Raw genomic sequence first — 56,123 nt, 5'->3', positions numbered from 1 at the left:
GGGACTGGTTCGTCCGGCGCTTCGGCCACAGGGGGCGGGTCGCGCTGATGCAGCTCTACCTGGTCGCCGTGGCCGGGATGTCCGTGGTGGCGCTGCAGATCGACTGGGGCAAGGGCATCGTCGCCTACGTCGTGATGTTCCTCTTCGGCCTGATCATGCTGATCGGCTTCTCCGCCTGCGTGCTGCCGATGGTCTCCGCGGTCGCCCCCAAGCAGCTGTCCGCGACGGCCTTCGCCGTGCTGTTCTCGCTGATCCAGGGCGGACTTTCGGCGCTGCTGACGCTGGCCATGGGATTCCTCGGCGAAACGCTGGGCCTGACCCAGGTCATGCTCTACCTCGTGACCGTTCCGTACCTGCTCAACGCGGTGTACTGGTTCGCCTTCTACAAGACCTACCCGAAGGACGTCGCCAGGCAGGACGAGCGCACGGCCGCCGTCGAAGCAGGGACCTTCTGATCCGACCTCGCAAGCCCCGACAACGATGGGAGAACGCATGGCAGTCCTCGGCGTTCAGATGATGATGGTCAAGCAGCAGGTCGCGGAGCAGGGCATGTTCCCGGTCCTGCGGCAGCTGCGCGACCTCGGCTACGACGCGGTCGAGGTCTCGCAGATCCCGATGGACGAGGCCAACACCGCCGACCTCGAAAAGGGCGTCACCGAACTGGGGCTCGACGTCGGAGCGCTGTCCGTCGCGCTCAAGCGCAACGCGTTCGCCACCGGCGACAGCCTCGAGACCGACTTCGACAAGATCGTCGCCGACTGCGCGCGCCTGAACACCCGCTACGTGCGGATCGGGATGATGCCCTACGAGGCGATGGCGTCCAAGGACGCCTGCGAGGCGTGGGCGGCCGAGTGCGAGGAGCAGGCTCGGCGACTGGCCGGCGAGGGCATCACGCTGCTCTACCACAACCACCACGTCGACCTCGCCCAGTTCGACGGTGAGCGGATCTTCGACCTCGTCCGCAGGGTGGCGGCGACGGTCGCCTTCGAAGTCGACCTGTTCTGGGTGCAGCGCGGCGGCATGGCCCCTCGGGACATGCTCCGGCAGTACTCCGGCGTGTGCAAGACGATTCACGTCAAGGACTTCCGGGTGCTGCCGCTGCCGCCGGAGGCGGTGGACCTCATCGCCTCGGGAGATCCCGAGGACCGCGCGAAGTTCATGACCCTGTTCAACACCAACGTGCAGTTCGCGGAGGTCGGCACGGGCAACATGAACTGGCCGGACCTGCTGCCCGCGGCCGAGCTGGCGGGGGCGGAGTACTTCTTCGTCGAGCAGGACGACCAGTACGGCCGCGACCCGATGGACTGCCTGCGCGACTCCCGCGAGTACCTCCGCAGCATCGGCTACTGACAGCTCCCGACCGTCTCCCCGCGTGAGGGCTCGTGTGTCGCCTCACGCGGGGACTTGACACGCTTCCAGCGGTCTGGCTAACGTTCCGGCCCGACGGGCAGCCCCGTCGCACAACAGAACATTCGCTCGCGGCTCGCCGCGAGTGGTTGCTAGAGACGCAGAGAACAGTAACCCGTGCACGCACCGGGGGACTGTTCTCTTTTTTCATGCCCGGAAAACGGCTCTCCCGCCGATTTCGAGCACCAGCACTCACCACGACGAGGTGGCCACGATGAGAACTGCCCGGGACTGGGCGAGCTACCTGATCCTGTCGATGACGGCGGGGATCATCTTCCAGGTCGCCTACATCCGGTTCGTGTTCCTCGAACCGACCTACACCGCGCTCGGGCTCACCGGCCAGGAGTACGGCACCGTGATGGCCGTCTTCGGCGCCGTCGCGGCGGTGATGTACTTCTTCGGCGGCTGGTTCGCCGACCGCTTCTCACCCCGCTCGCTGATCGTGGCCGCGCTCGCCGGAACAGGTGCCGCCGACCTCTACCTCACGACCACCCCGGGCTTCACCGGTGTGCTCGTGGCGCACGTGGTGATGGCGGTGACCGGCATGGCGCTGTACTGGTCGGCGCTGGTCAAAGCCATCGGCATGCTCGGCGACGCCTCGCAGCAGGGCAGGCTGTTCGGTTTCCTGGAGGCGGTCCGCGGCGTGACCTCGACGCTGATCGGCGGCGTGGGGGCGGTGCTCGTCGCCCGGGCGGTCGTGCCCTCGGACGGGGTGCTGGCGCTGATCCGGATCTACGGCGTGCTGGCCTTCGTCTTCGCCGGGCTGGTCTGGTGGGTCGTGCGGGTCGACCGCGAACGGCTCGCCGCGCTCGGGAGCAGCGCGCTCACCCTGCGGCAGCTGCTGGACGCGGCGCGCAACCGCTACACGTGGCTGCTCGGCGGTTCGATCATGCTGATGTACTGCTTCTACACCACGCCCGGCTACTTCTCGCCGCTGCTGGAGAACGAGTTCGGCATGGCCGCCGGGCTCATCGGCGCCATCGGCGTGGCCCGCACCTACGTGTTCCAGTTCATCGGAGGTCCGCTCGGCGGGGTCTGCGTGGACAAGATCACCCGGTCCACGGCGGGGTTCCTGCGCTGGATGTTCGTGGGCGCGGCGGTCATCTCGGCGGCGTTCCTGCTGCTGCCCAGGCAATCCGGGCTGAAGTGGGTGGCGCTGGTGCTGATGTTCGCGCTGTGCCTGATGGTCTTCTGCAGCCGCGGCGTCTACTGGGCCGGCGTGGCCGAGGTCGGCATCCCCGAGCGGCAGCGCGGCGGGGTCATCGGCCTGGCCTCCGGGCTGGCCTACCTCCCGGATGCGTTCCTGCCGCCGTTGGCCGCGTGGTGGACCGGAGACCCGGCCGCCGGTGTGCCCCAGCGCGGTGGCGGGTACGACTCGATGTTCCTGTTCCTGGTGGCCGCCGGCGTGCTCGGCGCGGTGCTCACCACGATCATCCTGCGGTCGCGACGGGCGCGCGAGGCCACCGGCCCCGAACTCGCACCGGCCGCGTGACCACTCCTGACGCTCGAGAAAGGCGATCCATGGACATCCGCGACTTCTCGCTCGACGCGTTCTCCCTCGCGGGCAAGAACGCCGTGATCACGGGCGGCAACACCGGTCTGGGGCAGGCGTTCACGCTGGCCCTGGCCAAGGCGGGCGCCGACGTGTTCGTCCCCAGCGTGCTCGACGACGACGGCACCACCCGCGAGCTCGTCGAGGCCGAGGGCCGGCGGATGGAGTTCCTCGACGTCGACATCACCGAGGACGGGGCGCCTCGCCGGGTGATCGAGGACTGCGCCTCCCGGCTCGGCTCGGTGGACGTGCTGGTCAACTCCGCCGGGATCTGCCGGATGGCGTCGGTGGAGGACTTCGGCCGCGAGCAGTGGGACCCGATGCTCGACGTCAACCTCACCGCGCCCTTCGAGCTGGGCCGCGAGGCGGCCCGGTTCATGACCGAGCAGCGCTCCGGCAAGATCATCAACATCGCGTCGCTGTTCTCCTTCCTCGGCGGCCAGTGGTCCCCGGCCTACGCCGCGACCAAGCACGGCATCGTCGGGTTCACCAAGGCCTACTGCGACGAGCTCGCCCAGCACGGCATCCAGGTCAACGCCATCGCCCCCGGCTACTTCGCCACCGCGATCACCGAGCGCACCCGGGCCGACGCCCAGGCCAACCAGCGGGTCCTGGACCACATCCCGGCCGGGCGCTGGGGCGAGGCCGCGGACTTGATGGGCGCCACCGTCTTCCTGGCATCCCGCGCTTCCGACTACGTCAACGGGCACGTGCTCACCGTCGACGGCGGCTACCTCACCCGCTGACCCATCCGGCAACCCACACGGAGGAAACCTTGACCGCAACACCGGCATTCGAGAAGGGCGAGATCGTCGCGCGGCTGCGCGAGATCGTGGGGGAGGAACGGGTGGTGATCGACGAGCAGGTGCTGCGCGAGGCGAGCGTGGACCGGTTCAAGAAGTACACCGCGGTCCACGGCATCTTCGACGGCCCGCTGCCCTGCGCGGTCGTGCGCGCCGCCGACACCCGGCAGGTCGCCGAGGTGCTGGCCTTCGCCGACGAGCACCGGATCAACGTGGTGCCGCGCACCGGACGCACCGGCACCGAGGGCGGGCTGGAGACCAGCGTCGAGGGCACCATCGTGCTCGACGGCTCCGAGATGGCCTCCATCGTGCGCATCGACGAGGAGAACATGCAGGCCACCGCCCAGTGCGGGGTCCCGCTGCAGGTGCTGGAGGACGCGCTCCGCGAGCAGGGCCTGACGACCGGGCACTCACCGCAGTCCAAGCCGCTGGCGCAGATGGGCGGACTCGTGGCGACGCGCTCGATCGGCCAGTTCTCGACCCTCTACGGCGGCATCGAGGACATGGTGGTCGGTCTGGAGGCGGTGTTCCCGGACGGCACCGCCAGCCGGATCAAGAACGTCCCGCGCCGCGCGGCCGGACCAGACATCCGGCACGTCGTGATCGGCAACGAGGGCGCGCTGTGCTTCGTCACCGAGGTCACCGTCAAGGTGTTCAAGCACCAGCCGGAGAACAACCGCTTCCACGGCTACCTGATCGACGACGTGCACACCGGTGTGTCGATCCTGCGCGAGGTGATCACCGAGGGCTTCCGGCCGTCCGTGGCGCGGGTGTACTCCGAAGAGGACGCCGCGCAGCACTTCTCGCACTTCGCCGACGGCAAGTGCGTGCTGGTGTTCGTCTCCGAGGGGCCGAAGGGGATCGTGGAGGCCACCAGCGCGGAGATCGAGCGCGTCGTCTCCCAGCACCCGCACACCGCCGTCGACCCGGCGCTCGTCCAGGCCTGGTTCGACAACCTCAACTGGGGACCCGACAAGATCAAGGCCGAGCAGGACGCCATGCTCGCCGAGCAGCGCTTGGGCTACACCACCGAGGTCTCGGCCGACTGGTCCAGCGTCGGCGCGATCTACGACGCGGTGATGCACCGCATCCGCACCGAGTACCCGCACGCCGCGGACCTGACGATGCTGGGCGGGCACTCCTCGCACAGCTACCAGACCGGCACGAACATGTACTTCGTCTACGACTACAAGATCAACTGCGAACCCCGCGAGGAGATCGAGAAGTACCACAAGCCGCTCAACGCCATCATCGTCGAGGAGGCCCTGCGGCACGGCGGTTCGATGGTGCACCACCACGGCATCGGCAAGTACCGCGCGCAGTGGACGGAGCAGGAGCACGGCAGCGCCTACCAGATGCTGGTCCGGCTCAAGGAAGCCTTCGATCCCCACGGGATCATGAACCGCGGGACGATCTTCCCCGCGGACTGAGCGGGCAGGGCGGCCGCAACGGCGCGGCCGGCCCTCGCTCTGGGAGAACAGATCTTGCTTGGAGAGGCGATGACGGCTTACCTGATCGGCATCGACAACGGGTCGCAGAGCACGAAGGTGACGATCTTCGACGAGCGCGGCAACCCCGTCAGCCGGGGGCGGCAGGCCTTGCGCCCCAACCACACCCCGAGTCCTGGGGTCGTGGAGCACCCCGACGACGACCTGTGGTCCTCGGTGGGTGCCGCGTGCCGCGAGGCGATGGCCGGTTTCCCGGGCGATCCGGCCGAGATCGCGGGTGTCGGGCTGTGCACCATCCGCTTCTGCCGCGCGCTGCTGCGCGCCGACGGAACCCTCGCGCAGCCGGTGCTGAGCTGGATGGACGAGCGGGTCTCCCGGCCCTACGTCCACACCGACGAGCCGGTCGCCCGCGTCACGACCTCCTCGGGCTACATCACCCACCGCCTGACCGGCGAGTTCCGGGACACCGCGGCGAACTACCAGGGCATGTGGCCGATCGACACCGACACCTGGCAGTGGTCGAAGGACCCGGAGGTGCGGGAGTTGGTGGGCATCCCGCCGGAGATGCTCTTCGAACTGGCCATGCCGGGCGAAACCCTGGGCGGGGTCACCGCTGCGGCCGCCGAGCACACCGGGCTTCCCGTCGGGCTACCGGTCGTGGCCACCGCCAACGACAAGGCCGTCGAGGCGCTGGGGTGCGGGCTGCGCGGATCCGGTGACCTGCTGATCTCGCTGGGCACCTACATCGCGAGCATGACCGTCGGTGAGCGGAATATCCACGGTGCCAAGGGGTTCTGGACCAACTTCGGCAGCGTCGCGCACGAGTACCTCTACGAGAGCGACGGCATCCGGCGCGGCATGTGGACCGTGAGCTGGCTGCGGGACCTGCTCGGCGAAGAAGTCGTGAGGGGCGCGCAGCGAGCCGGGTTGAGCCCCGAGGAGTACCTCAACGCGGGTGCCGCGCAGGTGGCCGCGGGCTGCGACGGCCTCATGACGGTGCTGGACTGGCTGGCACCGACCGACGCGCCGCACCGCAAGGGCGCGTTCCTCGGGTTCGACGGTCGGCAGGGGAGGTTCCACCTCTACCGCTCGGTGCTGGAGGCGATCGCGCTGACGATGTACGACCGGGCGGGCGCGATGGCCGACGAGCTGGGCACCGGTTTCGAGCGGGTGATCGTCTCCGGTGGTGGAGCGGGTGCCGACGTGATGATGGGCATCATCGCCGACGTCTTCGGCGTTCCCGCGGTCCGCACGGCGGTCAACGACGGAGCCGGGCTGGGCGCCGCGATGTGCGCGGGGGTTGGTCTCGGGCGGTTCTCCGGCGTGGACGAGGCGGTGGCGGCGATGGTCTCGTTCGGCGAGGAGTTCCGGCCCGACCAGGCCAACCACGAGCTCTACGCGCGACAGCACGAGGTCTACCGGGACATCACCCGGCACACCGACGAGGTGTTCCGCCGGTCCGCCCGGATCTTCGGCTGACTCACATCGCCCAGACGTCGGTGTTCGAGGAGGCGATGGCCGCCGCTCCCGCTCCGAGGGCGGCGACCACGTCGTCCTTGTCGCACACCAGGCCGCCGGCGATGATCGGCACGTCGATGTCCGCGCGCAGCCAGGTGATCACCCGAGGCACGCAGCCGGGCAGGATCTCGACGTAGTCGGGCTTGGAGATCGCGATCTGCCTGCCGAGGTTGTGGTAGGAGAACGAGTCGACCAGGAAGAGCCGGTGCACGCCCAGAAGCCCGTGCGCGCGAGCGGCTTTGACCAGCGCGGCCTTGGAGCTGAGGATGCCGTCGGCGCCGGTCTTCTCCCGCACGAACTGGACGACGATCTCCTTGGCGACGAATCCCTCGACGAGATCGACGTTGACCAGGACCGTCTTTCCCGCGTCCTTGAGCCGTTCCACCAGCGACGACACGGTGAGCACCGAGCCGTAGAGCAGGAACACGACCGGGCACTCCGAGCGGAGCGCGGCATCCAGCCCGGCATCGTCCTTGACGCTGGCGATGACCGGGTTGTCGAGCAGCAGATCCTCCATGATGACGCCATGCTCTCACATGACGCACCGCGCATGACCTGCGGCGTTGCGGAGTGCCGGGGTGCGAGCCCGCGTCAGGCCTCGAGCTGTTTCCGGGCGCCTTCGAAGAGGGTGGAGCAGGTCTCGACGAGGTCGTTCGGCTGTTCCTGCTGCCCCCGGTGGAGCCAGTCGACGAGCAGGTGGTTGACCGCGCCGACGAGGCCGACGGCGGCCAGGCGCTGCCGATCGGTCGGGGCGGACTGGTCGTCGAAGCGCAGCCACACGGCGGTGGTGATCTCGGCGAAGTCCCGCAGGACCGCGTGCCTGCGGTCCTCCAGCTCGGCGGAGATCCCCACGACCTCCAGCAGGATCACGCGGGCGCGGCGCGTGTCGGCGGTCAGGTGCTCCACGAACGCCGAGAGGCCGCGCCAGGTCACCGCGTCGGCTTCGAGCTCGTCGTCGAGCGCGGCGACGGTGGCGGCGCGGAGCCGGTCGATCAGCTCGTCGTAGAGCGTCACCAGGCAGGCTTGCCGGTCGCGGAAGGACTCGTAGAAGTAGCGCTCGGTCAACCCGGCCTGCCGGCAGAGCTGCTTGACCGAGGTCGCCGGGTAGCCCTGGGAGGCGAACAGCTCCAGCGCGGCCTCCAGCAGCGCCTCGCGGCGTTGCCGGGTCCGCTCGGAGGCGTCGAGCCCGGAGTAGCGGCGCCCCGGTCGCTGCTGGGGCGCGGCGTTCTGCGTCATCGCTCTTTCCTCAGGTCGGCTTCTGTGGCATCCTACCCATCGCATTTCTGACACACATACATGTCAGATCGGGGAACGGAGAACGAGGATGGCGCACTCACTGCAGGGCCGGGTCGTCGCGGTGACCGGAGGGGCGCGGGGGATCGGGCGCGCGATCGCCGAACGGCTCGCCGCGGGCGGAGCGCACGTGGCCATCGGCGATCGCGACCTCGACGCCGCGCACGCCACCGCGCGGGAAATTCCGGGCACGGTCGAGGCTTTCGGCTGCGACGTGACCGATTCGTCCTCGTTCGGCGGGTTCCTGGGCGCTGTCGAGGACCGGTGGGGTCCGATCGACGTGCTGGTCAACAACGCCGGCGTGCTGTGGGTCGGCCGCTTCGACGAGGAACCGGAGGCGGCCACCGAGCGGCAGCTCGCGGTCAACCTCCACGGGGTGATCCGGGGCGTGAAGCTGGCCGCGCCGGCGATGCGCGCCCGCGGGCGCGGCCACATCGTCACGGTCGCCTCGGCGGCGGCCAAGCTGTCCCCGGCTGGGGAGTCGACGTACGCGGCCACCAAGCACGGCGTGTTCGGCTACCTGGCGGGCGTGCGCGCCGAGCTGCGCGGCAGCGGTGTCGAGCTGTCGGTGGTCATGCCGGCCGTGGTCGACACCGAGCTCGCCGCGGGCACCGCCGCCGGGGCGGCGCGGCTGCTCAACCCTGGCGAGGTCGGCGACGCCGTCGTGGCGGTCGTCCGCCGTCCGCGCTTCGAGGTCACCGTGCCCGGCTACGTGGGTCCGCTGACGCGGTGGGTCAACCTCCTGCCCCAGCGCGCTCGCGACCTCGTGCTCCGGCGCCTGGTGCCCGACCAGGTCGCCGCCGTGCCGAACAAGGCGATCCGCGCCCGCTACGAAGCCCAGCACGTGACCGACACCGGCAGCGAGGGGACGGCGTGACGACCTCACCACAGGCCCAGATCACCCGCCCGATTCCCGAGTTCGAGGGCGTTCACGACATCTGGCCGCGCGGCGAGCGGCTGCGGGCGGTGCGCGCCGCCGCGGAGAGCTACCGGGAGCGCTTCCTCACCCAGGGACACGTCTCCGCGATCAAGAGCATCGACATCGCAGCGGCGCCCTACCCGACGCGGTTCGCCTTCCAGGGCTACTCGGTGCACGTCAACCCCATGATCTCCATCATCAACCGGATGTTCGTCATCCAGTTCGAGGGGTTCGACGGCAGGCTCAAGACCCTGGTGTGGGAGCCGACCGTGGCCGCCGGCTCCGCCGAGGCGCCGTTCTACGACAAGCTCCAGGCGCTGAGCCGGAAGCTGGGAGCCGAGAAGCTCTTCGTCAAGTACTTCAACGACCCCGACGCGGTGCTGCCGGGTCTGGGGCTGAGCAACACCGACGTCGACTACCTCAGCTTCGACCACCTGCACGTGCAGGACGTGCGCATGATCCTCGGCAGCAGCACGCCGATCCCCGGCGAGCCGGCACCGCGCGAGCCCCTGTTCCCGCACGCGAAGCTGCTGGTGCACCGCGAGGAGCTGGGCACCTTCGAGTCGATGCACCCCATGCAGTGGGCCTGGTACGTCGAGCGCGGCATGGAAGGCGTCTCGACCGAGCAGCTCGAGATCATCGACGGCGACGTGGAACTCGGTGTCGGCGTCAGTCTGCTGTGGACGCCCGGGCACACCGACGGCAACCACTCGCTCGTGGTCAACACCCCCGACGGGGTCTGGGTCTCCTCGGAGAACGGCATGGCCGCCGACAGCTGGCAGCCCGAGCTGTCCAAGATCCCCGGCGTGAAGCAGCAGGCGCGCTTCTGCGGCCGCGAGGTGGTGCTCAACGCCAACACGCTCGAAGACTCCCTGGACCAGTACGACTCCATGGTCAAGGAGAAGACGCTGGCGTCCTGCTCGCCGAAGTCGCCGCGGTGGCTGCAGATCATCCCGTCGTCGGAATGCGCCCCGTGGAAGCGGCAGTGGCCAGTCGTCCCCACGCACAGCCACGGCGGGCTCGACTACGGCACCATCACCAAGCCCGGCCGGGCCGGCGCCTGAGCCGGACGGTGGCGTTGCCGGTGTTCAGGGGAGGTGTGCTGGGTAGTCCTCGCGCATGGAGCGGAGACGTGAGCGGCGCGACTACGAGCGGGGACTGCCCGGCTACCACGATCCCGGGGTGCGCTACCTGGGAGCGCCCGCCGCGCGGAGCGCCTTGACGCTGCGGCTGTGGCTGGCCGGGTTCGGCCTCGTCTTCTGCACCGCGGCGGCGGTCGGGCTCTTCGTGCTCGTTCCGCCGCTGGGGTGGTTCGCCTGGGTCCTGGTCGTGCTCGCGGTGGCCGCGCTGGCCGACTTCATCTGGGTGCTGCACCGGAAGCGTCGCGGCGAACCCGGCTAGCAGCTGTTGAGGAATGGCGTTGCTGGTGGTGCCGGCGGCGGAACCTGAGCGGCTTCGCGGATTCCGTGCGCCGCTACCTCCTCAGGAGCGGGAGGAGTCCAGCTGGTGGTCGCCGGTGTCGGCGAACTCCCACCACGCGAGCGGGAGCCAGTCGCCGCTCACGAAGGCGTCGACGGCGGATCCTCGGCCGTGGGTGACCACCGTGGTGCCCACGGGGTATGTGACGCCGGACATGCCGGTGACGGGAACGAGCAGCTTTCCAACGCGCCTTGCCACGTCTCCTCCGGGTATTTCGGGGTGAGCTGAATCGCAACGCCCTGATCAGGGCAAAGCGTTCTCATTGATTGCGAAATTCTAGCCACCGTGTCAAGCGCCCCGAATTCATCTGAGACGACCGACTCAATTTCGGCCGGTCGTTGATGTGCGCTGCGGGGCGGTCTTCTCCTCTGATCATTAAGGCCCGCCCGGTTCAGGTGCCGAGCGTTTCCAGGAATTGAATTCGGACGGCCTCGCCGGGTGCGCCGAGCGCGTCCGGGCAGTGAAGTCGCGCGGCCGCGGAATCGGGACCGGGTGAGCGGGTGACCACGAGTTCGGCGGCGCGTCCGGAGACCGCTCCCGCGTAGCGCCCCGAGCGCGGGAGCGCGGTGCCCTCCGAGAGGGCCACTTCGTGGCCGTTGGTGAGCACGCCCGCCACCTCGTGCGGACGGCCGAGCGCGCGGGTGGCCGCGAGGACGTCGCCGCGCTGCAGGCAGCCGCGGACGTGGGTCGACGAGCAATCCGCCCCGTCGGCGGGCATCAGGTCCACGCCGCGGGTGGTGAAGCCGTGCCGGGCCCCGAGGCGCCGCAGGGTGTCGACGTCGCCGGCACCGCGATGCCCGAAGGTGAAGTTGGCCCCGACAACCACGCTGGCGGCGCGCAGCGCGTTCACCAGCACGTTCTCCACGAACTCCGCGGGGCTCATCCGGGCCAGTTCGAGGGTGAACGGCAGGACGCACACGCGGTCGACGCCGAGTTCGCGGGCGATCCCGGCTCTGCGTTCGACGCTGCTCAGCGCCGAGGTGTCGCGCGGCAGCCCGAGCACGCGAGCCGGATGCGGGTCGAAGGTGACCAGCACCGTGGGCAGACCGGTCTCGGCCGCGGCGCGCAGGGTGTTCTCGATCAGCCAGGCGTGCCCGCGGTGCACTCCGTCGAACACGCCGATGGTGACCGCGCAGGACGGCCAGTCGGCGGGAACGTCGCTGAGCCCGCGCCACACGGTGCGCTGCCGGAGAGTGTCGCCGACCACGGCTGCCCCCAACGGATTTCGGGATGTGCGCTGGTGGAACCGCAGTCGACGCGGACAGCACCGGACCTGCGCCGGCTGCGGTTCTTCCGAACACGCTAGGAAGCCGCCGAACGCACCGCGATCCGCGAGACGCACCCGTTGTCCGGAAACCGCAACCGCCGTCGATTCCGTCAGCCCGGTGTCGTCGCGGGGAAGTGCTGGATGAGCTCGCGGGTGTGGATGCGGACGCCGTTGCGCGGGCGTCCGCCGGCCATCTTGGCGACCTGGAGGCAGAAGCGCACCCACATGTTCAGCTGGATCTCCTTGGCCAGCCGCAGGCGGGTGTAGAGCAGGTGGACGAGCGGGCTGCCGGGCCGCGCCCACGTCTCGATCTCGAAGACGATCGCGCCTCCCTCCGGCGCGGCGCTGAATTCGATCTGGCCCGCTTCGAGGTGCCCGCGCAGGGTGGCGAAGCGGAACGAGGTGTCCTCCCGGCCGATGACGCGCACCGGGCCGTTCCACGGCCCGGGCATGCGCACGACGCAGTCCTCGCCGAGCTGCAGCGGACTCCGCTGGGTCTGCTGGCGGTCGAACGTCGCGACTTCGTTGGGGAGGGCGCGGTTGAAGTCGGCCATCACCATCTCCATCAGCTCCGGCGCACCGACGTCGGGCTCGTCGATGACGACGCTGAAGTGCCGGTGGAACAGCGGACCCGCGCCGTCGCAGAGCTGTTGGCAGCGCTCGTCGAGGTGATCCCGGGGCAGGTCGGCGGGCAGGTCCGACTCATCGCCGGGTTCCTCGCGCCGGTGCAGGGGAGTGGTCAGCCAGAGGTAGCGCCAGGAGACCAGCGCCATCCCGAGCGCCGAGCGGACGGTGATCGGCACGATGCGCGTGGGCGAGAGGTCGGCGGTCACCTCGTTCCTTTCGCGTGGACGCTCTCAGACGGGCATGGTGAAGGTGTGCCCCTCCGGGCGGCAGGCGAAACCCAGGCTTTCGGGAGGACCGATGTTCGTGCTGTTGCTACACCGGATCGGACTGCGCAGCGCGCAGCTGCACCTGGCGTCGATGGCAGGGGTCGCGTTGTGCCTCGGCCTGTGGGTCCGCGCCAAGACCGTTGATCAGCAGGAGCGCGGCAACGCCGAACGCCGCGCTCTGTTCACCGGGTTGTGGCCCCCGACGTTGTGGCTGATCGGTGACTCGTTGCGCGAGTTCGAGTGACGGTGCGCATCCCCCGTCCCACGAGCGTCGCGCATCGCGCTCGCGCGCTGGTGGGGTTGCGGAGCAGGAGCGTGAACTTCACCGAGGACGAGCCGCATTCGCCCGGAGGCGAGTGGAACTTCGACACACACCGGCACTTCCTCGCCCGCGAAGCACCGGGTCCTCCGGAACCCGGTGGTGCGTGGGACATCGCTCGCGCCCTGGTGCGCGACTACGAGTTCTCCGATCCCGACCGCGTCCGCGCCGTCTACGACGGCCGCGACGAGCTGCTGGGCCGGAACATGCTGCTGGAGGGGCGTTTCTACGGCTTGCGCTTCGACATGGGCGTGCGCGTCACCGTGGTGATCGACGAGACGCGCGAGGGCGACCGCAGGGTGTGGGGCTGGGGCTACGAGACGCTCGAAGGCCACCTCGAACGCGGTCGGATGCTCTACGAGGTCGTCAAGGACATGAGCTCGGGGACGGTCGAGTTCGTGATCACCGGGTTCTCCCAGAGCGCCCCCACGCTCGATCCGGTGCTCCGGCTGGGCTGGCGGTTGTTCGGCCGACCCACCCAGCTGGCGTTCTACCGCCGGTGCGGGACGCGGATGTACGAGCTCGTCCAGGCCCGCCTCGCCGACGGGCGCGGCGCCGCCGCAGAACGGCGTCTCGACGGACTGCTGCTCGCGCCCTCGGACGCGCGGCCGGGGCCGTTCGGACGCATCGCGCTGCGCATCGACCACCCCAGCTCCGGGCGGTGGCGATGACACGAGGCGGCGATGTTCACCTCGTGGTGGCGCCGCCCGGTTGACCGCGAGGCCGAGCGGGTATTCGGGGCACGCAGTCCCGCTGCGGTTCGATCGGAGGAGATTCGCATGGCCGAGGAAGCCCGCTCAGCGGTGCTCGCCGGGTTCGACGGCACGGAAGCGTCTCGCGAAGCGGTCCGCTGGGCCGCGCAGGAGGCCTCCAGCAGGCGTTCGCCGCTGCTGCTGGTGCACGTCATGGCGCGTCCCTTCCAGCACTCCATCCCGATGCGCATCCCCGACGAGGAGGAGGTCATGGGGAAGCTGGGGGACGCGGTTCGCCGGGAGCTGGACTCCCTGGAGGACTCGTGCAGGGCGATCGACCCCGGAATCGAGGTGCGCAAGAGCATCCCGATCGGTGATGCGGCGGAGATCCTGATCGAACTCGCCGGTGAAGCGGAGCTGGTCGTGCTGGGCGGGCCGCTGGTCGGTGCCCGCACGGATCGCCTGGGGGTGACCGCGGCGGAGGTCATCGCCCGCCGCGCCGCGGCGCCGATCGTCGTGGTGCGCGGTGAGATCAACTCGGCGGCGGAGGCTCCGGTGGTCGTCGGGGTCGACGGTTCCGCTGTGAGCACCCGGGCGATCGGCTTCGCCTACGAGTCCGCTGCCCGGCGCAACCGCCCGCTGGTGGCCGTGCACTCGTGGGGCGAATCGGCCTTCAACCCGTTCGACATCGTCGACGAGTGGGACACCGACCGGAGCGAGTTCCGGGACAGGGCCAACGAGGTGCTCGCCGAGTCGACGGCCGGGTGGGGGGAGCAGTACCCCGACGTGCGGGTCCGCCACGTGGTCGGCGCGGACCAGCCCGCGCACCTCCTCCTCGGCGAGGCCGACGGAGCGAACCTGCTGGTCGTCGGGAGCCACGGGCGGGGGCCGGTGCGCCGGGCCTTCCTCGGTTCGGTCAGTCACGCGGTGCTCAACCAGGCGAACTGCCCGGTGGCGGTGCTCCCCGCGGAGTGACAGACCGGTTTTCCCGCCTCGCCGACCGGGTAGGGCTTGCCTACCCGGTCGGCGAGGCGGGAAGGAGTGGGCACCGTGCAGCGAGGCTCGGACAAGCACGGACCGATGAAGGACGACGAGCTGGAGAAGGAGATGGAGGGGCACCTCCGCAGCGGCGGCAGCCAGCGAGCCGACGGGGCCCTGGAGGCGGAACCGCCGGCGGACGACGACCCGAACACCGACGTCCGCCCCGATCCTTCCGCCGGGAGCTGAGCCCGATCAGCGCTCGCGGTCGGCGGTGGCTGATCCCGCGCGGCGCGTGCGGGCGATCTTCCACAGCACCACGGCGAGAGCCGCCAGCGTGAGCGCCAGGAGCACGGCGGAGTTCGAGACACCTGCGATGGTCTGCTGGAGCCACGCCTGCACCGCGAACTGGGTGTCCACATCGGTCAGACCGCCGAGGTTCGCGGCGCCCTCGGTGAGGACGAACATCAGGCCGAGGGCCACGAACACGAGCCCGGAGACGATGTTGTTGGTGTGCAGGCGAAGTGGTCCGATCGCGACTTCGCGGCCGCGCAACCAGGCCCGCTGCCCGAGCTGGAACCGCTCCCAGAGCAGTGCGAGCAGGAACAGCGGGAAAGCCATGCCGAGGGCGAACACGGCGAGCAGGACCGCACCGTAGAGCGGCTCGCCGCCGGCTGCGGAGACGGTGAGCACGCTGCCGAGCAGCGGTCCCGCGCAGAACCCGGCCAGCCCGTAGACGGCGCCCAGGGCGTACACCGACAGCCCGGAGGAGATGTGGATGCGGCCGGTCAGCTGCTGCGCCGCGGTGAAGCCGAAGCCCTTGCCGGAGATCTGCAGCAAGCCCAGGCCGATCAGCACCACCCCGCTGAGCAGGGTCAGCGTCGTGCGGTGCTGGGTCAGCAGCGCACCGAAGAACCCGGCGGCGGCCCCGAGCGGGACCAGCGTGGTAGCCAGGCCGAGGTAGAAGACGCCGGACCTGGCGACCAGCTTGCCGAACCCGTCGAAGGCGTAGGCGAAGAAGGACGGGAGCAGCATCGCCGAGCACGGGCTGATCAGGGTGAGCAGCCCGCCGAGGAACGCGCCGAGCAGTCCGATCTCGCTCATCGCGCGGCCGCTTCCGCCCGCTCGATGGTCTGCACGAACTGGTCGAGCGGTTGAGCGCCGAGGATCGGCTCGCCGTTGACCAGGAACGTCGGCGTGCTCGACACGCCGATCTGCGATCCCTCCATCGCGTCGGCCCGGATGGCCTCCAGCGTGGCCGGGGCGTTCATGTCGGCCTCGAACTTCGCGATGTCGGTGATCCCGACCTGCTTGGCGTAATCGACGAGCTTGTCGCGCGGCAGCGACGGGTGGCCCTTCTCGGGCGCGTCCTGGTGGATCGTGCCCACGTACTCCCAGAACTTGCCCTGCGCCGCCGCCGCGCGGCCGGCCCGGGACGCTCCGAGCGACTCCTCGCCGAAGATGGGGAAGTCGCGCCACTCGATCCGCAGGACGCCGGCGTCGACGTAGCGCTTGATCAGCTCGGGCTCGATGTCCCGGGTGAACTTGGCGCAGAACGGGCAGCGGAAGTCGGAGTAGTTGAGCATGACGACCGGAGCGTCGTGCCTGCCGAGGGCCAGCGGGTCGTCAGGAGCGCGGCGCGCCAGCCTCGCCAACGGGCTCTCCTGCTGCTTCTCGGCCTGCTGCGGCGCGGCCTGGTCCGAACCGCCCTGGGAGGTCAGCATGCTCCCCAGCAGGAACGCGGCCACGACGGCGAGCACCACCGCGGTCACGTTCAGCCACTTCTTCTTGCCTGCGCCGCTCATCGGTCACCACTTTCGTTCAGCTCGGGCAGCCGCGAGCCTACCTACGACGAGCTGTAGTAGTTGAGCCGGGACGGGCTCCGGAAGGTGATGTCGGCCATGCCGGGCCTGGTGGAACCGCTTCGGGCAGCCGCGTCTCAGCGCGGGACCTGCGAGCTCGGCGGTCGGAGAACGTCGTCAGAGGACCGAGACGCCGAAGCAGTACAGCAGGACCAGGCAGGCCACGACGCCCACCGCGACGACGGCCGGGGACGCGGAGACGACCGCGGTGGCCACGTAGCTCGTCCGGTGCAGGTTCCCGGGAGCCGAGTTGTTCAGCCAGTGCAGCCGCAGCTGCAGGGATTCCCGCGACATCGCCAGCGAGGTCGCGGGCACCGCGTCGCCGGTCACCGCCCGCAGCGCGGCGCGCACCGAACCGGCGCCGCAGTGACGAGCGGCGGCGGCATCGGCGGCGAGCTCCACCAGCACGCGCACCGTCGACGGCGCGGTCCGGAACAGCGGCACGAGCGGAAGCGCCTTGGCGAGCGCCGTCATGAGCAGCACCAGGGCGTGGTGCCGCCCGGACAGGTGCGCGCGCTCGTGCGCCAGGACGGCCTCCCGGGTCTCGGCGTCGAGACGCCGCACCCCGGTGGTCGCCACGATCGCGCCGCGCCGGCCGCCGATGCTGTAGGCCACGGGCATGGCCTGGTCCAGCCACAGCACGCGGGATTCCGGGTCCTCGCAGCAGAGCAGCCGCACGGCCGTCATGTGTCGGTGCCGCTGGGCGGCTTCCTTGCGGACGAGTCCGGTGGCCACGACCAGCACGTGCACCACCGCGCCGGTCACCAGCGCCGCGCCGCCGAGCCGGAACAGGTGCTCCCAGGCCCCGGCGTGCCCGTGCACGACGTTGACGCAGCTCTGCGCCATGCCGATGACGCCGTCGACGTTCCCGTTGTTCGGCACCAGCAGCAGCGCCGCGCCGGTGATGGCGGCGCCGATCGCCGCCAGCGGGGAGGCGACCCACCCGGCGAGCGCGACGCCGGGACGAACCCGGGGGTGCAGCAGCGGCCGCAGGTACAGCGGTCCGAAGACCGCGATCACGACTGCGCCCGCGAGCAGCCCGATGGCGATCGTCATGCCCGTCCGCGCCCCTTCTCCAGGGCTCGACGCAGCAGCTCGGATTCGCGCTCGGAGACCGAGGCGGCGAAGTGCAGCAGCACCGACTCGGAGTCGCCGGAGGAGTCGAGCACCTCGCGCAGCACGTGCGCACCGGCCTCTTCCCGCGAGCGCGCGGGCCAGTAGCCGTAGGCGCGGCCGGTGCGGGCGCGACCCACCCAGCCCTTGTCGTGCAGGCGGTCGAGGACCGTCATGATCGTGGTGTAGGCGAACTCGCGCTCAGCGGGGAGCTGATCGAGCACGTCACGCACGCGAAGCTGCTCGTCGGCCGCCCACAGGACGTCCATGACCTTCAGCTCCAACTCACCAAGCCCGAGCATCGCACCTCCAACGCCCGCCAGTTTAGGTGACGGCCGAGGCCCTCTCGTGGAACCGGATCCCGGCCACCCCACGTCACCGGCGGGCGTGTGATGTCGTCGACGCCTCGCCCCCGTGGTCCGTTCGGCCTGTTCTGCTGACGGGCAGGCACCGGCGCCGGACGAGAGGGAGGGAACCCGTGCTCACGCCGACCGAAGTCGATCAGCAGGCTCCCGCGGTTCGGGCTGGTCGAGGGTGAGCGCGCTCCTGCTCGGGGCGGTCGCGATCGGGATCGCGGCGGTCGTCGGCGGGATGTCCGGATTCGCGGCATCGCTGATGGCCACGCCCGCGCTCCTGCTGATCGGCTACGACGTGCCCACGGTCGTCGTGGTCAACCTGACCGTGACGATCGTGACCCGCCTCCTCGTCGCGATCCGGCGGCGCGGGGAGATCCGCGGCAGGCAGGTCTGGCTGCTGATGTGCGGCAGCGCGCCCGGGGCGGTGCTGGGGGCGCTCACCGTCGGGCTCCTGCCGCCCCAGGTCTTGCGGGTCACGGCGGGTGTCGTCGTCGTCCTGCTCGGGATCCAGCTGCTGCTGCCCGTGCGCGGAGTGCGGCCGATCGGCCGGGCCGAACACGTCGCCACCGGTGCTCTGAGCGGCTACCTGTCCACGACGACCTCGCTCAACGGCGCGCCGGTCGCGGCGCTGCTGGGCCGGTGCCGGTTGCCGGTCTCGGCCTTCCTCGCCACGCTCGCCTGCTACTTCGTGATCACCAACCTGCTCTCGCTGGGGATCTTGGCGCTCATCCGGTTCCCGGACCTGCCGCACCTGTGGCCGACCCTGCCGGTCTTGCTGCTGGCCGGGCTCGTGGGCAACGCGCTGGGCATGAGGATCTCGACCAAGCTCTCCGCCCACGCGTTCGCGCGGATCGTCGCGGCGCTGGTGATCGCCTCGGGGCTGGCCACGGTGTTCACCTGATCCGCCGGGTCAGTCCTTCCGCTGCGTGCGGTCGCGGAGGCGGTCGAGGAGGCCGTCCAGCGTGGTCAGGTCCTCGTCGCTGAAGTCGGCGAAGAGCTCCCGCAGGCTGCGCGCGTGCCCGACCGCCGCGCGGTCGAGGATCTCCCGGCCGCGGTCGGTGATGGCGGCGAAGGAGATGCGCCGGTCGGTGGGGCAGGGGCGGCGCTCGACGTAGCCGGCCTTGTGCATCCGGTCGATCAGACGCGTGACGCCGCCGGTGGTGAGCGCGATCTCGTCGGCCAGCGCTCCCATGGTCAGCTGTCCGCTCTCCGAGCGGGCCAGGCGGATGAGGACCTCGAACCACGCGTGAGGCAGGCCGACTTCGGCCTCCATGGCGGGGCCGAGGCGCTGTTCGAGCCGGCTGTAGGACTCCACCAGGCGCCCGAACGTGGTGATGAGGCGGTCGTCGATCGGCGAGGGCACGGGCCGAGCGTACCGCGCCGATAGCTGACTCGTCAGAGGTTGACGCAGTGAACTATTGATGATTACCGTGGCAACATCTGACTAGTCAGGGAAATGGAGGTGGGGACATGATCGGCTTCCCGGATCCGGTGGTGCTGGAACGCGGAGACGGTGCCGGCCCGCTCGTCGTGCTGCTGCACGGGCGCGGTTCGCGCGAGAGCGAGATCATCGAGCTCGCCGACTCGCTGCCCCCCGGCCTGTCGTACGCGGCGGTGCGCGCGCCGATCGCCGAGGGCGACGGTTTCGCCTGGTTCGCCAACCGCGGCATCGGTCGGCCGATCGCGGAATCCCTGCGTTCCACCGTGGACTGGTTCCGCGCGTGGCTCGACGACGTCGCGCCCGAGCGGCCGGTGCTGCTGGCCGGGTTCAGCGGCGGGGCCGCGTTCGCCGGTGGTCTCCTGCTCGACGACCCGCACCGCTTCGCGGGCGCGGCGATCCTCTGCGGCACGCTGCCCTTCGACGCCGGGGTGCCGACGACTCCGGCGAGGCTGGCAGGGGTTCCGGTGTTCCTCGCCCACGGCGAGCAGGACCGGGTGATCCCGCGCGAACTGCTCGACCGCACGTGGGACTACCTGACCGGTGCGTCCGGTGCGCCGACCTTCGCCGTGCGCTCGCCCGGCGGGCACGGCGTGACGCCCGAGGTTCTGGCGAATCTGGGGGCCTGGCTGGAGGAACGCGCCGGGTTCCTGCAGCGGTGCGGCTCCGGCCCTCGAGTTCCCGAGCGGTGGGCGGAGTTCCCCGACGGCCTGCCCGAACGGCGCGGACCACGTCCCGAGGTCAGCGACAGCATCCCGCAGCAGCAGCTGTCCGACAACGCGCCGCCGGAGCTGCAGGAGGAGCTGTTCCGCCGCATCGCCGCGCTGCCCGGGGTCACCAGCTCGCAGTCGGCCATCTCCGTCCCGGGTGCCCGCGGGTTCAGGCTGACGCCGCCGCACGCGGGCCCACCCGAGGCGTTCCTGGTTCCGCAGGCAGGCGAGTTCGCCCACCTGCACCCCGGATTCGACGGCTCGCTGCACGTCGCGCTGCCGGTCGGGTTGGCGGCCGACGCGATCGCGCGCGGCTGGGCCGTCGCCCACCCGCTGGCCGGGGTTCGGCTGACCCCCGGAATGGTGCTGGTCCACGGCCCGCGCGACGAGTCCGAACTCGACGTCGTCGCGGCCGTCGTCGCGACCGCCCGCGGGTGGGCGGCCGGTGAGGCGTCGAACCCCGCACAGGCGTCCCGGACTTCTCCGGGCAAGCGAGAACTCGCACCAGTAGAAGGAGAAATCAAGTGAACAAGCCCTCGACCGCCGGTGACCTGCTGCTGCTCGTCGGCCGCGTGGTCATCGGAGCCGTGTTCATCGCCCACGGTCTGCAGAAGTTCCTCGAGTGGGGCATCGCAGGGACCGCCCAGTCGTTCGGCCAGATGGGGATTCCGGTGCCCGGCGTCTCCGCGTGGGTCGCGGCCCTGGTGGAGACCGTCGGCGGCGCGGCCTTGGTGCTGGGCGCCGGACTGCCGGTGGCCGGCGTGCTGCTGGCGCTGAACATGCTGGGCGCGCTGGTGTTCTACCACCTGCCGACCGGGTTCTTCGTCTCCGACGCCGACGGTGGCATCGAGTACGTGCTGGTGCTCGCGGCGGCCTCCCTGGTGCTGGCCTTCCGCGGCGGCGCCTACACGCTGGACAACGCCCTCACCCGCAACAAGGACGCAGCGGCGGCCTGACCTCTCCCCGTCTCGGTCGAGGGCGCCCGCCCTCGACCGAGACGGCCGGGTCCGAGGAGAACGCCCCGGAGCCGGAGCGCTCTTCGGCTACCAGCGCCGATGCACTTCTTCGGCCCAACCGAAGTGGTCCTCGACCTGGTAGGTGCGCCCGGACCGCGAGGTGACGGTGCCGGAGAACCGGCCGAACACCTGGTCCTCCCTGCTGAGGACGATCTTCTTGTCGAACTTCGAGGCGCGGTGGAACACGGGGTGGAACTCCACCTCCACGCCGCTGCCGCGGATCTGCCACGGCGCCATCCAGTCGTCCGGGTCGTAGACCCAGTCGAGCTCGTCGCTGATCTTCTCGATGCGCCCGTCGATGCGCAGCGAGTTCTCCGTGGACGGGGTGCCGTCCGTCCACTTCGCACCGAACTGGAGGCCGATCTCGTGGCCGTCGGTGACCCCGCTCGCCGACGCCCAGTTCCACACGATCGAATACGGCCAGCGTCCCCGGCCGTGGTCCATCGTCGCGTAGGAGCCGGTACCGCCCACGACGCGCTCGCGGCCGTCGAACGAGATCTTGCCGGTGACGGGCAGGCAGTTGTCCTTCCGCGTGTACTGGAAGACCCGGTCGCTCCACGGGACCAGGACGCCCATCGACTCGTGGTCCTCGCCGATCTCCACGAACAGCTCCGCCGTCACGCGCGCGGAGTTCGCCGACAACCGGACCCCGCCGTCGCACGGGTGGATCCCGACGTCGAGGCGCTTCCCGCTGCCCACGATCGGCCGGGTTCCCCACGGCGCGGACATGGCGTGGTTGCGCTGCAACCACTTGACCTCGGCGTCGGCCGCCGAGGTCAGGGTCGCCAGATCCAGGCAGAACAGGGAGAACCCCGACTTGTAGTCGGTGTCGGAGATCGAGAACGCCAGCACCACGTCGGGGGTGACGACGCACCAGTAGTCGAATCGCTTGTTGCGGCCCCACCCCGTGAGGTTGTCGCGGTGCCGCGGGAATCTGCTCCAGCCGACCGCTCGGGGGTTCAGCCTGCCGCTGGGCAGGCACAGGTCGACGGTCTGATCGATTTCTCGTTCCACTTCGCGAACTCCAGACGAAACGGGGGGCGCTGTCTCGGCGGGCTCCCGCGCGGCAGCGCGGTTGACCGGATCACGCAGGGCTCTTGCCCAGTTCCTCGAGGATCTTCGGGTACTCCGCGTCGAGCTTGTAGAAGAGCAGCAGCACGATCATGAGCAGGCTGACGATCACGGGAACCCAGATGAACAGGGCGGAGATCATCGAGATCGCCTCGGGAGACTGGGACGCCTGGGCGCCGACGTAGCCGCTGAGCGCGAGGCTCCAGCCGATCAGCGCGCTGCCGAGTCCGGTTCCGATCTTGATCCCCATGCTGGCGCCGCTGTAGATCAGGCCTTCGATCCGCGTTCCGGTTCGCCACTCGCCGTACTCCATCGTGTCGGCCAGCATCGCGAAGATGATCCCCATGACGGCGGCCTTGCCGAACCCGCGCACCACCTGTCCGACGGTGGCCAGCGCGACGTTGTCCGGGTCGATGAGGATGATCAGCGATCCGATGACCGCGACGGCGCAACCGGCGATCGCGGTGTTGCGCTTGCCGAAGCGCTTCGCGGCCGGGACCACGAACAGGATCCCGATCAGCGTCGCGAGGGTCAGCGCGGTCGCCAGCGCACCGACCATCGCCGGGTCGCCGACGACGTACTTCGCGAAGTACACGGCCATGCCCGCGGTGATGCCGTTGAACACGTACATCAGCATCAGCACGGCGGTGATGATCGCCCAGTACTTGTTGCGCAGCAGGGAGGTGAGCCCGTCCTTGACCGAGGGACGGGCGTCGTCGGCCTGCTCGCGCGACGTCGGGTCGGTTCGTTCCACAGTGGACCGGAAAGTGACGAAGTAGATCGCGGCGGCGGCGATTCCGTACACCACGAACACCGAGACCCAGCCCGACTGGCCGCCACCGAGCGCCTCGACGAACGGGATGGTGATGTTGCTGATCGCGATGATCGCCACGTAGGCGCCGATCATCTTCGCCACGTTCAGGATCGAGCGCTGGTGCTGGTCGTAGGTCATCAGGGCGCCGAGAGTCCCGTGCGGGATCTCCACCGCCGTGTAGATCAGCAGGGCGACGTTGTAGGTGACGACGACGTAGATGATCGTCGTGACGTCGCCGCTGCCGCCGGGGATGGTGAACAGCAGGACCGCGGCGATGGCGAAGGGGACCGCCAGCCACAACAACCACGGTCGCGCCTTGCCGTGCTTGGAGCGGGTCTTGTCGAGGGCGACGCCCATCACCACGTCGCTGACACCGTCGAGGATCCGCGAGAAGAACATGACGGTGCCGATGACCCCGGCGGCGATCCCGGCGACGTCGGTGTAGAAGAAGACCAGGAACGTCGATATGCCGGTCCAGATGACGTTGTTGGCGGCACCGCCCATCCCGTAGCCGATCTTCTCCCAGCGGCCGGGCTGCGCGGAGACCGCGCTCCTGGATGCGTCAAGACTTCCTGAATGCGTCGACATCGGCGTCCTTGCCTCAGATCTTCAGTTCGAGGTGCGGTGGGGCCTGCGCGGTGCGGGGTCGGCCGATCTGAATGGTCGGAAACCCCCGCCACGCTGATGAGCCGGCAGGCCAGGGCGCGGGTGCGCACGGCGTGACCTCTTCGGGTCCCGCGCTCGCGGTACGCGAAAGATCCTCACTTATGGATCGAGGTGTGGTCCAATACCGAATCAGTCCTTCAGTGATACTCCACGCAGAACAAACGAGGTCGGGGCGGGATGTGGCCGTCAGCGCGCCGATTTCCGGTTGGTTGCGACGGCCTGTGGTTCACGACGGGGGCCACATCGGACTGTGCGGCGGACGCCGGGGCACGCCGTGCGTCACCCGCGCGTGGGTGTGTCGTGGGACGCTTACGGTAGGCGCGTGGAACGTCGTCAGCTGGAGTACTTCCTCGCCGTGGTGGACCACGGTGGGTTCACCGCGGCCGCCGCCGCGCTGCACGTGGCGCAGCCTTCGCTGTCGCACTCGATCAAGGTGCTGGAACGGGAGTTGGGCGCGGAGCTCTTCCACAGGTTGCCCCGCAGCGTGCAGCTCACCTCGGCGGGTGCCGCGCTGATCGACTCCGCGCGCAGGGCGTTGCGCGAGCTGGAGATCGGCCGGGCGGCCGTGCGGGACGTGACCGGACTGATGGCCGGCCGGTTGGACCTGGTCACGCTGCCCACGCTCGCGCTCGACCCGCTCGCGGAGGTGATCGGGCAGTTCCGGGCCCGTCATCCGCAGGTCCGGGTGCGGCTGAAGCAGTTGGAGTTCGGCGAGGGCGTGCACGCGGCGGTGCGCAGCGGTGAGGCGGAGCTGGGCCTCGCCGACGCGATGCCCCACCCGGCCGATGACCTGGAGACCGCGCCGGTCGGCGAGCAGGAGCTCGTGGTCGCGTTGCCGCCGGGCAGCACCCTGCCTCCGGAGGGGCGGATGACCGTCGAGGACCTGCTGGCCAGGGACGTGGTGACCGGGTTCGAGGGCACGCTGGTGCGCGATCTCCTGCGCGTCGAGGCCGAACGTCGCGGCGTGGCGCTCAACGTCGTGGTGGAGGTCGGGCACCGCGAATCAGCGCTGCACCTCGTGGTCGCCGGCGCCGGGTGCGCCGTCCTCCCGCACCCGCTGGCGCGGCTGGCCGAGCTGAAGGGCGCGGTGCTCTGCTCGATGGAGCCGCCGCTGAACCGTCGGATCAACGTCTTCCAGCGCCCGGGCCGGCTTTCTCCCGCCGCGCAGGAGTTCCAGCGGTTGCTGCTTGACCAGCATCGATAGAAGTGCACTATCGGATGCCGTGAAAATTCGTCTTTGTGCCGTTCGGCCGGGCGAGGTCCAATCGCCGTTGTGACTGACACCACTAGACTCCTCCGCGGCAGCGTCGCCGATCTCCGGCCGAGGGTGGTCACCCTCGGCACGGCAGGAGGGCCCCGTTGGTGGCCCGGTGCGGGTGCCGGCGAGCGCTCCGGCATCGCCACAGCCGTCATCGTCGGCGACCGCGCCTACCTCGTCGACGCCGGTCACGGCGTCGGCCGGCAGCTGAACCTTGCGGGCATCCAGGTCAGCTCCCTGCGCGCCGTGTTCATCACGCACCTGCACTCCGATCACACCGTCGACCTGGCGAGCCTGGCGCTCTTCGGCATGTTCACCTTCGGCGCGGACCAGCACCCGATCCGGATCATCGGGCCCGGCGACCGCGGTGCGCTGCCGCCCGTCGCGCCCCGCGCGGTGGTGCCGCCGTCCCCGGTGTTCGCCGAACAGCCCACACCCGGCACGGCGGCGATGTTCCACCACCTGATGGCCGCTCACGCCACCGATCTCAACGATCGCGTGCTCGACGCCCTGCGTCCCAGCCCGCTCGACCACTTCGTCCCCGAGGACATCCGCGTCCCGGAGGACTCCGGATACCACCCGAACGACAACCCGACGCCGGACGACGTGCGGCCCTTCGAGGTCTACGCCGACGAGCTGGTCACCGTCACCGCCACCCTCGTGCGCCACCCGCCGATCGCACCGGCGTTCGCGTTCCGCTTCGACACCGCTGCGGGTTCGGTCACCATCTCCGGTGACACCGCGCCCTGCGACAACCTGGTCCGGCTCGCCCGCGACACCGACCTGCTGCTGCACGAGGCGATCGACTTCGACTGGGTGCACCGCACCTACTCGGGTGGAGGCCCGACCGAGCAGGCCTCGATCGATCACCACACCAAATCGCACACCAGCCCGCAGCAGGCCGTCGACATCGCCAACGCGGCGGGCGCCCGGGCGCTGGCCCTGCACCACCTGGTGCCCGGTACCACGCCGCGATCGGTCTGGGAGAGCGCGGCGGAGCGGTGCCGCGGCGCCTTCTTCGTCCCCGACGACCTCGACGTGCTGCCCTTCGGGACGTCGCCCGGAGCTCACGTCGCGCGCGAAGAGGTGGTCGCACCATGAGCCAGACCACCGGAACCGTGGGGCAGGAATCCACTTCGGACAACCTCAACACGCGGGAGATGCGGCGCATCTTGGCGTCGAGCTTCATCGGCAGCGCCATCGAGTTCTACGACTTCATCCTGTACGCGACCGCAGCCAGCCTCGTGTTCGGCAAGTTGTTCTTCGCCGGGATGCCGCCCGCCGTGGGGCTTTTCGCCTCGTTCAGCACGCTGGCGGTCGGGTACGTGGCCCGTCCGCTCGGCGGAGCTATCTTCGGTCACTTCGGCGACCGGCTCGGGCGCAAGGGCGTGCTGATCGTGTCGATGGTGCTGATGGGCGTTGCCACCAGCGCGATCGGCATGCTGCCGACCAGCACGCAGATCGGGGTCGCGGCACCGACCCTGCTGGTCGTGCTGCGGCTGGTGCAAGGCCTGGCCGTCGGCGGTGAGTGGGGCGGCGCGATGCTGGTCGCGCTCGAGCACGCCCCGTCGACGCGGCGCGGCTTCGCGGCCAGCTTCGCCAACATGGGTGGACCGGCCGGTGCCGTGCTGGCGACCCTGGTCATGTCCGCGGTCTCGACGTTGCCGGACGCGCAGTTCCTCAGCTGGGGCTGGCGGGTGCCGTTCCTGCTCAGCATCGTGCTGATCGCGATCGGGCTGGTGATCCGGTTGAAGGTGGCCGAGACGCCGTTGTTCCTGGATCTGGGCGAGAAGGCCGAACGGCGCAAGATCCCGCTGATGGAGGTCATCACCCAGTACCCGCGGAACCTCGTGCTCGGCATCATCGCCGGGATGAGCTCCTACACCGTGCAGGGCTTGATGACGGTGTGGGCGGTGGCCTACGTCATCGAGCTCGGGGTGGACCGGACCGGAGTGCTCAACGTCAAGGCGGTCGGGGCGACCCTGACGATCGTGGCGATCTGGTTCGCCGCGCGCCTGTCCGACCGGTTCGGCCGCAAGCCGGTGATGTTCACCGGCATGCTCGCCGGGGCGGTGCTGGCGTACCCGATCATCTGGCTGCTTCAGACGGGCACGCTGTGGGGCTTCGCGATCGGGCTCTTCCTGGCCAACGGCATCGTTCAGGGCGTGATCTTCGGGCCGTTCGGCGCGTTCGTCGCCGAGCTCTTCCCGACCCGGATGCGCTACACCGGCGCGTCGTTGGCCTACCAGACCGCCTCGACCCTCGGAGCCGGGTTCACCCCGGCGATCGCCTCCGGGCTGGTGCTCGCGGCAGGGGGCCAGTTGTGGCTGGTGGCGTTGGTGTGGGCCCTGTCGTTCCTGATCTCCATCGGTTGCGTTCTGAAGACCCGCGAGGGCCGCGCCGTCGACCTCTCGTGGGAGACCAAGTAGCGGTCGGGCCGCGCGGTGCCGGACGGATTCCGAGTCCGTCCGGCACCGTCGGTTTCAGAGCCCGGTGTTGGTGAGCGCGAAGAACTCCTGCCTGGTCTGGGGGTCGTCGCGCAACGACCCCTGCAGCGCGGAGGTCACCGTGCGGGAGCCGCCCGCCTGCACGCCTCGCAGGGACATGCACAGGTGCTCGGCCTCGATCACGACGCCGACGCCCTTGGGGGCCAGCTTCTCCTGCAGCCAGTCGGCGACCTGCTTGGTGAGTCGTTCCTGCACCTGCAGGTCGCGGGCGAACAGCTCCACGACCCGCGCGAGCTTCGACAGCCCGAGGATGCGCTGGTCGGGCAGGTACCCGACGTGCGCGATCCCGTGGAAGGGCAGCATGTGGTGTTCGCACAAGGACTGCACCGGAATTCTCTTGGCGAGCACCAGCTCGTCGTAGCCCTCGTCGTTCGGGAACGTGGTCAGGTTGAACTCGCGCGGCGTCAGCAGTTCCGCGTAGCTCGCCGCCACCCGGCGCGGGGTGTCGGCCAGGTGCGGGTCGGAGGGGTTCTTGCCCATGGCGATGAGCAGGTCGGTGACCGCCCGCTCGGCCGCGTCCGGGTCGTAGCCCTGGCGTCCGTGCACCACGTGCAACGCCCTGGCCCCGCCGCGCTCGGGCAGGACGTCCTCGGTCAGGTCGACGTTCACCGCACCTGCGGCCTGCGGCCTCATCGCGCACCGCGCCGGGGTGGCCCTGCGGGTCCTCGAAGACCACGGCTTCGAACCGCGGGAGGAGGGCGCCGAAGTCGCGCTGGTCAACTGCCCGTTCCACGCCCTGGCCCAGGAGCACACCGCGCTCGTCTGCGGGATGAACGTGCAGCTGTGCAGCGGGCTTCTCGCCGTAGCCGGCGTCACCGGACTCGCCGCCCGGCTGGATCCGCGACCCGGCCACTGCTGCGTGCGCCTCACCCCGGACACCCGATCCGCAGCCCTGATCCCGCACGGTCAGTAGTCGACAGTGCTGGAAGGTGCCGTGCCCTGGTCTGAGCTGGAAAGCTGCGGGCTGTTGCCGTCACGGCGGCGGAAGTCAGCCGCGCGACGCGCATCCCGTCCCGGCTCCGGAAAGGCCCTTCGTGTCGAACGCCGCTGTTCACCCCGCTCACCGCCGCGTCGTGGGTGTGCTCGTCGCCGCCCAGGTCCTCAGCGGAGCCGGGCTCGCCGCCGGCATCACAGTCGGTGCCCTGCTGGCCCAGGACCTGCTCGGCACCGGCCTGTCGGGTCTTCCCAGCGCCCTGTTCACCATCGGTTCGGCCGCCGCGGCAGTGCTCGTCGGGCGCCTCTCGCAGCGGTGGGGGCGGCGCGCGGGGTTATCGCTGGGCTACGGCGCCGGGGCCCTCGGCAGCCTCGGTGTCGTCGTGGCAGCCGCACTCGGCAGCGTGGCCCTGCTGTTCTCCGCGCTGTTCGTCTACGGCGCCGGCACCGCCGCCAACCTCCAGGCCCGCTACGCCGGAGCCGATCTCGCGCCCGAGCAGCACCGGGGCCGGGCCGTGAGCACCGTGCTCATGGCCACCACGCTCGGCGCCGTCGCCGGACCGAACCTGGCCACGATCACCGGCGATCTGGCCGACGCGCTCGACATCCCGCGGTTGGCAGGGCCGTTCCTGCTCGCCGCGGCCGCCTACGCTGCTGCCGCGCTCGTGCTCTGGGTGATGTTGCGGCCGGACCCGCTGCTGACCGCGCGCGAGCTCGCCGCGAGCGCTCCGCAGGACACCGGTGCGCGGCACCGCGTCACCGGGGTGTCCGGAGGTGGCGGTCGACTCGTGCTGGGCGCGTCGGTCATGGTGCTCACGCAGCTCGTGATGGTCGGCATCATGACGATGACCCCCGTCCACATGCAGCACCACGGCCACGATGTGGGTGCCGCCGGGCTGGTCATCGCCGTGCACGTGGCCGGCATGTACCTGCCCTCGCCGATCAGCGGCCTGCTCGCCGACCGGTTCGGCCGCCTGCCCGTGGCGACCGCCGCGGCCGTCACGCTCCTGGCGGCCGGTTTGCTCGCCGCTCTCGCCCCGCCCCACTCGGTTCTGCTCCTGGCGCTCGCCCTCGGGCTGCTCGGTCTCGGCTGGAACTTCGGCCTCGTCAGCGGCACGGCGATCATCACCGACACCGTTCCGCTCGCGACCCGCGCCAAGACCCAGGGGACGGTGGACGTCGCCATCGCCATCTCCGGCGCGGGCGGCGGCATGGCCTCCGGTCTCGTCGTCGCCGGCAGCGGCTACGCCACGCTCACGATCCTGGGCGGAGCGCTGGCGCTCGCGATCATCCCCGCCGTGGCCTGGACCGCACGAACCCGCTCGCCCGAATCCCTCGCGTGAAGCGCGGTCTCCCACGCGCGGGAGACCGCGCGGACCGCCTACTGCCGTTGCCCCGCGGGCAGGACGAAGGACACCGCGAGCGCGAGCAGCGAGATCATCACCGCGACGCCCAACGCCCACTGGTACCCACCGGGCTGGCCGACCAGCGACGACAGCACCGCGGTCCCCAGCGACGCACCCACGTTGAACGCGGCGGAGTTCAGCCCGGGCAGCAGCCCCTGGTTGTCGGCGGGGGAGTACACCACGCCCATGGCGTTGAGCATGATGTTGGCCATCCCGGCCGCCGTCACGCCGAGCAGCACCGCGCAGCCGACGAGCACCGCCGGGGAGGAGAGCCCGAACATCATGATCACCAGCGCCACCACGCTGCCGAGCACCCCGACGCGGAAGACCCTCCGGTACCCGATGTTCTCCGCGAGCCGGCCCGCGAACGGCGCCACAAGCCATCCGACCAGGGCGTACGGCGTGAGGTAGAGCAGCGATGCGGTGCTCGCGCTCATCCCGAAACCCTCCTGCGCCAGCAGCGGCAGGACGAAGTTGATCGCCGCGAAGACTCCCGCGAGCGTCAGCGTCGTGGTGAGCAGCAGGCCCCACGTACCGCGGTCGCGCATCTGCCGCACCGGCACCAGGCTGTCCGGGCGGCGTCGCTCGACCAGGACGAACACCGCGAACAGCGCCGCAGCACCACCCACCAGGAGGACGCCCCCACCGGAGATCCCCACGGTGAGCAGGCCGATCGTCGCGCACAGCAGGGCGACGCCCCGCCAGTCCATCCGCGCCCCGGCTGAGGGCCGGCTGTCGGGAAGCCACCGCCACACCAGTCCAGCGGCGATGAGCCCGACGAGGAGGATCGTGGCGAAAACACCGCGAAAACCGACGGTGTCGACGATGACGCCACCGAGGAGGGCATCGACCCCGGCGACCCCGCCGTTGACACCGGTGATGATCCCGACGTGCAGGCCGAACCGGTCGGGCGGCACGGCATCCCGCAGCACCATCAGCGACATCGGCACGAGCACGCCGCACACGCCCTGCACGCCACGCGCGGCGTAGAGGACTTCGATGTTCGGCGCGAGCAGGCCGATGACGGTGCCCGCGTTGGTCACCGCCACGACGCCTAGGATCACCGGTCGGCGACCGGCGATGTCGGACAGCCGGGGCAGGAACACCCCGAACAGCGCGGCGGAGAGGAAGAAGATGGTCGCTTGGAGGCCGACCTGATCGGCACCGGCGTCCAAGCGCTCACCGAGGTCGGTGACGGCCGGGCTGAGCATGGTCGCGTTGAGCTGGAAGAGGACCACCGCGCCGATCAGCGCGGCCATGAGGCGGCCGACCGGGGCCTGCTGCCCGCGGGATTCGGCCAAGCGCACGTGCTCCATCGAACGCACCACTTTCCGAGATCAGGCCGGGCGCATCGTGGCGCCCGGGGCGTTGAGCACGCGCGCGGCGAAGGCGTGCCCGTTCGTGCAACAGGTTTCGACGGGGGCGCCCTCCAGGAGCGCGGTGAGGAAGCCCGCGGCGAACGCGTCCCCGGCGCCGGTGAGGTCGCGGACCTCCTCGACCGGTGCCACGGGCACGTGGTGCGGCGCGGCACCGGGAGCGAGCACCGCGGTCGGGTCGGGGCCGTTCTTGACCACCGCGGTGGTCTTCGGCAGCTCGGCGTCGCGCAGGCCGAGCAGCTCGGCTTCGGCCGCGTTGGCCAGCAGCAGGTCCGGTTCCAGCTCGGCGACGAGGTCCAGGAACCGGTCCACGCCGTGGTGGCGCAGCATCCCGGTCGACGAGGCGTCCAGCGACACCGAGCCGCCTTCCGCGCGCACCCGGCCGACCGCGGCGATCGCGGCGTCGCGGACGGCACCGCCCGCGAAGGAGTACGCGGGCACGTGCAGGTGCGCGAGCCCGTCGGTCCAGGACGGCTCCACGTCGTCGAGCAGCACCGAGGCGCCCCGGTCCGGCAGCATGGCCCGCTCGCCGCGCTCGTCGATGAGCACCACGATCGTGCCGGTGCGGCCGCGGCGCTGGACCCGGACGTCCACCCCGTGCGAGGACAGCTCGGCCACCAGCGCGTCCCCGGCGAAGTCGGCGCCCACCGAACCGAGGAAGCGCGTGGGGCAGCCCGCGAAAGCGGCGACGTTGGCCGCGCTCCCGCCGCGCACCCGGTGGATCTCCACGTCGGTGTCGGTGGCCTGCTGCAGAGGTTCGCGCAGCCAGACGACGACGTCCTCGACGAGGTCGCCCAGCACGCCGAGCACCTTGCGCCCCATCACGCCCCCATCGCCTTGGCGATCTCGGCGCCGAGGGAGACGTTGTTGCGGTACACGGCGATGTTGACGTCCAGGCTGCGCCCGCCGGTCGCCTTGACGATGTGGTCCAGCAGGAACGGTGTGGTGTCCTGGCCGACGATGTTCTGCTCGCGGGCCGCTTGCCACGCCTCGGCGACCACGCGATCGTGCAGCTCGGGCGGGAGCTGCTCGTCCTCGGGAACCGGGTTGGCGATCAGCAGCGCCGCCCGCAGGTCCAGCTCCCGACGGGCGCGGGCCATCGCAGCCGCCTCCCGGGGGTCGGCGACCGAGAAGTCGATCTCGTACCCGGAATCCGCGACGTAGAAGCCGGGGTACCGGTTCGTCCGGTAGCCCACGACCGGGATGCTGAGGGACTCCAGCCGTTCCAAGGTGGCGGAGATGTCCAAGATGGACTTCGCGCCCGCGCTGACCACCAGGATCGGCACGTCGGCGAGGGTGAACAGGTCTGCGGACTCGTCGAAGCTGGTGCCGGCGCCTTCGTGGACACCGCCGAGACCACCGGTGGAGAACACCTCGATGCCGGCCTTGTGCGCGAGCAGCGCCGTGGCCGCGACGGTGGTGCCGCCGGAGAGCTCCTTGACCGCGGCGACCGGCAGGTCGCGCACGCTGACCTTGACCGCGTCGTCCTCGTGGGACAGCCGCTCGATCTGGTCGTCGCTGAGCCCGATCGTCGGCACGCCGTCGACGACGCCGATCGTCGCCGGGGCCACGCCGGATTCCCGGAGCCTGGCCTCGGCTTCCCTGGCGACCTCCAGGTTGCGCGGGCGCGGCAGCCCGTGCGTGAAGATCGTCGACTCGAGCGCGACCACCGGGCGACCGGTGGCGACCGCGTCACGAACTTCCGTTGACACCACGAACATCTGCGCGAACCTCCGACGGGATCTCCTGCTGGTGGCGAGAAATCTAGAGCCGTCGGTGCGTGGGAACAACGAACAATTCGGACGCGACTGATAGCGTCACACTATGGGTGTGACGTTGCGGCAGCTCGAGGTGTTCGTCGCGGTCGCCGACGAGTCGCACTTCGGGCGCGCGGCGCAGCGCTTGCACTGCTCGCAGCCGGTCGTGAGCCAGGAGATCCGGCGCTTGGAAGGTGCTGTGGGCACGACGCTGTTCGACCGCTCGACCAGGACCGTGGCGCTGACCGAGGCGGGAGCGGCGCTGCTCGAGGACGCCCGCGCGCTGTGCGCCGCAGCGGGAGCTTTCGTCGCCCGCGCGCGCCGGCTCACCGACATGCGGTCGCGTCGGCTGCGCATCGCGGTGACGCCGAGCGTGATGGACGAGATCCTGCCGGTCGTCCTGCGCCGCGCGGAGGCGGCGATGCCGGACGCGGAGCTGCTGGAAGTCCCCGTGGAGACCGGGGAAGTGGCCGACGCCCTGGTGAACCGCGACTGCGATGTCGGCCTCGGCCGGTTCGTGACACCGCCGCCGCACCACCGGTCCGACCTGGTGCGCACCGAACCGGTTCTGGTCGCGCTGAGCGAGAAGCACCCGCTGGCCGGGGAAGAGGCGATCGACCTGGCGGAGATGGGTGATCTGCCGCTGCTGCTCTGGCCGCGCGAGCAGAACCCCGACTACTACGACGAGCTGATGCGCATCTGCGCCGACCGCGGCTTGAACCCGCTGGTGCTGGTCAGCCCGCCCCGCATCGTCGGCGGCCGGTCGTACCTGATCGCCGACGGGCGCGCGTTCTCCCTGATCCCGGCCTCCACGGCGGGTCGGGTCACCGACGGCGTCGGAGTCGTGCCGTTGCGACGCCCCGCGACCCTGCCGCTGTCGGTGATCTGGCTCGCGCGGGACCACCGGCCGGTGGTGGCGGAGTTCCTCGCCTTGGTCCGCCAGGTCGGGGCCGAGCTGGAGGGTGAACAGCGGTACCCGCGCACGTGAGCGCGCGACCTTCCTGAGTTCAACCCAATGTTGCTTCGAGCGCAATCATGTTGCGCTAAGTGTCCGCCGTCGGGGTGTTTGGGTTTGCCCGGGTCTGCACGAGAAAGTGCTTTTCACCTGCGAGTATGAGGCTTCGGGGTGCTCTCGTGGGCCGAGGTGGGCGTTGACAGTGCGGCGCAGGGTCCCTACGTTGCAGAAATCGCAACTGTGTTGTTTCTAGTGAACCAGGCTAGGTGAAAGGGGACGGTGCGGGTTCGCACCTGCATCGCCGACTCGACCCATCGGGGAGTGGGCAAGCATGCCTTCCAGCACGTCCGATCCCGGGCGGAGAACGCCTGCGCCGTCGACGATGCGCCGCGTCGTCAGCGCCAGCTTCATCGGCAACCTCGTCGAGTGGTTCGACTACGCCGTGTACGGCTACCTCGCCACCACGATCGCGAGCGTGTTCTTCCCGGGCACCTCGCCGACCGCCGGGCTGCTGGCCACCTTCAGCGTGTTCGCGCTGTCGTTCGTCATCCGTCCCGTCGGCGGCCTCTTCTGGGGGCACTTCGGTGACCGGTTCGGCAGGCGCAACGCGCTGTCGCTGTCGATCCTGATCATGTCCGCCGCCACCTGCGTGATCGCCCTGCTGCCCGATTACGCCGCCGTGGGCGTCGCCGCGCCCATGCTGCTGCTCGCGACCAGGCTGGTGCAGGGCTTCTCCGCGGCGGGTGAGTACGCGGGCGCCTCGGCGTTCCTCTTCGAATACGCGCCCAGGGGCCGGAAGGGCGCCTACACCAGCGTCGTGCCCGCCAGCACCGCCTGCGGGCTGCTGCTCGGCTCGGTCGTGGTCACCGCGCTGACCTCGATGCTCTCGGACGAGGCTATGGCCTCCTGGGGCTGGCGCATCCCGTTCCTGCTGGCCGCGCCGCTGGGGCTCATCGGCCGCTACATCCGGCTCAAGCTCGAGGACACCCCCGAGTACCGGGAGCTGGAAGGCCGGCAGTCCGCGGTGCAGGCGCCGCTGCGGGACACCTTCGCGCACAACAAGCGCCGCCTCCTCGTCGCGTTCGGGGTCACCAGCCTCAACGCCGTCGGGTTCTACATGCTGCTGAGCTACATGCCGACCTACCTGTCGACCGAGCTCGGGCTGGGGGAGACGAGCTCGTTCGCGTCCACCGGCGTGACGCTCGTGGTCTACATCGGGGCCGTGCTGCTCATGGGCCGCCTCTCCGACCGGGTCGGTCGAGCGAGGATGCTGACGCTGGCCGGAGCGCTGTTCGCGGTGCTCGCGGTCCCGGTCTTCCTGCTCCTGGGAACCGCGGGCGTGGTCGGTGTCGTGCTGATCCACACGGCGCTGGGCATCGTGCTCAGCACCAACGACGGCACGCTCCCGGCATTCCTGTCCGAGCTGTTCCCGACGCACGTGCGCTACAGCGGTTTCGCGCTCAGCTTCAACACGGCCAACGCCCTGTTCGGCGGGACGGCTCCGTTCGTGGCCACCTCCCTGATCCGCGCGAGTGCCGACCCGGTCGCCCCGGCCTGGTACCTCGCCGCCGCAGGGGTCGCCGCCGTGCTGGTCATGCGCGCCGCGCGTCACGTTCCACCCGGTTCCGACCCCGACGGGCCGGCGCCGGGGTCCGCACAGCGCGGCACCGATCACGAGAAAGGATCTGCTCGATGAGCATGGAACGCCTCAAGACCATCCACAACGGACAACGCGTCGCACCGACGTTCTCCGAGGCGGAGATGCGGCGGCGAGTGGACGTGCTGCGCCGGCGCATGACCGAAACGGGCGTGGACGCGGTCGTCTTCACCAGCTACCACAACATCAACTACTACAGCGACTTCCTCTACACGGCGTTCGGGCGCAACTACGCGCTGGTGGTCACGCAGAACAGCCACGTCACCGTGTCGGCCAACATCGACGCCGGGCAGCCGTGGCGGCGGAGCTTCGGCGACAACGTCGTCTACACCGACTGGCAGCGCGACAACTTCGAGCACGCCATCGCCACGGTGCTCTCCGACGCCGGGGTCACCAAGGGGCGGCTCGGCGTCGAGGACGACGAGCTGGCGCCGGCGCTGCGCGCGCGGATCGCCCGGGTCCTGCCGGGATTCGAGTTCACCGACGTCTCCGCGACGGCCATGGCCCAGCGGATGGTGAAGTCCTCGGAGGAGATCGCGCTGATCAAGGAGGGTGCTCGCATCGCGGACCTCGGCGGGGCCGCCGTGACCGCCGCGGTCGCCGAAGGCGTGCCCGAGTACGAGGTGGCGCTGGCGGGCACCCAGGCGATGGTCCGCGAGATCGCCCGCACCTTCCCCGACGCCGAGCTGCGGGACACCTGGGTGTGGTTCCAGTCCGGGGTCAACACCGACGGCGCCCACAACTGGCCGACCTCTCGCAAGGTCCAGCGCGGCGACCTGCTGAGCCTGAACTGCTTCCCGATGATCGCCGGGTACTACACGGCCCTGGAACGCACCCTGGTCTACGGCGAGGCCAGCGCGGCCCAGCTGCGGTACTGGGAGGTCAACACCGCGGTGCACGAACGCGGCCTGGAGCTCATCCGCCCCGGAGAGGTGTGCGGGGACATCGCCGCGGAGCTGAACAAGGTCTACGACGAGCAGGAGCTGTTGCAGCACCGCACCTTCGGGTACGGCCACTCCTTCGGCGTGCTGTCGCACTACTACGGCCGGGAAGCGGGCCTGGAGCTGCGCGAGGACATCGAGACCGTCCTCGAACCCGGGATGGTCGTGTCCATGGAACCGATGATCACCATCCCGGAGGGGCGGGAAGGAGCGGGTGGGTACCGCGAGCATGACATCCTCGTGGTGACCGAGAACGGCGCGGAGAACATCACCCGCTTCCCCTACGGACCCGAGCACAACGTCCTCCCCGCCTGACGGCGGATCGCAGGCCACGCCGGTCTCCGGGTTCGGAGGCCGGCGTCGTCGCGGTCCCGAGCGGTGTGCGGCGGTGCAGGAGGGAAGACGATGAGCGACAACGACGAACTCGACCGGCAGGAGGCCAGGAGCGCCAACTCGGTGCTGCACAACGGCATCCGCGTCCTGCGCTCGTTCTCGGTCGATGAGCCCGCGCTCGGCGTCACCGAGATCGCCCGCCGGGTGGACCTGCACAAGAGCACCGTGTCGCGGCTGCTCAACCAGCTCGAGCAGCTCGACCTGGTCCTGCGGGACCCGGAGAGCGGGCGCTTCCGGCTGGGGCTCGGACTGATCGGCATCGCCGGTCCGCTGCTGGCCAACCTCGACGTCCGGCGCGTGGCCTACCCGTCGCTGGAGCGGCTCACCGAACGCACCGGGGAGACCAGCGCTCTCGTCGTGTGGAGCGGCCACGAGTCCGTCTCCGTCGAGCAGGTACCGAGCCCGAAGCTGGTCAAGCACACCACCCCGATCGGGACCCGCTACACCACCGCGGCGAGCTCGTCGGTGCAGGTGTTCCTGGCCGAGCTGCCGGAAGGGCGCGCCAGGGAACTGCTGGAACGGGGGCTGGTGCGCTCGGAGCGCCGGGACGACGTCGAGGTGAGCGCCTACCTCGAACGACTCGCCGCGGTGCGCGCTTCGGGCGTGGCGATCAACGCCGGTGAGACCCACGTCGAGGAGGTCGGCATCAGCGCGCCGGTGCGCGACCACCGCGGACATCTCGTCGCCGCCCTGCTGCTGTCGGCGCCCAGCTTCCGCGTGTCGGAGCAGCTGCGCGACCAGCTGGCCGGAGTGGTCCGCGAGACGGCCGCGGAGATCTCGACCCGCTTGGGCGCACCGGGGTGCGGCGGCGACGCGCTGCCGCACCCCTGAGCGGTCACACCGGCACGTCGGTCAGCCGCTCGTGGGTGCGGGCGGGACCGCAGACCGGTCGCGCGTGCGCGGCGATCTCGGCGAGCGAGGTCACCCACATGCCGTCGAGCGAGCGCAGCAGCTCCAGCAGCCGGTCGAGGACGTTGGCCTTGGCCGGGCGCCCGGACAGGAACGGGTGGGCGGTCAGGACGAAGCAACCGCCCTCGGCGTGCCGCGTCGTGGCCTCCAGCGACCACATCTCCAGCGCCTTCAGCGGGCTCTCGATGACACCGCTGCCCGTCCAGCCGGGGTAAAACGCGAACTGCTCCCAGTCGTCCAGCGACCAGTCCACCGGGATCTCGACCAACTCGGTCGACCCCGGCCCGGAACTGGTCATCAGGTACGGGACGTCGTCGTCGAGCAGGCTGGAGTCGTAGCTGAAACCGCGTTCCGCCAGCAGCTTCGGGGTGTGCCAGTTCATCTCCCACCACGGCGCGCGGTAGCCGGTCGGCCGGACACCGGCGACGCGTTCGAGCGCCTCGAGCCCGCGGTCCAGGTACTCGGCCTCCTTGCCCTCGTCGAGCCCGCGCATCGACTCGTGCACGTACCCGTGGTGGGCCACCTCGTGACCGTCGTCGACGATGGCGCGCACCGCGTCCGGGTAGCACTCGGCGGTGTAGCCGGGGACGAAGAACGTCGCCCGCACGTCGTGCCGCCGCAGCACGTTCAGCAGCCGCGGCACGCCCACCCGGGGGCCGTAGGACTGGTGCCCCATCAGGGACATGCGCTCCACCGAGCCAGGATCCTGGACCAGGGCGCAGGATTCGGCATCGACGTCGAAGGTCAGCGCGGCCGCGGCGCGAACACCGCGCTGCCACGGGAAGGAACCGGGAGTTCCGGACATGGTCACCTCGTTCCACATCGGAATGGCACTGCTCAGGAGGGGGCGTGATCGGGCTCGCGCTTCGGCAGCTGCTCGGGCAGGTGACGGCGGTGCACGCGCGGTCCCAGCACGGCGTAGAGGCCCGCCGAAACGAGTCCACCGGCCAGCCAGGACAGGTCGATGCCGCCCATCGCGCCGGCGATCGGTCCCTGGAAGACCTCCAGGACGCCGTGCATGAACAGCCAGGTGGAGACCACGCCCGCGCCGAAGGAGACCACCGCCGCCCAGTTGACGTCCGGCAGGAGAGCGCTGCCGACCGGCGCGAACAACCGGTCCGTGCGGCTGCTGTCGCGTTCGAGCGCGAAGAAGTGGACGAGCATGATCCCGGCCCAGGAGGCGACCCAGGCGACGAGCGAGACGAGCCAGGAGTCCAGCACGGACGCGAGGTCGCCGTGGAAGACGAACAGCGCCACGCACAGCATCGCGAAGACGCCCACCAGGACGCTCAGCGTGCGGCGCGAGGCCTTGACGTCCAAGGCCTGCGCGGCGACGCCGAAGGTGTAGATGTTGAGGATGTTCGTGGCGATCGGCCCGTGCACCACCAGGAAGAGCACGGGCACGGCCAGCGAGCCGTAGTTGTCGACGATCAGGCGTCCGGGATCGGCCTCGCCGTTCTTGGTGGCCAGCGAGGCGCCGAGGACTCCGAGCCAGACGACCGGGAGGAACTGCCCCAGCGTGCTGGCGAGGTAGAGCCTGCGTCGCGGCACGGTGGTGCTGACGAACCGCGAGTAGTCGGCCGCGTAGGTGAACCAGGTGATGCCCCAGCCGATGCCGATGGCGGTCATGACCGCGGTCATCGCGCTGAGGCGCTCGAGGCCGGTGAGCACCTGTCCCGGCGGGCCCGCGTAGCTCCAGTCGATCTCCAGCCCGGTCCACGCGACCAGCGACATGAGGACCAGCACGGCGATCGTCGGTGGGACGGTCCAGCGTTCGAAGCTGGCGATGGCGCGGTACCCGAACCAGGAGATGAGCACCTGCGCGCCCATGATCACCGCGGCCACGACGAGCTTCGCGGCGTGGTTCTCGGCAGCCGGGTCCACCGCGCCGAGCTCGCTGAGCAGCGCCATGACCAGGTCCAAGATGATCCAGGTGTTGACCGCGCACCACCCGACGGCGAGCAGGGCCTGGATCGCCGCGGGCAGGTACGCCCCGCGGCGGCCGAACGCGGCCCGGGACAGCACCATCCCGGTCGCGCCGGTGCGCTGGCCGAGCAGCACGAACAGTCCGAACAGGGCCATCCCGACGAAGTTGCCCGCGATGAGCACGAGCAACGTGTCGGACAGCCCGAGGCCGAGCTCGATGCCCAGCGCCCCCAGCACCCAGTTGATCGGTGCGATGTTCGCGCCGGCCCAGATCCAGAACTGCCCCGAGACCCGGCGCGTCCTGGACTCGTCGGGGATCGGCTGCAGGCATTCCTCCAGGTCACCTCTTGCGGGGTCGTCACCTGCCGGACTCGTCATCGGGTCTCCCCTCCACGCTGGCATTGGTGAGATCTCATGCTTCTGGCCGGGGAGGGAGGAAACAAGGTACATTCCGTCAACCAAATGTCGATCGCAGTTGGACGATCTGTCATGAAGATGTCGCTCGACGAGGTGCTGCGCCACCGCAGCGTGCAACGCGGGGAGCCGGTGCTGCTGGTCGGTGCCGAGGCGGCTTCGCGCAGCGTGCGGTGGGTGCACTCCAGCGAGGTCATTGACATCGCGCCCTTGCTCCGGGGCGGGGAGCTGCTGCTCACCGGGGGAGTGGTGCTCTCGGAGGTCTCGCCGTCGCGTCAGCGCTCCTACGTCCGCGACCTGGCCGCTCGCGGGGTCACCGCGTTGGCCGTGGAGACCGCCAGCAGCGGTCTCGGAGTGCCCGACGCCCTGATCGACGAGTGCGCCAAGCACGGGTTCCCGCTGATCCGGTTCGACCGCCCCGTCCCCTTCGTGGAGATCACCGAGGGCATCAACGGGCTGATCATCAACGATTCGGTGCAGCGGCTGCGCCTGGCCGACTCGATCTCCGACGCGCTGTCGGCGGAGCTGACCTCCGGGGCGGGCCTGCAGGAGCTCACCGGCGCGCTCGCGGAGCTCACCGGCGCCGCTGTCGTCGTGCGGGATCGCTCGGGCGCGGTGCTCACCCGGGCGCCGGAGCGGGCAGCCGATGACGCGGGCGAGGTCGTGACCTGGCGCGCCACCGTCGCGGTGCACGGCATCAGCACGGCGAACCTGGAGGTGCTGGCCGCGCCGGGTGCCGATCCGCTGGTGCTGGAAGCCGCGCTCGGCCGGGCGCCGCAGGCGTTCGCCCTGGCGCTCCTGCGCGCGCAACCGCCCACTCCGCGGATGCGCGCCACCCGCGCGCTGTTCCAGCACCTCCGCGATCCCTCCGCCGCGCACGACGACCTCGACGTCCTGCTCGCCAACTCCGGTCTGGCGGGCACGGACGCGTTCGTCGCCGTCGTCACCGGTGGCGACGACCCGGGGGTGCGCGAAGCGCTGGAGCAGCAGTTGCAGCGGAACGGGCGGATGGCGGTCGGTCATGCCGATGAGCACGAGTACCTCGCCCTCGTCGCGCTGGACGCGCGGCGGCCCGAGCGCTCCCGGCGGGATCTGATCGACGACGTGCGCCAGCTCGGCGTGCTCGGGCCGGAGCACCCGGCCGTCGGGATCGGTCCGCTGGTGAGCGGAAGCGGCGGGATCCCGCACGCGGTGGCCGAAGCGCGTCGCTGCCTCCAGCTGGATCTCGCGGACGGTGAGACGCCCCGGGTCGTCGACGCCGCCGACTGGTCGCTGCACCGGCTCGTGCACCAGCTCGACGCCGACGAGGTCCTGCAGCGGTTCATCCGCGAGCAGCTCGGGGCGTTGCTCGACGAGCCGAGCGAGACCAGGGGCCGCCTGCTGCGGACCCTGGAGGTCTTCTTCGACTGCGGGGCCAACAAGACCCGGGCCGCCGAACGCCTGCACGTGCGCAGGCAGACCCTCTACCAGCGGTTGGACAAGCTGTCGGCATCGCTGGGGATCGACGTGACCGATCCCGAGAAGCTCGGGGATCTGCACGTCGCGGTCCGGCTCCGCAACGTCCTCACCGGCCGCGGCCGAGGCTGAGCCGCTCGTGCTCCGAGGAGGAGTTGCTCCCTTCGTCCTCGAGGTGCGAACTTTTTCAACCCGGCGAGGCCGAATGGGAAAGTTTGTTCGGTGCTTTGTATTGCGCGGATGTGTCGCGCGGGTTGCGGGAATCGTCTCCCGATGAAGTTTCCGAAACTGCGCTGTGTGGCGAGAGTCGCCAAAATATCCTAAGCGGAAGAAAGCCTTCGCGAGGCGCTTATCCGGCGTGAAAGTCGTTCGGGCGCAGGGATCGTGGGGTCATGAACAGCAGGTTCGCCGTTTTTGAAGCGTGGTTTCTGGATTTTCATGCGCGTTGTGCGAGTGATCCGCACGTGCCTTACAGTCGGTCGCGAACTGCAGTGATGCGAGGTGATTTCGTGAATCTCACTCCGTCTGACACGGAGAAGTTGCTGTTGAGCGTCGCCGGAATGATCGCCCGGGATCGACGGGAACGCGGCGTCCTGCTCAACCACCCGGAAGCGGTCGCCCTGCTGTCCTGCTGGGCGATCGAGCGCGCCCGGGAAGGCTTCACCGTCGACGCGCTCATGAACGAGGGGAGGCGCGTGCTCACGCGAGAGGAAGTGATGGAGGGCGTGCCCGAGATGCTCTCCGACGTCCAGGTGGAAGCGACCTTCCCCGACGGGCGCAAGCTCGTCACGATCACGGAGCCGATCTCGTGATCCCCGGCGAGGTCCGCGTCCGAGAGACGCCCATCGAGCTCAACGCCGGCCGCGAGCGGCACACGCTGCTGGTGGTCAACGACGGCGACCGTCCCATCCAGATCGGGGCGCACCTGCACTTCCCGGACGCCAACCCGGCGCTGACCTTCGACCGCGACGCCGCCCAGGGCTACCGCCTGGATTCCCCCGCGGGGACGTCGGTGCGCTTCGAGCCCGGCGTGAGCAAGCTCGTGGAGCTGGTGGCGCTGGGCGGGACCGGGCACGTGCCCGGCCTGCAGATCCGCGATCGGGAGCTGCCGACCTACACGCGCGAACCCAGGAAGGTCGTCCCGTACGGAACCCCGGGTTCCGAACCCGAGATGCCGGGCACGGCCTCGCCTCCGGCGCGGGCGCGGGTCACCGACGAACCAGTCAACGACGAATCGGCCACCGACGAGCGCGGTGGCGATCAGCAGCACTCCGAGGAGGGGCAGTGAGCCAGATCGGTCGTCGCGAGTACGCGAAGCTGTACGGGCCGACCACCGGCGATCAGGTCCGGCTCGGCGACACCGACCTGTGGATCGAGATCGAGCAGGACTTCTGCGTCGGCGGCGACGAGGCGGTGTTCGGCGGCGGGAAGAGCATCCGCGAGTCCGGTGCGCAGGGCATGGCCACGCGCGCGCAGGGTGCTCTCGACCTGGTCATCACCAACGTGATCGTGCTCGATCACTGGGGCGTCGTCCGCGGTGACGTCGGCATCCGCGACGGGCGCATCGTCGCGGTGGGCAAGTCCGGCAACCCGGACGTGATGGACGGCGTGCACCCGGACCTGAAGATCGGTCCGACCACCGACGTCATCGCGGGAGACCGCAAGATCCTGACCGCGGGTGCGATCGACACCCACGTGCACTTCCTCACCGAGATCGAGATGGCCGAGGCGCTGGCCACCGGCACCACGACCGTGGTGGGCGGCGGCACCGGGCCGACCGAGGGGTCGAAGGCCACGACCGTCACCCCTGGATCCTGGTCGCTGGCCATGATGCACCGGGCTCTCGACCACCTGCCGCTCAACGTCATCCTCTTCGGCAAGGGCAGCACGGTCAGCGCGGAGGGGCTCGCCGAGCAGGCCCTGGCCGGTGCGGGCGGGTACAAGGTCCACGAGGACTGGGGCGCCACCCCGGCGGCCATCGACGCGGCGCTGCGCGCGGCCGACGAGCACGGCCTGCAGGTCGCCCTGCACGCGGACAGCCTCAACGAGACCGGCTACGTGCAGCACACCCTCGACGCGATCGACGGCCGCGGCATCCACGCGTTCCACTCCGAAGGCGCCGGTGGCGGGCACGCGCCCGACATCATCGTCGTCGCGGGTGAGCCCAACGTGCTGCCGGCCTCGACGAACCCGACCCTGCCGCACACGGTGAACACCGCCACCGAGCACCTGGACATGCTCCTGGTCTGCCACCACCTCAACCCGCAGGTTCCCGAGGACCTCGCGTTCGCCGAGTCGCGCATCCGCCCGACGACGATGGCGGCCGAGGACATCCTGCAGGACATCGGCGCGATGTCGATCACCTCGTCCGACGCGCAGGCGATGGGGCGCATCGGCGAGCTGGTGTGCCGCACGTGGCAGGTCGCGCACGTGATGAAGAACCAACGCGGACCGCTGGGCTCGTCGCTGCCCGCCGACAACGAACGCGCCCGCCGCTACGTCGCCAAGTACACGATCTGCCCCGCCGTCGCGCACGGCATCGACCACGAAGTCGGTTCGGTCGAACCGGGCAAGCTGGCCGACCTAGTGCTGTGGGATCCGGCCTTCTTCGGCATCCGCCCCTTCACCGTGATCAAGGGCGGCGCCGCCGTCTGGGGCGCGCTCGGAGACCCCAACGCCACGATCCCGACACCGCAGCCGGTCATGATGCGCCCGGCGCTGCCCCAGGGGCCGGGTTCCGCGCCGCACCTGTCGGTGAGCTTCGTGGCGCAGGCGGCGCTCGACGACGGCCTGGCCGAGAAGCTCGGCCTGCGGCGCAGGCTCGCCGCGGTGCGCGAGACCCGCAGCGTCACCAAGCACGACCTGCCGAACAACACGGCGCTGCCGCGGATCGAGGTCGACCCGGAGACCTTCAACATCAAGATCGACGGCGATCGCGTCCGCCCCAACCCCGTCGACACGGTCCCGCTCGCCCAGCGCTACTCGTTGTTCTGAGGAGTGGGTGATGGACCCGGACCTGGGAGCGATGCTCCTGGCAGATGCCCGGCTTCCCACCGGCGGGCACGCGCACTCCGCCGGTCTGGAGCCGGCGCTGGCGGCCGGTCTCGACCGCGCGGAGGTTCCCGAGTACCTCCGCGCTCGACTGCGCTCGGTCGCGCTGGTCGACGCCTCGGCCGCCGTCCTGACCCTGCGGGCGGCCGGGGAGCAGCACGTCCGGCTCGACGAGATCCACGACGCGCTGCTGGTGCGCACGCCGACCGAGCCGGTGCGCGCGGCCTCCGCCCTGCTCGGGCGGGGACTGGCCCGGCTCGCCGAGCGGTTGTGGCCGGACCACCCGGCGGTGGCCGCCCTCGACGCGCTCGGCCCGGGGCCGCAGCGCCCCGTGGCCCTCGGCGTCGTCGCGGCCGTCATGGGGCTGGACGAGTCGCGCGTCGCGCGGGCGTGCCTGTACGAGGACGCCCAGACGGTCGCGGCGGCGGCGCTGAAGCTGCTGCCCGTCGATCCCGTCGACACCGCGCGGTGGATCTGGGAGTCGGCGGAGGTCGTCCGCGAATCCGCGGAGATCGCCGTCGCGGTCACCTGCCCGGCCGAGATGCCCGCCGTGACCGCACCGCTGGCAGAGCACTGGGCTCTGCAGCACGAGAACAGCACGAGGAGGATTTTCGTTGCCTGAACACGAACACCGCGACACCAGCGCTGCGTCCCGTCCGCTGCGGCTGGGCATCGCCGGGCCCGTCGGCACCGGCAAGAGCACCCTGATCGCCACGCTGTGCCGGCAGCTCGCCGACGAGCTGGAGCTCGCGGTGGTCACCAACGACATCTACACCGACGAGGACGCTCGGATGCTGCGCGCCGCAGGCGTTCTCCCCGTCGAGCGGATTCGCGCCGTGGAGACCGGCGCCTGCCCGCACACGGCGATCCGGGACGACGTCACCGCCAACCTCATCGCCGTGGAGGACCTCGAACGCGCCTTCAGGCCGCTGGACGTCGTGCTCGTCGAGAGCGGCGGCGACAACCTCACGGCGACCTTCAGCCCCGCGCTGGTCGACGCGCAGATCTTCTGCATCGACGTGGCCGGTGGCGGCGACGTCGCGCGCAAGGGAGGTCCCGGCATCGAACGCGCCGACCTGCTCGTGATCAACAAGACCGACCTCGCCGAGCACGTGGACGTCGACGTCGCCCAGATGATCACCGACGCCTCATCGGTGCGCTCCGGCCTGCCCACGCTCGCGCTGTCCCGCACGGACCCGACGGCCGTCGGCGACCTGTGCAAGTGGGTGCATCACCTCGTGGCCGAGCACCGCCGGGGCGAGCACACCGCCGTGGACCCGGGTCCGATGGCCCCGCACGTCCACCACGGGTGACCGCGCGATGGCAACGGTGTCCATCGAGCTCGTCGACGGCATCGCGCGGGCCACGGTCCTGCAGGCGGGGGGCTACCTGCGCCCCCGCCTGCTCGGGATCGAGGGGCCGCGCGCGCGCATCGCGCTCGTCGGGGTGTGCGCCACCCTGCTCGCCGGAGACGACCTGCGAGTGGAGGTCTCGGTCGGCAGCGGCGTGCACCTCGAACTCGTCGAACCGTCGGGCATGGTCGCCTACGACGCGCGGGGCGGTCACCAGCGCTGGGCGGCCGACGTGCACGTCGGAACCGGTGGCTCGCTCGTCTGGGCCGCCGCTCCGTTCGTGGTCGCGGGCGGTGCCGACGTCGACCGGCGCACCGGCATCGTCCTGGACGACGGCGCGGTCGCGCTGCTGTCGGAAACCCTGGTGCTCGGGCGCAGCGGCGAACAGGGAGGCGGGCTGCGCTCGACCCTGCGGTGCGCCCTGGCCGGGCGGGACCTCCTGGTCGAGGAGCTCGACCTGCGCTCGCCTGAGCTGAGGAAGGCGCCGGGAATCCTCGGCGACTGCCGGGTGCTCGCCACCGCCGCGCTGCTCGGCGCCCGTCCGGACGAGCGGGTCTCCCCACCGGAGACGCCCCTCGCCGGTCGCGGATCCATCGCCCGCTCGCTCGCGCCGCACGCGCACAGCGCCGACGAGGCCCTGCGGGGCACGTGGGACCGCTGGCGGCGCTTCGTCACCGCCGGTGCCACCGCCGAGCCCGGCGGGGAGGACGGTCCGCTCGAAACCCCGGACCGGGCAGGGGCTTCCAGCGTCACGTGATCTATTGGTCGGTGCTCAGGGTGCGGTGTCGTCGTCCCGGAGGCCGAGCAGCTCGTGGAACCTGCCGTGCGGGTTGTTCCTGGTCGGGAGCGCTTCGACGAACGGCAGCAGCTCCCGCTTCGCGACCTCGTAGACGCGGCGCAGCTCGGCCACGGGTTCGGGGTGGTCGTCCACGCGCAGGTCGAGGTACGGGTACGGCTCTCCGCTGCTCACCCGCAGCGCGGCGCTCTGCTTGCCGCGCCTGTCCCCACCGGCCCGCTGGCCGGCTTCCAGCGACAGGAGCAGCCGTTCGTGAAGCGGCCCGTCGGCGGTGGTCTCGAACGACTCGACCATGGCGTCGATCGTCCGGCCGTCGACGAGCATGTTGCCCGCGGCCGCGAAACCCGGTCCCGTCCGGTGGCCGCTCCACGGATGCGTTTCGGGTCCGGTGTGAGCGGCCGAACCTCCGTGCCTGTCCACGATGGACACCTGGCGGGAATCCGCTCCGGGATCGGCCTCCAGGAGCCTGCGCAGCGTCTCCTCCGCGGAGTGCGCTTCGAGCAGCCGCAGGCCGTCGACGCCGAGCAACGGGTTGATCAGCGCCTGGGTGGCCACGCTGCCCGAGGCCGCGTCGGTGAACACCGCCAGCGCTCCGATGGCGGGCATGCGCGTGCTGACCGCGACACCGGCGCGCCCGGAGGTGAGGTCGTAGGCGGCGATCGAGAAGGTACCCGCGTGCACGGTGCGCTCCCTGCGTGGTTCGGCGGTTTCCTCGTGCTCGCTCAGCGGCCGGCGAGGCGTTCGGAGACCTCGTGGGCGGCGGCCTTGGTGGCCTCGGCGATGTCGGTGACGACGTCGCCGAGCCGGGAGGTCGGGCCCGCCAGGGCGATGGCCGCCACGACGCGGCCCTTGTCGAAGATCGGTGCTCCGACGCCGGTGATGTCGGGCAGCGTTTCACCGCGGTTGACCGCCACCCCGGCCTGGGCGACCTCGTCGAGCTCGTGACGGATCGTGTCGTCGCGGGGCGCGTCGGCGAGGTGGCCGGTCAGGTAGTTCTCCCGGAACCGCTCCGTGGCGAAGGCCAGCAGGCACTTGCCCGAGCTGGTCGGGTGCAGCGGGCGCCGGACGCGCAGCGGAGCGGAGTAGCGGATGGGCTGCGTGGACTCGATGGCGTCGGTGTAGACCAGGGAACTCCCGACCGGGGAGGCCAGCATGACGGTCTCGTTGAACTGGCGGTGGAGCTCCTCCATGGCGGCGCGGGCGGCCTCGGCGACCGTGGGCGGCGCTGCGGCGAGGAGGGCGCTGATCGCCGGTCCGATGGTGTACGCACCGCCCTGCTCGCGCAGGTAGCCGTCGGCGACCAGGCCCTTGACCAGGCCGTGCAGCGAGGACCGGGGCGCGTCGAGCTCGGTGGCGAGCTCGGACAGTCGCACCCCGGACCGGCGCGATGCGGCGAGTTCGAGGATGGTGGTGATCCGCGAAACGGTCCGGTGCGCTTTGGCTGCTCCCGATTCGGCAAGTGGCACTGCGTTCCCCATCGTGTTGACCGACCCCGGCTGGTGTCGAACTTACCGCCGGTGCTTCAGGCCCTGCCGCCCACTGCTTCGGCGATCCGCGCCTCGTCGGTCTCGACGGCCTTGATCTGGTCGAACAGCGCGCCGACGGCGATGAGCGCGGCTCCGCCGACGAACATCAGCGACACCGCCCACGTGGCGTGCCCGGGCGTGGCCGTGACCAGGGCGAGCGCGGCCACCGGCGCGAGCCCTCCGGAGAAGGCGCCGCCGACCTCCCGGCCGGTTCCCAGCCCGGACACCCGGGTCCGGGTCGGGAACTGCTGCGAGAGGAACGCGCCCTGGGCGCTGAGCATGGCGGGCACGACGATGCCGGTGGCGAGGATGAGCGCGATCCAGATCGCCACGTGCTGCCCGGTGTCCAGCAGCCAGAAGAACGGGAAGGCCAGTGCCGCGGTGGCCGCTGCGCCCACCAGGATGACCGTCTTGGCGCCGACGAAGTCGCAGATCCGGCCGGCGACCGGCACCGTGATGATGGCGCAGGCGCTGGCCAGCGTGATGCCGAAAGCGCCGACGTTGGCGGGCACGTCGCGGAACGTGGTGAGGTAGGACAGCGAGAAGGTCTTGAAGATGTAGCTGACCCCGTTGTAGCCGAAGGTGACCGCCATGACCACGGCGAGACCGCGCCAGTGGGACCGCAGCAGCGAGCGCAGCGGCTTGGCCTTCGCTCCGGCCTGCGCCGTGCGGGCCGCCTTCTCGAACTCCGGGGTTTCCGGCATCTGCCGCCGCACCCAGAATCCGAGGCCTGCCAGGGCGAAGGTGGCCACGAACGGGATCCGCCATCCCCACCCGTAGAGGAAGTCCTCGCTGAAGCTGGTCAGCACGGTGACGGTGAGCGACGACGCGAACAGTCCGATGTTGACACCCAGAGCGGGCAAGGATCCGCGCCGCCCTCGGGTTTTCGCGTCGGCGTGCTCGTAGGCCACCGCGGTCGCGCTGCCCAGCTCGGCCCCGGCGCCGAGCCCCTGGAGCAGGCGCAGCACCACCAGCAGGATCGGCGCGATGATGCCCACCGAGGAGTAGGTCGGCAGCAGGCCGATGAGTCCGGAGGAGATGCCCATCAGCAGGAAGGTGGCCGACAGCACGGTCTTCCGGCCGAACTTGTCGCCGATGAGGCCGAAGACGATGCCGCCGAAGGGGCGGGCGAGGAAGCCGACCGCGAAGGTGGCCATCGACGCCAGGGTCGCGGTCGTCGGGTTGCTCTCGGGGAAGAACAGCTTGCCGAAGACCAGCGCGGCCATCGAGGCGTAGAGGTAGAAGTCGAACCACTCCAGCGCGGAGCCGATCACCACCGCGGGCCCGACGGCCTTGCGGGAGGACGGGTCCGGCGGTGCCGATGCGGCGTTGTTCAGCGTCATTGCTCGAATCCTCTTCGACGGTGGGGGTCGCGGAAATCGCGTGAGAGGCCGCGCATGGGCGTTCGCAAATACCAACGAGGCGTCGCAATCGGGAACATAGGAAGTGAAACGAGTCACTGTCAAGCGGTTGACAGCAGCGTCGTCCCGGATGAATCTATTCCCATATCAGTCGATCTGTTCGCAAATAAGAACAACGGCGTCGTGAGAGGACCAGGGAATGCACTTCGAACTGTCCGCGGACCAGGCGAATCTCAGGGCGGGGGCGCGCGAGCTGGCTCGCAGCTTCTCCGACGACTACTGGGCCGACTGCGACGCGAACACCCGGTTCCCGTGGGATTTCTACAACGCCTTCGCCGAGGGCGGCTGGCTCGGCATCGCCATCCCCGAGCAGTACGGCGGTGGCGGGCTCGGAGTCCTCGAAGCCGCGCTGCTGCTGGAGGAGGTGGCCGCCTCCGGTGCCGGGATGAACGGGTGCAGCACCATGCACCTGACCATCTTCGGGCTGAACACGATCGTCAAGCACGGCAGCGAGCAGCTGCGCGAGGAGGTCCTGCCCGCGGCCGCGGACGGTTCGCTGCACGTCTGCTTCGGGGTCACCGAACCCGACGCGGGCACCGACACCACCCGCATCTCGACCTTCGCCGAGCGCGTCGACGGCGGCTACCGGATCAGCGGCCGCAAGGTGTGGATCACCAAGGCGGGCGACTCGCAGAAGATGGTGCTCATCGCGCGGACCGCGCGGCGCGAGGAGGTGACCCGGTCGACCGACGGCATGTCGTTGTTCCTCATCGACATCGATCCCGAGCGCGTGCACCTGAGCCCGATCCCCAAGCTCGGCCGCAACGCGGTCTCCTCCTACGAGGTGGTCATCGACGACCTCTTCGTGCCGGAGAGCGCGCGGATCGGAGCCGAAGGCGACGGTTTCCGGTACCTCCTGGACGGTCTCAACCCGGAGCGGATCCTGCTGGCCCACGAGGCGCTCGGCATCGGCCGCGCGGCGCTGGACAAGGCCGTGCGCTACGCCCAGGAGCGCGTCGTCTTCGACCGGCCGATCGGCCAGAACCAGGGGATCGCGTTCCCGCTCGCCGAGGCGGCGACCCGGCTCGACGCCGCCGAGCTCATGGCGCGCAACGCCGCCTGGCGCTACGACCAGGGCCTGTCGTGCGGCAAGGAGGCGAACATGGCGAAGTGGTTGTGCGCCGACGCGGGTTTCCACGCCGCCGACCAGGCGATCCAGACCCACGGCGGCATGGGCTACGCCCGGGAGTACCACGTGGAGCGCTACTTCCGGGAGTCGCGGATCCTCCGGCTCGCCCCGGTCAGCCAGGAGATGGTCCTGAACTACGTGGCCCACCACGTCCTCGGCCTGCCCAAGTCCTACTGAATCGCAGCGGTAGCACGACGTCTCGAAGGACCAGACGAACAGGACCACCGATGACCACACCCGAACCCACCGGCAGCCTGCGCGGCCTCCGCGTCCTCGACCTGTCCCGGATCCTCGCCGGCCCGCTGTGCGCGCAGATGCTCGCCGACCACGGCGCCGAGGTGATCAAGGTCGAACCACCGACCGGCGACGACACCCGCACCTGGGGACCGCCGTTCGTCACCGAGTCGATGAGCGCCTACCACGCCGGGATCAACCGCAACAAGGCCAACATCTGCCTGGACCTCGCCGAGCCGGAGGGCCAGCGGCTGCTCGGCGAACTGCTCGCCGGAGCCGACGTCGTGGTCGAGAACTTCAAGGCGGGCACGCTGGCCAAGTGGGGCTTCTCCGACGAGGTGATCGGAACGCGCTTCCCGCAGCTGGTGCACTGCCGCATCACCGGTTTCGGCACCGACGGGCCGATGGGGTCGGCTCCCGGCTACGACGCGATCCTGCAGGCCTACGGCGGGTTGATGAGCATCAACGGTGAGCGGACCGGCCCGCCGCTGCGGGTCGGCGTCCCGATCGTCGACATGGTGACCGGCATCTACGCCTTCTCCGGCATCCTCCTGGCGCTGCACGACCGGCGCACCACCGGACGCGGCCAGCTGGTGGACTGCGCCCTCCTGGACACCGCGGTGTCGTTGCTGCACCCGCACTCCTCGGCGTGGCTGGCCTCGGGGCAGACCCCGCAGCGCACCGGATCGGCGCACCCCTCGATCGCCCCGTACGACACCTTCGAGGCCGCGGACGGGCTGATCTTCATCAGCGGCGGGAACGACCGCCAGTTCGAGACCCTGGCGGACGTGCTGGGAACACCGGCGCTGGCCGAGGACCCCAGGTTCACGACCAACGCCGACCGGGTGCACCACATCGCCGAGCTGCGCGAGCTGCTGGCCGAGCCGATCAGCACCAGGAAGCGCCACGAGCTCAGCGAGGCGCTGCTGGGGCGGGGCGTTCCCGCCACCCCGGTGCACCACGTCGGAGAGGCGCTGACCGATCCCCAGGTCAGGCATCGGAACATGGTCGTCGAGCACGACGACTACCGAGGCATCGGGCTGCCCATCAAGCTCGGCAGAACGCCGGGAAACGTCCGGTCGGCGCCGCGCGAGCAGGGCGCCGACACCCGGCGCGTCCTCGCCTCGCTCGGGTGCGGCGAGGAGCAGATCACCGCCCTCATCGAAGCCGACATCGCCCTGAGCGCGGGCGGCGACGGGACGTAGGAGCCCTCACCGGTCTCGCCGGGTGCTGGTCAGGTGCCGGGTGAGGACGTGCGCTTCGTGCAGCAGGAGGGCGCCGAGCTCCGGTTGCCGGGCCGGTTTGAACCGCGACTCGATGCCGGTGAGGGTCAACGCCCAGGCGGGCTTGCCGGTGTGGTCGAACACCGCAGCGGCCATGCCCCAGCTGCCCTCGACGACCAAACCCGGGTTCACGGCGTAGCCGCGGCGGCGGGTTCGGTCGATGCGGGTCCGGATGGCCTCGGGGGAGTGGTCCTGTCCCCAGCGGCCGGTCAGGTCGGTGCCGTCGAGGTAGGAGTTGACGTCGGCGTCGTCCTGGAACGCGAGCAGGACCAGCCCCGCCGAGACGACTCCCAGCGGGAAGCGCGCGCCTTCGTAGAGCACGAACGAGCGGATCGGGAAGTCGCCGTCCTCGCGCAGCAGGCACACGGTCTCCTGGCCGCGCAGCGCCGAGAAGAACGCGCTCTCGCCGGTCTTGGCGGCCAGCCGGTGCACGCTGTCGCGCGCGAGGTGGGTGACGTCGTACCGGCTCCCCGCGGTCTGGCCGAGCAGGTAGAGCTCGGGGCCGAGGAACCAGTTGCCGGTCTGCAGGTCGCGGTCGACGAACCCCTCTTCGGCCAGCGAGCTCAGCAGCCGGTGCGCGGTCGGTCGGGGGAGCCCGGCCTCGCGTGCGAGCTCGGTCGTCGTCGTGCCCGCCGCGTTCGTCGTGGACAGCGCGCGGAGCACGGCGCCGATCTTGCCGACCAGGTGGGCGTTCGGGCCGTCGCTCATGCCGGTCATCGTAGCGTTCACTGAATGAACGCGGTGGGTCCAACTCGGTCATCGAGCGAGCGGATCCGGCTCGAAGAATCCGCGAACGTTGCGGTAGTGGCCTCGGAGGTCCTTTACTTCCCGACGTCCGTCAAGTGGACGTGGGAGAGGTGATGAGGTGTCGAAGCTGCGTTCCGGCGCGGAGGAGGCGCTGCGCGGTGTGCTCACCGACGGCATGACGCTCGCCGTCGGTGGGTTCGGCCTGTGCGGTGTCCCGAACGATCTGATCGAGGTCGTGCGCGACAGCGGCGTCAGGGATCTGACGGTGGTGTCGAACAACATGGGCGTGGACGGCAACGGCCTCGGGCTGCTGCTGGAGAACGAGCAGGTGTCCAGGGTGATCGCGTCGTACGTGGGGGAGAACAAGCGGTTCGCCCAGCAGTACCTGGACGGGACGCTGGAGGTGGAGTTCGCGCCGCAGGGGACGCTGTCGGAGCGGTTGCGCGCCGGTGGCGCGGGCATCGCCGCCTTCTACACCCGCGCGGGCGTGGGCACGCCGGTCGCCGACGGCAAGCCGCTGGCGGAGTTCGACGGGGTGACCCACGTCCAGGAGCGGGCGATCATCGCCGACGTCGCGCTGGTGCACGCCCACACCGCCGACCCGGCCGGCAACCTCGTCTACCGGGCCAGCGCGCGCAACTTCAACCCGGTCGTCGCGACGTGCGGGCGGGTGGCGGTGGTCGAGGTCGAGCACCTCGCCGAGGAGCACCTGGATCCCGAGCGGATCGTCACCCCGGGCATCCACGTGGACCGCCTGGTGCGGGCCAAGCCCCGGGTCAAGGACATCGAGAAGCGCACCGTGCGCCCCCGAGCCACCGCCTCGACGAACTAGGAGCAGCACATGAGCTGGACTCGTGACGAGATGGCCGCCATCGCCGCAGCCGAGCTGCGCGACGGCGACTACGTCAACCTCGGGATCGGCATCCCGACCCTGGTCGCCAACCACGTCCCGGGCGGCGTGGAGGTGACCCTGCAGAGCGAGAACGGGATCCTCGGCGTGGGCCCGTTCCCGTGGGAGGGCGAGGAGGACGCAGACCTCATCAACGCCGGCAAGCAGACCGTCACGGTCAACCCGGGCGCCAGCTACTTCGATTCGGCCGCCTCGTTCGGCATGATGCGCGGCGGGCACATCGACATCGCGGTGCTGGGCGCGCTGCAGGTCAGCAGCACCGGCGACCTGGCGAACTGGACGATCCCGGGTTCGCTGGTCAAGGGCATGGGCGGCGCGATGGACCTGGTCGTGGGTGCCCGTCGCATCGTCGTGCTCACCGACCACGTGGCCAAGGACGGCACCCCGAAGCTCGTCGAGCGCTGCACCCTGCCGCTCACCGGGGCCGGTGTGGTCAACCGGATCGTCACCGACCTGGCCGTGCTCGACGTGACCTCCGACGGCCTGCAGCTGGTGTCGGTGGCACCGGGAGTCACCCCCGACGAGGTGCAGGCCAAGACGGGAGCTGCCGTCCACCAACCGGTTCCCGCGGGCGCCTGACCGGCCGCCGGTTCAGGCTTCGGTGCGCTCGCTGCTGAGGTCCTCCGGGCGCAGCAGCGGGTTGCCCGCGGTCTCGCGCAGGGTGAAGGCGGCGACGAGCCCGACCGCGGCGGCGACCATGAGGTACGGCCCCGGGACCAGGGTGCTGCCGGTGGCGGCGATCAGGACGGTCATCAGGTAGGGAACCGTGCCGGCGAACAAGGCGGCCGTGATGTTGTAGGCGATGGACAGCCCGCCCTGGCGGACCCGGGTCGGGAAGATCTCGGCGGACCACACCGCGTAGGTGCCCAGGATCGCCGAGAGCACGGCGCCGAGCGCGAGTCCGCCGATCCACGTGCCGACGAGGCCCGTCCGCATCGCCAGGTAGGCGGGGGTGGACAGGACGAACAACGCGATGCCCGCACCGATCAGGACCGGCCGTCGGCCGATCCGGTCGGACAGCCGTCCGAAGGCGGGCACGAGGATCAGCCCGATCAGGGAGATCGCGGTGGACAGCAGCGCGGCGTCGCCGGAGGAGTGGCCGAGGTGGTCGGTCTCGTAGGTCACCAGGTAGGTCAGGATCGCGTAGAACGGCACGTGCATCATCGTCATCAGACCGGCGACCTGCAGCAGCTGAGTGCCGTTGTGGCGAAGGAGCTCCCGCACGGGCCTGCTGGGCACGGTGTCGGCCTCTTCGAGGGCGCGGTACTCGGGGGTGTCCTCGATCTTGTTGCGGATGATGAACCCGACGACGCCCAGCGGGGCGGCGATGAGGAACGGGATGCGCCAGCCCCACGAGGTCAGCTGCTCCTCGGAGAGCCCCACCGACAGCAGGAAGAACACGAACGAACCGGCCAGGAACCCCAGCAGCGAACCGACTTCCAGCCAGCTGACGCCGAAACCGCGCCGACGGCGGGGTGCGTGCTCGGCGAGGAAGCTCGCGGCGCTGCCGAACTCGCCGCCCGCCGCGAAGCCCTGCAGCAACCGCAGCAGCACCAGCAGCAGCGGTGCCGCGATCCCGATCGTCGAATAACCCGGCAGCAGGCCGATGACGAGCGTGGCGCCGGACATCATGAAGATGACCAGCGACAGCGTGCGCTTGCGGCCGATCCGGTCGCCGAGCGGCCCGAACACCAGCGCCCCGACGGGGCGGATGCCGAACGACACCGCGAAGACCCCGAACACGGCGAGGAGTCCTGCGGTGGCGTCTCCCGCGGGGAAGAACACCGAAGCGATGGTGCTCGCGAGGTAGGCGTAGGCGGCCCAGTCGAACCAGTGCACGAAGACGCCGACCGCCCCCGCTGCGACGCTGCGGCGCAACGTCGCAGGATCGGCTGTCGTGACGATGAGCTCTTCGGTGGGAGCGGATTCAGGTGCGGTCATCGGTGGCCTCCTCGGACCGGGTCTCCTGGGGACGTGAGAAGCCGTCCGCAGCATCGAACAAGAAGGAACAAGCGGAGCAACGCATCGCGCAGACCTTGCGCAGCCGGTCGCCGGCGGCGCGAGAAGCACAGGTGGCGAAGGGGAAACGACAACGTCACCGGATCCCGAACATCGTCCGCCTCCCCGAATCACCGGCCGGTGACGGCGTGCTCCCCGCCCCACCCTGAAATCC

Annotated in this window: 58 protein-coding genes and 1 pseudogene (1 of these 59 running past the window's edge); 36 read left to right on the top strand and 23 right to left on the bottom strand. The window is 70.5% G+C overall.

The genetic code is table 11. The features are described from left to right. From E1202_RS19680 to E1202_RS19655, 6 genes are all read left to right on the top strand, one after another. A protein-coding gene (locus E1202_RS19680) for an MFS transporter (RefSeq protein WP_132684613.1) crosses the window boundary here: on the top strand, positions 1–455 show its end. The gene continues 901 nt to the left of window position 1, outside the view; only the last 455 of its 1,356 coding nucleotides appear in the window; its start codon lies off the left edge, out of view; its stop codon occupies positions 453–455. 37 nt (positions 456–492) lie between these two features. Beyond that, a complete protein-coding gene (locus E1202_RS19675) occupies positions 493–1,350 on the top strand; it encodes a sugar phosphate isomerase/epimerase family protein (RefSeq protein ID WP_132684612.1) in 858 nt (285 codons plus the stop codon). 271 nt (positions 1,351–1,621) lie between these two features. Beyond that, a complete protein-coding gene (locus E1202_RS19670) occupies positions 1,622–2,899 on the top strand; it encodes an MFS transporter (protein ID WP_132684611.1) in 1,278 nt (425 codons plus the stop codon). 29 nt (positions 2,900–2,928) lie between these two features. Then, entirely contained in the window at positions 2,929–3,705 is a 777-nt protein-coding gene (locus E1202_RS19665) for an SDR family oxidoreductase (RefSeq protein WP_132684610.1), read from the top strand. A gap of 29 nt (positions 3,706–3,734) precedes the next feature. Continuing rightward, on the top strand, positions 3,735–5,192 hold the full coding sequence (locus tag E1202_RS19660; protein ID WP_132684609.1) for an FAD-binding oxidoreductase: 1,458 nt from the start codon (positions 3,735–3,737) through the stop codon (positions 5,190–5,192). A 69-nt stretch (positions 5,193–5,261) separates the two neighbouring features. Further along, entirely contained in the window at positions 5,262–6,689 is a 1,428-nt protein-coding gene (locus E1202_RS19655; protein WP_132684608.1) for an FGGY-family carbohydrate kinase, read from the top strand. A 1-nt stretch (position 6,690) separates the two neighbouring features. On the opposite strand, the gene E1202_RS19650 is transcribed toward E1202_RS19655, so the two are convergent. Both E1202_RS19650 and E1202_RS19645 read right to left on the bottom strand, forming a co-directional pair. Next, complete coding sequence (locus tag E1202_RS19650; protein ID WP_132684607.1) at positions 6,691–7,245, bottom strand: glycerol-3-phosphate responsive antiterminator; 555 nt, start codon at positions 7,243–7,245, stop codon at positions 6,691–6,693. A 74-nt stretch (positions 7,246–7,319) separates the two neighbouring features. Further along, a complete protein-coding gene (locus E1202_RS19645; protein WP_132684606.1) occupies positions 7,320–7,964 on the bottom strand; it encodes a TetR/AcrR family transcriptional regulator in 645 nt (214 codons plus the stop codon). Between the two features lie 88 nt (positions 7,965–8,052). On the opposite strand from E1202_RS19645, the gene E1202_RS19640 reads away from it, so the two are divergent. Genes E1202_RS19640 through E1202_RS19630 form a run of 3 tightly spaced genes read left to right on the top strand, consistent with a single transcriptional unit; the run spans position 8,053 to position 10,341 of the window. Beyond that, positions 8,053–8,898 (top strand): SDR family oxidoreductase, encoded by an 846-nt coding sequence (locus E1202_RS19640; protein WP_132684605.1) that lies wholly within the window; start codon positions 8,053–8,055, stop codon positions 8,896–8,898. Beyond that, positions 8,895–10,004 (top strand): MBL fold metallo-hydrolase, encoded by a 1,110-nt coding sequence (locus E1202_RS19635; protein WP_132684604.1) that lies wholly within the window; start codon positions 8,895–8,897, stop codon positions 10,002–10,004. Before E1202_RS19640 ends, E1202_RS19635 begins: the two co-directional genes overlap by 4 nt. A 55-nt stretch (positions 10,005–10,059) precedes the next feature. Further along, on the top strand, positions 10,060–10,341 hold the full coding sequence (locus E1202_RS19630) for a DUF6343 family protein (RefSeq protein ID WP_132684603.1): 282 nt from the start codon (positions 10,060–10,062) through the stop codon (positions 10,339–10,341). Between the two features lie 81 nt (positions 10,342–10,422). On the opposite strand, the gene E1202_RS31500 is transcribed toward E1202_RS19630, so the two are convergent. From E1202_RS31500 to E1202_RS19620, 3 genes are all read right to left on the bottom strand, one after another. After that, positions 10,423–10,575: a hypothetical protein gene (locus E1202_RS31500; protein WP_165943916.1), complete on the bottom strand. Its 153-nt coding sequence runs from the start codon at positions 10,573–10,575 to the stop codon at positions 10,423–10,425. A gap of 235 nt (positions 10,576–10,810) precedes the next feature. Next, positions 10,811–11,626 carry a cytidyltransferase gene (locus E1202_RS19625; protein ID WP_235878680.1) on the bottom strand — a complete coding sequence of 272 codons (816 nt, stop codon included), beginning with the start codon at positions 11,624–11,626 and terminating at the stop codon, positions 10,811–10,813. A gap of 170 nt (positions 11,627–11,796) precedes the next feature. Then, positions 11,797–12,519: a DUF1990 family protein gene (locus E1202_RS19620; protein ID WP_235878678.1), complete on the bottom strand. Its 723-nt coding sequence runs from the start codon at positions 12,517–12,519 to the stop codon at positions 11,797–11,799. A gap of 91 nt (positions 12,520–12,610) precedes the next feature. Here E1202_RS19620 and E1202_RS19615 point away from each other — a divergent pair, with 91 nt between their 5' ends. The 4 genes from E1202_RS19615 (at position 12,611) to E1202_RS31495 (ending at position 14,817) form a co-directional block, all read left to right on the top strand. After that, the gene (locus tag E1202_RS19615; RefSeq protein ID WP_132684602.1) at positions 12,611–12,823 is read left to right on the top strand and encodes a hypothetical protein; all 213 of its coding nucleotides are present in this window, start codon (positions 12,611–12,613) and stop codon (positions 12,821–12,823) included. A gap of 71 nt (positions 12,824–12,894) precedes the next feature. Beyond that, entirely contained in the window at positions 12,895–13,569 is a 675-nt protein-coding gene (locus E1202_RS19610; RefSeq protein WP_235878676.1) for a DUF1990 family protein, read from the top strand. 108 nt (positions 13,570–13,677) lie between these two features. After that, positions 13,678–14,565: a universal stress protein gene (locus tag E1202_RS19605; protein WP_132684601.1), complete on the top strand. Its 888-nt coding sequence runs from the start codon at positions 13,678–13,680 to the stop codon at positions 14,563–14,565. Between the two features lie 75 nt (positions 14,566–14,640). Then, a complete protein-coding gene (locus E1202_RS31495; protein ID WP_165943915.1) occupies positions 14,641–14,817 on the top strand; it encodes a hypothetical protein in 177 nt (58 codons plus the stop codon). A 6-nt stretch (positions 14,818–14,823) separates the two neighbouring features. Here the strand turns inward: E1202_RS31495 and E1202_RS19600 are convergent, their stop codons facing one another. From E1202_RS19600 to E1202_RS19585, 4 genes are all read right to left on the bottom strand, one after another. Further along, positions 14,824–15,672, bottom strand: a complete 849-nt coding sequence (locus E1202_RS19600; RefSeq protein ID WP_132684600.1) for a cytochrome c biogenesis CcdA family protein — start codon at positions 15,670–15,672, stop codon at positions 14,824–14,826. Continuing rightward, a complete protein-coding gene (locus tag E1202_RS19595; protein ID WP_132684599.1) occupies positions 15,669–16,373 on the bottom strand; it encodes a thioredoxin domain-containing protein in 705 nt (234 codons plus the stop codon). Before E1202_RS19595 ends, E1202_RS19600 begins: the two co-directional genes overlap by 4 nt. 174 nt (positions 16,374–16,547) lie before the next feature. Continuing rightward, positions 16,548–17,486, bottom strand: coding sequence for a M56 family metallopeptidase (locus tag E1202_RS19590; RefSeq protein ID WP_132684598.1), 939 nt, complete (start codon positions 17,484–17,486; stop codon positions 16,548–16,550). Further along, positions 17,483–17,845: a BlaI/MecI/CopY family transcriptional regulator gene (locus E1202_RS19585; RefSeq protein WP_132684597.1), complete on the bottom strand. Its 363-nt coding sequence runs from the start codon at positions 17,843–17,845 to the stop codon at positions 17,483–17,485. Before E1202_RS19585 ends, E1202_RS19590 begins: the two co-directional genes overlap by 4 nt. 232 nt (positions 17,846–18,077) lie before the next feature. On the opposite strand from E1202_RS19585, the gene E1202_RS19580 reads away from it, so the two are divergent. Further along, positions 18,078–18,800: a sulfite exporter TauE/SafE family protein gene (locus tag E1202_RS19580; RefSeq protein ID WP_132684596.1), complete on the top strand. Its 723-nt coding sequence runs from the start codon at positions 18,078–18,080 to the stop codon at positions 18,798–18,800. Between the two features lie 9 nt (positions 18,801–18,809). Here E1202_RS19580 and E1202_RS19575 read toward each other — a convergent pair whose 3' ends face one another. Continuing rightward, a complete protein-coding gene (locus E1202_RS19575; protein WP_132684595.1) occupies positions 18,810–19,262 on the bottom strand; it encodes a MarR family winged helix-turn-helix transcriptional regulator in 453 nt (150 codons plus the stop codon). Positions 19,263–19,369: 107 nt separating this feature from the next. On the opposite strand from E1202_RS19575, the gene E1202_RS19570 reads away from it, so the two are divergent. Together E1202_RS19570 and E1202_RS19565 are read left to right on the top strand one after the other, a co-directional pair. Then, complete coding sequence (locus E1202_RS19570; RefSeq protein WP_132684594.1) at positions 19,370–20,575, top strand: luciferase domain-containing protein; 1,206 nt, start codon at positions 19,370–19,372, stop codon at positions 20,573–20,575. Next, positions 20,572–21,003, top strand: a complete 432-nt coding sequence (locus E1202_RS19565; RefSeq protein WP_132684593.1) for a DoxX family protein — start codon at positions 20,572–20,574, stop codon at positions 21,001–21,003. The genes E1202_RS19570 and E1202_RS19565 overlap by 4 nt, the downstream gene beginning before the upstream one ends. An 87-nt stretch (positions 21,004–21,090) precedes the next feature. Here E1202_RS19565 and E1202_RS19560 read toward each other — a convergent pair whose 3' ends face one another. Further along, complete coding sequence (locus E1202_RS19560) at positions 21,091–22,077, bottom strand: DUF2804 domain-containing protein (protein ID WP_165943914.1); 987 nt, start codon at positions 22,075–22,077, stop codon at positions 21,091–21,093. A gap of 70 nt (positions 22,078–22,147) precedes the next feature. Next, positions 22,148–23,536 (bottom strand): MFS transporter, encoded by a 1,389-nt coding sequence (locus E1202_RS19555; RefSeq protein ID WP_132684591.1) that lies wholly within the window; start codon positions 23,534–23,536, stop codon positions 22,148–22,150. Between the two features lie 400 nt (positions 23,537–23,936). Here E1202_RS19555 and E1202_RS19550 point away from each other — a divergent pair, with 400 nt between their 5' ends. From E1202_RS19550 to E1202_RS19540, 3 genes are all read left to right on the top strand, one after another. Then, on the top strand, positions 23,937–24,818 hold the full coding sequence (locus tag E1202_RS19550) for a LysR family transcriptional regulator (RefSeq protein ID WP_132684590.1): 882 nt from the start codon (positions 23,937–23,939) through the stop codon (positions 24,816–24,818). Positions 24,819–24,887: 69 nt separating this feature from the next. After that, entirely contained in the window at positions 24,888–25,973 is a 1,086-nt protein-coding gene (locus tag E1202_RS19545; protein ID WP_132684589.1) for an MBL fold metallo-hydrolase, read from the top strand. Continuing rightward, positions 25,970–27,301 (top strand): MFS transporter, encoded by a 1,332-nt coding sequence (locus E1202_RS19540; RefSeq protein WP_132684588.1) that lies wholly within the window; start codon positions 25,970–25,972, stop codon positions 27,299–27,301. Before E1202_RS19545 ends, E1202_RS19540 begins: the two co-directional genes overlap by 4 nt. A gap of 54 nt (positions 27,302–27,355) precedes the next feature. Here E1202_RS19540 and folE read toward each other — a convergent pair whose 3' ends face one another. Beyond that, entirely contained in the window at positions 27,356–28,012 is a 657-nt protein-coding gene (folE, locus tag E1202_RS19535; protein ID WP_132684587.1) for a GTP cyclohydrolase I FolE, read from the bottom strand. Between the two features lie 16 nt (positions 28,013–28,028). On the opposite strand from folE, the gene E1202_RS19530 reads away from it, so the two are divergent. Together E1202_RS19530 and E1202_RS19525 are read left to right on the top strand one after the other, a co-directional pair. Then, on the top strand, positions 28,029–28,292 hold the full coding sequence (locus tag E1202_RS19530) for a helix-turn-helix domain-containing protein (RefSeq protein WP_132684586.1): 264 nt from the start codon (positions 28,029–28,031) through the stop codon (positions 28,290–28,292). A gap of 166 nt (positions 28,293–28,458) precedes the next feature. Beyond that, positions 28,459–29,655, top strand: coding sequence for an MFS transporter (locus E1202_RS19525; RefSeq protein ID WP_132684629.1), 1,197 nt, complete (start codon positions 28,459–28,461; stop codon positions 29,653–29,655). Positions 29,656–29,693: 38 nt separating this feature from the next. Here the strand turns inward: E1202_RS19525 and E1202_RS19520 are convergent, their stop codons facing one another. From E1202_RS19520 to E1202_RS19510, 3 genes are read right to left on the bottom strand one after another with little or no spacing between them, the layout of a single operon-like run. Beyond that, complete coding sequence (locus E1202_RS19520) at positions 29,694–31,034, bottom strand: MFS transporter (protein ID WP_132684585.1); 1,341 nt, start codon at positions 31,032–31,034, stop codon at positions 29,694–29,696. 21 nt (positions 31,035–31,055) lie between these two features. Then, positions 31,056–31,916, bottom strand: a complete 861-nt coding sequence (locus E1202_RS19515; protein ID WP_235878682.1) for a carbohydrate kinase family protein — start codon at positions 31,914–31,916, stop codon at positions 31,056–31,058. Beyond that, the gene (locus E1202_RS19510) at positions 31,916–32,815 is read right to left on the bottom strand and encodes a pseudouridine-5'-phosphate glycosidase (protein ID WP_132684584.1); all 900 of its coding nucleotides are present in this window, start codon (positions 32,813–32,815) and stop codon (positions 31,916–31,918) included. The genes E1202_RS19515 and E1202_RS19510 overlap by 1 nt, the downstream gene beginning before the upstream one ends. Before the next feature lie 109 nt (positions 32,816–32,924). Between E1202_RS19510 and E1202_RS19505 the strand changes: the two genes are divergently transcribed. The 4 genes from E1202_RS19505 to E1202_RS19490 all read left to right on the top strand — a co-directional run bounded on the left by E1202_RS19505 (position 32,925) and on the right by E1202_RS19490 (position 37,628). After that, on the top strand, positions 32,925–33,839 hold the full coding sequence (locus tag E1202_RS19505) for a LysR family transcriptional regulator (protein WP_165943913.1): 915 nt from the start codon (positions 32,925–32,927) through the stop codon (positions 33,837–33,839). A 298-nt stretch (positions 33,840–34,137) separates the two neighbouring features. Further along, entirely contained in the window at positions 34,138–35,502 is a 1,365-nt protein-coding gene (locus tag E1202_RS19500; RefSeq protein ID WP_132684582.1) for an MFS transporter, read from the top strand. Then, positions 35,499–36,719: an aminopeptidase P family protein gene (locus E1202_RS19495; protein ID WP_132684581.1), complete on the top strand. Its 1,221-nt coding sequence runs from the start codon at positions 35,499–35,501 to the stop codon at positions 36,717–36,719. The genes E1202_RS19500 and E1202_RS19495 overlap by 4 nt, the downstream gene beginning before the upstream one ends. Positions 36,720–36,809: 90 nt before the next feature. Beyond that, complete coding sequence (locus E1202_RS19490; protein ID WP_132684580.1) at positions 36,810–37,628, top strand: IclR family transcriptional regulator; 819 nt, start codon at positions 36,810–36,812, stop codon at positions 37,626–37,628. 4 nt (positions 37,629–37,632) lie between these two features. On the opposite strand, the gene E1202_RS19485 is transcribed toward E1202_RS19490, so the two are convergent. Both E1202_RS19485 and E1202_RS19480 read right to left on the bottom strand, forming a co-directional pair. Then, positions 37,633–38,511 carry a polysaccharide deacetylase family protein gene (locus E1202_RS19485; RefSeq protein ID WP_132684579.1) on the bottom strand — a complete coding sequence of 293 codons (879 nt, stop codon included), beginning with the start codon at positions 38,509–38,511 and terminating at the stop codon, positions 37,633–37,635. Between the two features lie 32 nt (positions 38,512–38,543). Beyond that, a complete protein-coding gene (locus E1202_RS19480) occupies positions 38,544–40,010 on the bottom strand; it encodes a purine-cytosine permease family protein (protein ID WP_132684578.1) in 1,467 nt (488 codons plus the stop codon). Positions 40,011–40,121: 111 nt separating this feature from the next. Between E1202_RS19480 and E1202_RS19475 the strand changes: the two genes are divergently transcribed. The 7 genes and pseudogenes from E1202_RS19475 (at position 40,122) to E1202_RS19445 (ending at position 46,661) form a co-directional block, all read left to right on the top strand. Beyond that, positions 40,122–41,633, top strand: a complete 1,512-nt coding sequence (locus tag E1202_RS19475; RefSeq protein ID WP_165943912.1) for a PucR family transcriptional regulator — start codon at positions 40,122–40,124, stop codon at positions 41,631–41,633. Between the two features lie 377 nt (positions 41,634–42,010). Next, complete coding sequence (locus E1202_RS19470) at positions 42,011–42,313, top strand: urease subunit gamma (protein WP_132684627.1); 303 nt, start codon at positions 42,011–42,013, stop codon at positions 42,311–42,313. Further along, positions 42,310–42,591: pseudogene (locus tag E1202_RS32245) on the top strand (urease subunit beta); the annotation flags it as partial. The gene E1202_RS19470 and the pseudogene E1202_RS32245, both read left to right, overlap by 4 nt. Before the next feature lie 194 nt (positions 42,592–42,785). Then, positions 42,786–44,495, top strand: coding sequence for an urease subunit alpha (locus E1202_RS19460; protein ID WP_132684575.1), 1,710 nt, complete (start codon positions 42,786–42,788; stop codon positions 44,493–44,495). A gap of 10 nt (positions 44,496–44,505) precedes the next feature. Beyond that, the gene (locus E1202_RS19455) at positions 44,506–45,174 is read left to right on the top strand and encodes an urease accessory protein UreF (RefSeq protein WP_132684574.1); all 669 of its coding nucleotides are present in this window, start codon (positions 44,506–44,508) and stop codon (positions 45,172–45,174) included. Next, entirely contained in the window at positions 45,167–45,865 is a 699-nt protein-coding gene (gene ureG / locus E1202_RS19450; protein WP_132684573.1) for an urease accessory protein UreG, read from the top strand. The genes E1202_RS19455 and ureG overlap by 8 nt, the downstream gene beginning before the upstream one ends. Positions 45,866–45,872: 7 nt before the next feature. Next, positions 45,873–46,661 (top strand): urease accessory protein UreD, encoded by a 789-nt coding sequence (locus E1202_RS19445; protein ID WP_132684572.1) that lies wholly within the window; start codon positions 45,873–45,875, stop codon positions 46,659–46,661. Positions 46,662–46,676: 15 nt separating this feature from the next. Here E1202_RS19445 and E1202_RS19440 read toward each other — a convergent pair whose 3' ends face one another. The 3 genes from E1202_RS19440 to E1202_RS19430 are packed head-to-tail and all read right to left on the bottom strand — an operon-like array spanning position 46,677 to position 49,569. Further along, positions 46,677–47,381 carry a DUF1028 domain-containing protein gene (locus E1202_RS19440; protein WP_132684571.1) on the bottom strand — a complete coding sequence of 235 codons (705 nt, stop codon included), beginning with the start codon at positions 47,379–47,381 and terminating at the stop codon, positions 46,677–46,679. Positions 47,382–47,422: 41 nt separating this feature from the next. Further along, complete coding sequence (locus E1202_RS19435) at positions 47,423–48,166, bottom strand: IclR family transcriptional regulator (RefSeq protein WP_235878673.1); 744 nt, start codon at positions 48,164–48,166, stop codon at positions 47,423–47,425. Positions 48,167–48,222: 56 nt separating this feature from the next. Beyond that, complete coding sequence (locus E1202_RS19430) at positions 48,223–49,569, bottom strand: MFS transporter (RefSeq protein WP_132684569.1); 1,347 nt, start codon at positions 49,567–49,569, stop codon at positions 48,223–48,225. Positions 49,570–49,786: 217 nt separating this feature from the next. Between E1202_RS19430 and E1202_RS19425 the strand changes: the two genes are divergently transcribed. Then, positions 49,787–50,953 (top strand): acyl-CoA dehydrogenase family protein, encoded by a 1,167-nt coding sequence (locus E1202_RS19425; protein WP_132684568.1) that lies wholly within the window; start codon positions 49,787–49,789, stop codon positions 50,951–50,953. Between the two features lie 50 nt (positions 50,954–51,003). Continuing rightward, positions 51,004–52,215: a CaiB/BaiF CoA transferase family protein gene (locus tag E1202_RS19420; protein WP_132684567.1), complete on the top strand. Its 1,212-nt coding sequence runs from the start codon at positions 51,004–51,006 to the stop codon at positions 52,213–52,215. A 6-nt stretch (positions 52,216–52,221) separates the two neighbouring features. Here the strand turns inward: E1202_RS19420 and E1202_RS19415 are convergent, their stop codons facing one another. Beyond that, positions 52,222–53,001, bottom strand: a complete 780-nt coding sequence (locus E1202_RS19415; protein ID WP_132684566.1) for an IclR family transcriptional regulator — start codon at positions 52,999–53,001, stop codon at positions 52,222–52,224. 157 nt (positions 53,002–53,158) lie between these two features. On the opposite strand from E1202_RS19415, the gene E1202_RS19410 reads away from it, so the two are divergent. Both E1202_RS19410 and E1202_RS19405 read left to right on the top strand, forming a co-directional pair. Beyond that, complete coding sequence (locus E1202_RS19410; RefSeq protein ID WP_132684565.1) at positions 53,159–53,872, top strand: CoA transferase subunit A; 714 nt, start codon at positions 53,159–53,161, stop codon at positions 53,870–53,872. A 9-nt stretch (positions 53,873–53,881) separates the two neighbouring features. Then, entirely contained in the window at positions 53,882–54,529 is a 648-nt protein-coding gene (locus E1202_RS19405) for a CoA transferase subunit B (protein WP_132684564.1), read from the top strand. Positions 54,530–54,541: 12 nt separating this feature from the next. Here E1202_RS19405 and E1202_RS19400 read toward each other — a convergent pair whose 3' ends face one another. Continuing rightward, entirely contained in the window at positions 54,542–55,891 is a 1,350-nt protein-coding gene (locus tag E1202_RS19400) for an MFS transporter (RefSeq protein ID WP_132684563.1), read from the bottom strand. Positions 55,892–56,123: the final 232 nt, after the last annotated feature.

The sequence above is a fragment of the Saccharopolyspora karakumensis genome (genome assembly GCF_004349225.1).
GTDB lineage: Bacteria > Actinomycetota > Actinomycetes > Mycobacteriales > Pseudonocardiaceae > Saccharopolyspora > Saccharopolyspora endophytica.
This window is presented reverse-complemented; position numbering and strand designations above follow the sequence as displayed.

Bases quoted from the DNA above. Each gene is read 5' to 3' on its own strand.
- E1202_RS19675 (WP_132684612.1), top strand. From the start codon at position 493: ATGGCAGTCCTCGGCGTTCAGATGATGATGGTCAAGCAGCAGGTCGCG.
- E1202_RS19670 (WP_132684611.1), top strand. From the start codon at position 1,622: ATGAGAACTGCCCGGGACTGGGCGAGCTACCTGATCCTGTCGATGACG.
- E1202_RS19665 (WP_132684610.1), top strand. From the start codon at position 2,929: ATGGACATCCGCGACTTCTCGCTCGACGCGTTCTCCCTCGCGGGCAAG.
- E1202_RS19655 (WP_132684608.1), top strand. From the start codon at position 5,262: ATGACGGCTTACCTGATCGGCATCGACAACGGGTCGCAGAGCACGAAG.
- E1202_RS19650 (WP_132684607.1), bottom strand. From the start codon at position 7,245: ATGGAGGATCTGCTGCTCGACAACCCGGTCATCGCCAGCGTCAAGGAC.
- E1202_RS19645 (WP_132684606.1), bottom strand. From the start codon at position 7,964: ATGACGCAGAACGCCGCGCCCCAGCAGCGACCGGGGCGCCGCTACTCC.
- E1202_RS19640 (WP_132684605.1), top strand. From the start codon at position 8,053: ATGGCGCACTCACTGCAGGGCCGGGTCGTCGCGGTGACCGGAGGGGCG.
- E1202_RS19630 (WP_132684603.1), top strand. From the start codon at position 10,060: ATGGAGCGGAGACGTGAGCGGCGCGACTACGAGCGGGGACTGCCCGGC.
- E1202_RS31500 (WP_165943916.1), bottom strand. From the start codon at position 10,575: ATGTCCGGCGTCACATACCCCGTGGGCACCACGGTGGTCACCCACGGC.
- E1202_RS19615 (WP_132684602.1), top strand. From the start codon at position 12,611: ATGTTCGTGCTGTTGCTACACCGGATCGGACTGCGCAGCGCGCAGCTG.
- E1202_RS19605 (WP_132684601.1), top strand. From the start codon at position 13,678: ATGGCCGAGGAAGCCCGCTCAGCGGTGCTCGCCGGGTTCGACGGCACG.
- E1202_RS19600 (WP_132684600.1), bottom strand. From the start codon at position 15,672: ATGAGCGAGATCGGACTGCTCGGCGCGTTCCTCGGCGGGCTGCTCACC.
- E1202_RS19595 (WP_132684599.1), bottom strand. From the start codon at position 16,373: ATGAGCGGCGCAGGCAAGAAGAAGTGGCTGAACGTGACCGCGGTGGTG.
- E1202_RS19590 (WP_132684598.1), bottom strand. From the start codon at position 17,486: ATGACGATCGCCATCGGGCTGCTCGCGGGCGCAGTCGTGATCGCGGTC.
- E1202_RS19585 (WP_132684597.1), bottom strand. From the start codon at position 17,845: ATGCTCGGGCTTGGTGAGTTGGAGCTGAAGGTCATGGACGTCCTGTGG.
- E1202_RS19570 (WP_132684594.1), top strand. From the start codon at position 19,370: ATGATCGGCTTCCCGGATCCGGTGGTGCTGGAACGCGGAGACGGTGCC.
- E1202_RS19555 (WP_132684591.1), bottom strand. From the start codon at position 23,536: ATGTCGACGCATTCAGGAAGTCTTGACGCATCCAGGAGCGCGGTCTCC.
- E1202_RS19540 (WP_132684588.1), top strand. From the start codon at position 25,970: ATGAGCCAGACCACCGGAACCGTGGGGCAGGAATCCACTTCGGACAAC.
- folE (WP_132684587.1), bottom strand. From the start codon at position 28,012: ATGAGGCCGCAGGCCGCAGGTGCGGTGAACGTCGACCTGACCGAGGAC.
- E1202_RS19520 (WP_132684585.1), bottom strand. From the start codon at position 31,034: ATGGAGCACGTGCGCTTGGCCGAATCCCGCGGGCAGCAGGCCCCGGTC.
- E1202_RS19515 (WP_235878682.1), bottom strand. From the start codon at position 31,916: ATGGGGCGCAAGGTGCTCGGCGTGCTGGGCGACCTCGTCGAGGACGTC.
- E1202_RS19510 (WP_132684584.1), bottom strand. From the start codon at position 32,815: ATGTTCGTGGTGTCAACGGAAGTTCGTGACGCGGTCGCCACCGGTCGC.
- E1202_RS19500 (WP_132684582.1), top strand. From the start codon at position 34,138: ATGCCTTCCAGCACGTCCGATCCCGGGCGGAGAACGCCTGCGCCGTCG.
- E1202_RS19495 (WP_132684581.1), top strand. From the start codon at position 35,499: ATGAGCATGGAACGCCTCAAGACCATCCACAACGGACAACGCGTCGCA.
- E1202_RS19490 (WP_132684580.1), top strand. From the start codon at position 36,810: ATGAGCGACAACGACGAACTCGACCGGCAGGAGGCCAGGAGCGCCAAC.
- E1202_RS19485 (WP_132684579.1), bottom strand. From the start codon at position 38,511: ATGTCCGGAACTCCCGGTTCCTTCCCGTGGCAGCGCGGTGTTCGCGCC.
- E1202_RS19480 (WP_132684578.1), bottom strand. From the start codon at position 40,010: ATGACGAGTCCGGCAGGTGACGACCCCGCAAGAGGTGACCTGGAGGAA.
- E1202_RS19475 (WP_165943912.1), top strand. From the start codon at position 40,122: ATGAAGATGTCGCTCGACGAGGTGCTGCGCCACCGCAGCGTGCAACGC.
- E1202_RS19455 (WP_132684574.1), top strand. From the start codon at position 44,506: ATGGACCCGGACCTGGGAGCGATGCTCCTGGCAGATGCCCGGCTTCCC.
- E1202_RS19445 (WP_132684572.1), top strand. From the start codon at position 45,873: ATGGCAACGGTGTCCATCGAGCTCGTCGACGGCATCGCGCGGGCCACG.
- E1202_RS19430 (WP_132684569.1), bottom strand. From the start codon at position 49,569: ATGACGCTGAACAACGCCGCATCGGCACCGCCGGACCCGTCCTCCCGC.
- E1202_RS19425 (WP_132684568.1), top strand. From the start codon at position 49,787: ATGCACTTCGAACTGTCCGCGGACCAGGCGAATCTCAGGGCGGGGGCG.
- E1202_RS19420 (WP_132684567.1), top strand. From the start codon at position 51,004: ATGACCACACCCGAACCCACCGGCAGCCTGCGCGGCCTCCGCGTCCTC.
- E1202_RS19415 (WP_132684566.1), bottom strand. From the start codon at position 53,001: ATGAGCGACGGCCCGAACGCCCACCTGGTCGGCAAGATCGGCGCCGTG.
- E1202_RS19405 (WP_132684564.1), top strand. From the start codon at position 53,882: ATGAGCTGGACTCGTGACGAGATGGCCGCCATCGCCGCAGCCGAGCTG.
- E1202_RS19400 (WP_132684563.1), bottom strand. From the start codon at position 55,891: ATGACCGCACCTGAATCCGCTCCCACCGAAGAGCTCATCGTCACGACA.